General features: G+C 63.4%; 49 protein-coding genes (2 of these 49 only partly in view). 10 read left to right on the top strand and 39 right to left on the bottom strand.

Features of this window, described 5'->3' with window-relative positions; translation table 11 throughout:
• Positions 1 to 85: the 3' end of a flagellar hook-associated protein FlgK gene (gene flgK, locus BLS51_RS07850; RefSeq protein WP_090181883.1), read on the top strand. Its footprint begins 1871 nt before the window's first position; 85 of the gene's 1956 nt are visible here — the last part of the coding sequence; its start codon lies beyond the left edge, outside the window; the stop codon is at positions 83 to 85.
• 35 nt (positions 86 to 120) lie between these two features.
• A complete protein-coding gene (gene flgL / locus BLS51_RS07845) occupies positions 121 to 1383 on the top strand; it encodes a flagellar hook-associated protein FlgL (protein ID WP_090181886.1) in 1263 nt (420 codons plus the stop codon).
• 122 nt (positions 1384 to 1505) lie between these two features.
• On the opposite strand, the gene BLS51_RS07840 is transcribed toward flgL, so the two are convergent.
• The 14 genes from BLS51_RS07840 to fliF all read right to left on the bottom strand — a co-directional run bounded on the left by BLS51_RS07840 (position 1506) and on the right by fliF (position 23464).
• Complete coding sequence (locus tag BLS51_RS07840; RefSeq protein WP_229207513.1) at positions 1506 to 11480, bottom strand: iron-regulated protein frpC; 9975 nt, start codon at positions 11478 to 11480, stop codon at positions 1506 to 1508.
• Between the two features lie 74 nt (positions 11481 to 11554).
• Positions 11555 to 12406 (bottom strand): flagellar biosynthetic protein FliR, encoded by an 852-nt coding sequence (gene fliR / locus BLS51_RS07835; protein WP_090181889.1) that lies wholly within the window; start codon positions 12404 to 12406, stop codon positions 11555 to 11557.
• 101 nt (positions 12407 to 12507) lie between these two features.
• Positions 12508 to 12777 carry a flagellar biosynthesis protein FliQ gene (gene fliQ, locus BLS51_RS07830; RefSeq protein ID WP_090181891.1) on the bottom strand — a complete coding sequence of 90 codons (270 nt, stop codon included), beginning with the start codon at positions 12775 to 12777 and terminating at the stop codon, positions 12508 to 12510.
• Between the two features lie 9 nt (positions 12778 to 12786).
• The gene (gene fliP, locus BLS51_RS07825) at positions 12787 to 13557 is read right to left on the bottom strand and encodes a flagellar type III secretion system pore protein FliP (RefSeq protein WP_090181894.1); all 771 of its coding nucleotides are present in this window, start codon (positions 13555 to 13557) and stop codon (positions 12787 to 12789) included.
• Complete coding sequence (fliO, locus tag BLS51_RS07820; RefSeq protein WP_229207514.1) at positions 13547 to 14206, bottom strand: flagellar biosynthetic protein FliO; 660 nt, start codon at positions 14204 to 14206, stop codon at positions 13547 to 13549. Before fliO ends, fliP begins: the two co-directional genes overlap by 11 nt.
• A complete protein-coding gene (gene fliN, locus BLS51_RS07815; protein ID WP_090181896.1) occupies positions 14203 to 14640 on the bottom strand; it encodes a flagellar motor switch protein FliN in 438 nt (145 codons plus the stop codon). The genes fliO and fliN overlap by 4 nt, the downstream gene beginning before the upstream one ends.
• Positions 14641 to 14654: 14 nt before the next feature.
• Entirely contained in the window at positions 14655 to 15635 is a 981-nt protein-coding gene (gene fliM / locus BLS51_RS07810; RefSeq protein WP_090181898.1) for a flagellar motor switch protein FliM, read from the bottom strand.
• 19 nt (positions 15636 to 15654) lie between these two features.
• Positions 15655 to 16167, bottom strand: coding sequence for a flagellar basal body-associated protein FliL (fliL, locus tag BLS51_RS07805; RefSeq protein ID WP_090181901.1), 513 nt, complete (start codon positions 16165 to 16167; stop codon positions 15655 to 15657).
• Between the two features lie 201 nt (positions 16168 to 16368).
• Positions 16369 to 18030, bottom strand: a complete 1662-nt coding sequence (locus tag BLS51_RS07800; protein WP_229207515.1) for a flagellar hook-length control protein FliK — start codon at positions 18028 to 18030, stop codon at positions 16369 to 16371.
• Between the two features lie 29 nt (positions 18031 to 18059).
• Positions 18060 to 18500, bottom strand: a complete 441-nt coding sequence (fliJ, locus tag BLS51_RS07795; protein WP_090181903.1) for a flagellar export protein FliJ — start codon at positions 18498 to 18500, stop codon at positions 18060 to 18062.
• A gap of 34 nt (positions 18501 to 18534) precedes the next feature.
• On the bottom strand, positions 18535 to 19956 hold the full coding sequence (gene fliI, locus BLS51_RS07790) for a flagellar protein export ATPase FliI (protein ID WP_175472535.1): 1422 nt from the start codon (positions 19954 to 19956) through the stop codon (positions 18535 to 18537).
• A gap of 4 nt (positions 19957 to 19960) precedes the next feature.
• A complete protein-coding gene (locus BLS51_RS07785) occupies positions 19961 to 20728 on the bottom strand; it encodes a flagellar assembly protein FliH (protein ID WP_090181905.1) in 768 nt (255 codons plus the stop codon).
• Entirely contained in the window at positions 20728 to 21726 is a 999-nt protein-coding gene (gene fliG, locus BLS51_RS07780) for a flagellar motor switch protein FliG (protein WP_090181908.1), read from the bottom strand. The genes BLS51_RS07785 and fliG overlap by 1 nt, the downstream gene beginning before the upstream one ends.
• Complete coding sequence (gene fliF / locus BLS51_RS07775; RefSeq protein ID WP_090181910.1) at positions 21719 to 23464, bottom strand: flagellar basal-body MS-ring/collar protein FliF; 1746 nt, start codon at positions 23462 to 23464, stop codon at positions 21719 to 21721. Before fliF ends, fliG begins: the two co-directional genes overlap by 8 nt.
• A 184-nt stretch (positions 23465 to 23648) precedes the next feature.
• On the opposite strand from fliF, the gene fliE reads away from it, so the two are divergent.
• Positions 23649 to 23993 carry a flagellar hook-basal body complex protein FliE gene (fliE, locus tag BLS51_RS07770; protein WP_090181913.1) on the top strand — a complete coding sequence of 115 codons (345 nt, stop codon included), beginning with the start codon at positions 23649 to 23651 and terminating at the stop codon, positions 23991 to 23993.
• 26 nt (positions 23994 to 24019) lie between these two features.
• Here fliE and BLS51_RS07765 read toward each other — a convergent pair whose 3' ends face one another.
• From BLS51_RS07765 to BLS51_RS07710, 12 genes are all read right to left on the bottom strand, one after another.
• Positions 24020 to 24778, bottom strand: coding sequence for a flagellar brake protein (locus BLS51_RS07765; protein ID WP_090181916.1), 759 nt, complete (start codon positions 24776 to 24778; stop codon positions 24020 to 24022).
• Positions 24779 to 24793: 15 nt separating this feature from the next.
• Complete coding sequence (locus BLS51_RS07760; protein ID WP_090181919.1) at positions 24794 to 25126, bottom strand: EscU/YscU/HrcU family type III secretion system export apparatus switch protein; 333 nt, start codon at positions 25124 to 25126, stop codon at positions 24794 to 24796.
• On the bottom strand, positions 25123 to 26664 hold the full coding sequence (locus BLS51_RS07755) for a flagellar hook-length control protein FliK (RefSeq protein ID WP_229207516.1): 1542 nt from the start codon (positions 26662 to 26664) through the stop codon (positions 25123 to 25125). Before BLS51_RS07755 ends, BLS51_RS07760 begins: the two co-directional genes overlap by 4 nt.
• Before the next feature lie 14 nt (positions 26665 to 26678).
• A complete protein-coding gene (locus BLS51_RS07750) occupies positions 26679 to 27008 on the bottom strand; it encodes a flagellar protein FliT (protein WP_090181921.1) in 330 nt (109 codons plus the stop codon).
• 3 nt (positions 27009 to 27011) lie between these two features.
• Positions 27012 to 27446 (bottom strand): flagellar export chaperone FliS, encoded by a 435-nt coding sequence (fliS, locus tag BLS51_RS07745; protein WP_090181923.1) that lies wholly within the window; start codon positions 27444 to 27446, stop codon positions 27012 to 27014.
• 25 nt (positions 27447 to 27471) lie between these two features.
• On the bottom strand, positions 27472 to 30159 hold the full coding sequence (gene fliD, locus BLS51_RS07740; protein ID WP_090181925.1) for a flagellar filament capping protein FliD: 2688 nt from the start codon (positions 30157 to 30159) through the stop codon (positions 27472 to 27474).
• Between the two features lie 214 nt (positions 30160 to 30373).
• Positions 30374 to 30760 (bottom strand): flagellar protein FlaG, encoded by a 387-nt coding sequence (locus tag BLS51_RS07735; protein ID WP_090181927.1) that lies wholly within the window; start codon positions 30758 to 30760, stop codon positions 30374 to 30376.
• A gap of 98 nt (positions 30761 to 30858) precedes the next feature.
• Positions 30859 to 32472, bottom strand: coding sequence for a flagellin N-terminal helical domain-containing protein (locus BLS51_RS07730; protein WP_090181929.1), 1614 nt, complete (start codon positions 32470 to 32472; stop codon positions 30859 to 30861).
• A gap of 292 nt (positions 32473 to 32764) precedes the next feature.
• A complete protein-coding gene (locus BLS51_RS07725; protein WP_090181930.1) occupies positions 32765 to 34357 on the bottom strand; it encodes a GGDEF domain-containing protein in 1593 nt (530 codons plus the stop codon).
• Positions 34358 to 34523: 166 nt separating this feature from the next.
• A complete protein-coding gene (locus BLS51_RS07720; protein WP_090181932.1) occupies positions 34524 to 35171 on the bottom strand; it encodes a response regulator in 648 nt (215 codons plus the stop codon).
• Positions 35172 to 35217: 46 nt separating this feature from the next.
• The gene (locus BLS51_RS07715; RefSeq protein ID WP_090181934.1) at positions 35218 to 36396 is read right to left on the bottom strand and encodes a sensor histidine kinase; all 1179 of its coding nucleotides are present in this window, start codon (positions 36394 to 36396) and stop codon (positions 35218 to 35220) included.
• A 12-nt stretch (positions 36397 to 36408) separates the two neighbouring features.
• Positions 36409 to 36978 carry a hypothetical protein gene (locus BLS51_RS07710; protein WP_090181936.1) on the bottom strand — a complete coding sequence of 190 codons (570 nt, stop codon included), beginning with the start codon at positions 36976 to 36978 and terminating at the stop codon, positions 36409 to 36411.
• A 49-nt stretch (positions 36979 to 37027) separates the two neighbouring features.
• On the opposite strand from BLS51_RS07710, the gene greB reads away from it, so the two are divergent.
• The gene (gene greB, locus BLS51_RS07705; protein ID WP_090181938.1) at positions 37028 to 37594 is read left to right on the top strand and encodes a transcription elongation factor GreB; all 567 of its coding nucleotides are present in this window, start codon (positions 37028 to 37030) and stop codon (positions 37592 to 37594) included.
• Between the two features lie 155 nt (positions 37595 to 37749).
• On the opposite strand, the gene BLS51_RS07700 is transcribed toward greB, so the two are convergent.
• From BLS51_RS07700 to BLS51_RS07685, 4 genes are all read right to left on the bottom strand, one after another.
• Positions 37750 to 40080 carry a RelA/SpoT family protein gene (locus BLS51_RS07700; protein ID WP_090181939.1) on the bottom strand — a complete coding sequence of 777 codons (2331 nt, stop codon included), beginning with the start codon at positions 40078 to 40080 and terminating at the stop codon, positions 37750 to 37752.
• 82 nt (positions 40081 to 40162) lie between these two features.
• The gene (gene rpoZ, locus BLS51_RS07695; protein WP_056443456.1) at positions 40163 to 40366 is read right to left on the bottom strand and encodes a DNA-directed RNA polymerase subunit omega; all 204 of its coding nucleotides are present in this window, start codon (positions 40364 to 40366) and stop codon (positions 40163 to 40165) included.
• 26 nt (positions 40367 to 40392) lie between these two features.
• Complete coding sequence (gene gmk / locus BLS51_RS07690; RefSeq protein ID WP_090181941.1) at positions 40393 to 41031, bottom strand: guanylate kinase; 639 nt, start codon at positions 41029 to 41031, stop codon at positions 40393 to 40395.
• A gap of 85 nt (positions 41032 to 41116) precedes the next feature.
• On the bottom strand, positions 41117 to 41860 hold the full coding sequence (locus BLS51_RS07685; protein ID WP_090181943.1) for a DUF72 domain-containing protein: 744 nt from the start codon (positions 41858 to 41860) through the stop codon (positions 41117 to 41119).
• Positions 41861 to 41907: 47 nt separating this feature from the next.
• Between BLS51_RS07685 and BLS51_RS07680 the strand changes: the two genes are divergently transcribed.
• Positions 41908 to 42195 (top strand): putative quinol monooxygenase, encoded by a 288-nt coding sequence (locus BLS51_RS07680; protein ID WP_090181946.1) that lies wholly within the window; start codon positions 41908 to 41910, stop codon positions 42193 to 42195.
• On the opposite strand, the gene BLS51_RS07675 is transcribed toward BLS51_RS07680, so the two are convergent.
• The 4 genes from BLS51_RS07675 to BLS51_RS07660 form a co-directional block, all read right to left on the bottom strand.
• Positions 42190 to 42606, bottom strand: a complete 417-nt coding sequence (locus BLS51_RS07675) for a type II toxin-antitoxin system VapC family toxin (protein ID WP_090181949.1) — start codon at positions 42604 to 42606, stop codon at positions 42190 to 42192. The genes BLS51_RS07680 and BLS51_RS07675 overlap by 6 nt on opposite strands.
• Positions 42603 to 42860, bottom strand: a complete 258-nt coding sequence (locus tag BLS51_RS07670; RefSeq protein WP_090181952.1) for a type II toxin-antitoxin system Phd/YefM family antitoxin — start codon at positions 42858 to 42860, stop codon at positions 42603 to 42605. The genes BLS51_RS07675 and BLS51_RS07670 overlap by 4 nt, the downstream gene beginning before the upstream one ends.
• A 65-nt stretch (positions 42861 to 42925) precedes the next feature.
• Entirely contained in the window at positions 42926 to 43312 is a 387-nt protein-coding gene (locus BLS51_RS07665) for a nuclear transport factor 2 family protein (RefSeq protein WP_090181955.1), read from the bottom strand.
• A gap of 141 nt (positions 43313 to 43453) precedes the next feature.
• The gene (locus BLS51_RS07660; protein ID WP_090181958.1) at positions 43454 to 44344 is read right to left on the bottom strand and encodes a YicC/YloC family endoribonuclease; all 891 of its coding nucleotides are present in this window, start codon (positions 44342 to 44344) and stop codon (positions 43454 to 43456) included.
• 88 nt (positions 44345 to 44432) lie between these two features.
• On the opposite strand from BLS51_RS07660, the gene BLS51_RS07655 reads away from it, so the two are divergent.
• From BLS51_RS07655 to hemW, 5 genes are read left to right on the top strand one after another with little or no spacing between them, the layout of a single operon-like run.
• Positions 44433 to 45428: a serine/threonine protein kinase gene (locus tag BLS51_RS07655; protein WP_090181961.1), complete on the top strand. Its 996-nt coding sequence runs from the start codon at positions 44433 to 44435 to the stop codon at positions 45426 to 45428.
• Between the two features lie 19 nt (positions 45429 to 45447).
• Positions 45448 to 46389: a PP2C family protein-serine/threonine phosphatase gene (locus BLS51_RS07650; protein ID WP_090181964.1), complete on the top strand. Its 942-nt coding sequence runs from the start codon at positions 45448 to 45450 to the stop codon at positions 46387 to 46389.
• 8 nt (positions 46390 to 46397) lie between these two features.
• The gene (rph, locus tag BLS51_RS07645) at positions 46398 to 47132 is read left to right on the top strand and encodes a ribonuclease PH (protein ID WP_090181967.1); all 735 of its coding nucleotides are present in this window, start codon (positions 46398 to 46400) and stop codon (positions 47130 to 47132) included.
• Between the two features lie 8 nt (positions 47133 to 47140).
• A complete protein-coding gene (gene rdgB, locus BLS51_RS07640; protein WP_090181970.1) occupies positions 47141 to 47725 on the top strand; it encodes an RdgB/HAM1 family non-canonical purine NTP pyrophosphatase in 585 nt (194 codons plus the stop codon).
• Entirely contained in the window at positions 47722 to 48984 is a 1263-nt protein-coding gene (gene hemW, locus BLS51_RS07635) for a radical SAM family heme chaperone HemW (RefSeq protein WP_090181973.1), read from the top strand. The genes rdgB and hemW overlap by 4 nt, the downstream gene beginning before the upstream one ends.
• Here hemW and BLS51_RS07630 read toward each other — a convergent pair.
• From BLS51_RS07630 to BLS51_RS07610, 5 genes are all read right to left on the bottom strand, one after another.
• Complete coding sequence (locus BLS51_RS07630; RefSeq protein WP_090182243.1) at positions 48950 to 50593, bottom strand: methyl-accepting chemotaxis protein; 1644 nt, start codon at positions 50591 to 50593, stop codon at positions 48950 to 48952. The two genes, hemW and BLS51_RS07630, sit on opposite strands and share 35 nt — an antisense overlap.
• An 85-nt stretch (positions 50594 to 50678) precedes the next feature.
• Positions 50679 to 51752 carry a patatin-like phospholipase family protein gene (locus tag BLS51_RS07625; protein WP_090181977.1) on the bottom strand — a complete coding sequence of 358 codons (1074 nt, stop codon included), beginning with the start codon at positions 51750 to 51752 and terminating at the stop codon, positions 50679 to 50681.
• A gap of 99 nt (positions 51753 to 51851) precedes the next feature.
• The gene (locus tag BLS51_RS07620; RefSeq protein ID WP_090181979.1) at positions 51852 to 53381 is read right to left on the bottom strand and encodes an efflux transporter outer membrane subunit; all 1530 of its coding nucleotides are present in this window, start codon (positions 53379 to 53381) and stop codon (positions 51852 to 51854) included.
• Complete coding sequence (locus BLS51_RS07615) at positions 53365 to 56517, bottom strand: efflux RND transporter permease subunit (protein ID WP_090181981.1); 3153 nt, start codon at positions 56515 to 56517, stop codon at positions 53365 to 53367. Before BLS51_RS07615 ends, BLS51_RS07620 begins: the two co-directional genes overlap by 17 nt.
• A gap of 12 nt (positions 56518 to 56529) precedes the next feature.
• Positions 56530 to 57405, bottom strand: partial view of an efflux RND transporter periplasmic adaptor subunit gene (locus BLS51_RS07610; protein ID WP_090181983.1) — the 3' portion only. Its footprint extends 351 nt past the window's final position; 876 of the gene's 1227 nt are visible here — the last part of the coding sequence; its start codon lies off the right edge, out of view — the gene reads right to left on this strand; its stop codon occupies positions 56530 to 56532.

The following is a 57405-nucleotide window of genomic DNA, read 5'->3' as shown; positions in this document are numbered from 1 at the left end:
CTATCAGCAGGCCTACCAGGCCAGCGGCAAGGTGATGCAGGTGGCCAGCCAGCTGTTTGACACCTTGCTCAGCCTGGGCAACTAAGGCAACTAAGGCAACCAAAGGAAGAGGCTAGTACCATGATTATGCGCATCAGCACCAAAACGATATTCGACATCGGCTCGACGCAGATTACGTCGCTGTCGTCCTCGATGGCGCGCACGCAGCAGCAACTGTCGACCGGGCGCAAGAACCTGACGGCGGCCGACGACCCGATCGCCAGCGCGCGGGCGCTGGAAGTAACGCAGTCGCAATCGCTGAATACACAACTGGCCACCAACCGTTCCAACGCCAAGGCCTTGCTGACGGCGGAAACCACGGCGCTGGCCAGCACCACCTCCATTCTGCAGGACATCAAGGACCTGGCGGTGAAGGCTGGCAACGGCTCCTACACGCCGTCCGACCTGGCCTCGGTGGCGACCGAACTGGAAGCGCGGCTGGCCGATCTGCTGGGCGTGGCCAACACCAGTGATGGCGTTGGCGGCTATGTGTTCGCCGGCTACAAATCGACCACGCTGCCGTTCACCAAGACCGCCACTGGCGCTGACTATTCAGGCGACCAGGGCCAGCGTTCGCTGCAAGTGGGTTCGACCCGCAGCATTGCCATCACCGATTCCGGCACCTCGGTATTTGAAACCAATCCGACCGGCAACGGCAAGTTCGTCACCACGCCGGACGCCGGCAATTACGAGCGTGGCGGCACCGGCATCATCAGCGCCGGCTCGGTCAAGGATCCCACGCTGCTGACCGGCCACAAATACCAGATCAATTTTCAGGTGGTGCCGGAAACGCCGGGCGTGCCGAAGCAGACCACCTACACGATTACCGACATGACCACCGGCGACCTGGTGCCGCCAACGCCGATACCGGCCGAGCCGCAGCCCTACGTTAGCGGCCAGAACATCAGCTTTGACGGCGTGCAATTTGACGTCAAGGGCGACCCGGCCGATGGCGACAGCTTTGCGGTGGAGCCGTCGACCAAGCAATCGATCTTCACCACGGTACAGAGCTTCATCGACGCCTTGCGCTCGCCGGGCGATGGGCCGCCTGGCAACTCGCAGATCAACAATATGCTGAACCAGTTGCAGGTCAACATCGACAACGCCACCGACAATGTGCTGTCGGTGCAGGCGGCGGTCGGCTCGCGGCTGAAGGAGCTGGACTACCTGGACAGCTCCGGCGACGATCTGGGCCTGCAATACGCGACCACCTTGTCCAACCTGCAGGACCTGGATTACACGGCCGCGATCTCGCTGTTCACCCAGCAGCAGACCACGCTGACAGCGGCGCAGAAATCGTTCACCACGATGTCCGGCCTATCGCTGTTCAACTACATCAGCTAACTCCGCCTCCGCGCACAAAAAAGCCAGCTTGCAAGCTGGCTTTTTTTTATCCATCCGGGGTCAGTTCTGCCAAATGTACATGAGCTCGTGTACGTTTGGCAGAACTGACCCCCGGATGGGGGTTACTTGGCGGCGGCGAGGAGGCCTTGGCTGGCGCTGGTTTGCTTGCGCAGCCAGTCGTCGTGCTGGGCCGTCGCGGCGCCGCTGAGCGCGCTTGCGGCGTGGTATTGCTGCAGCTGCGCGGCCAGTGCGGCGACGTTGCCACCCAAGCTGCTTGTCGGCTTGCTGTTCAGCGTCAGCTGGCCGGCTGCGGTGCTGGTGCTGTCGGCTTGCTGGGCGTAGCTGCCGATCGCTGAACTGAGGGCGCTGGCGTCGCTGGCGCGGCCGGCCTGGAACCAGACGTCGGCCACCTGGTGCGTGCTGCCGTCGGTGCTGGTGTAGCTGGAACGCAGGCCAATCCAGTTGCCGTTGTCGAAGTCGTTCGAGGCTTGCGCCGGCACCGTCAGGCTGGCGATGTTCAACGAGGCCAGCGTCTTCAGTTCGTCGGCCTGGCTGATGCCGTCGGCGTTGGCGTCCACCCATACACGCAGGTCGCCGTACTGCGCGTCCTGGCTGTCGATGATGCCGTCATGGTTGGTGTCCAGCTCGCCCAGCGCGGCGAAGCCGTTGGCGCTCTTGCCGCCGGCGCCGCTGTTGGTCGAGGTGCCGAACAGCTCGCTGCCGTCGTTGATCTGGCCATCGCCGTTGCGATCCAGTGCCAGCAGGCCGTCGCCGGAACCGACCCAGCCGGTGTTGACCTTGCTGCCATTGGCGCGGATGTCGAAACGCACACCGGCGTTGATGCTTAGCGTACTGATGCCGTTGCCGTCCAGGTCGAGCACCAGCGGGCTGGCCGTCAGCGTGGCGATCTGGTCCGACGACAGTGCGGCTTTCTGCGGACTGGTCAGCAGGGTGGTCATCTGCGCCTGGTTGAGCGCGGCCAACTGGTCGGTCGACAGCGCTTTCAGCTGTGTCGCCACCATCGACTTCAGCTGGCCGGTAGTGAAGGTGGCCACCTGGTCGGCGCTGAGCAGGCCGATCAGCGGCGCTTTCAGCGCGATGATCTGCGTCGTCTTCAACGCGGCCAGGTCGGTGGCGTCCAGCGCCGCCACCTGGTCGGAATTCAGCGCGTTCAGCGCGGCGGTCGACAGCGACGCCATGTCGCGCGTGCTGAGCGTGTTGATCTGGCCGGTGGTCAGGCCCAGCGCCTGCGCCGACGTCAGCACGCCCAGCTGGCGCGTGCTCAGCGTATCGAACAGGTCGTCGCCAAGCGCGGCAATCTGTGCCGAGGTCAGCCCAGGTAGCTGCGCCGTGGTGAAACCGCTCAGCGTCGAGAAGCCGGAAATCTGGTCGGTGGTCAGGCCCTTGATCTGGGTCTGCGACAACGACGCCAGCGCACGGGTCGACAGCGCGTTCAACTGGTCGGCGGTCAGCGCGCCCAGTTGGGTGGATTTCAGCGCGGCGATCTGCGTGGTGGTGAGGCCTTTCACGGAAGTCAGGCTCAGCAGGGGAATCTGATCGGTGGTCAGGTAGGTCAGCTGCAGCCCGCTGATCTGGGCAGTGGTCAGGTTGCTCAGTTGGTCGGTTGACAGTGCTGCCACCTGCTTGGTGTTCAGTCCCGCCATCTGCGCCGATCGCAGCGACTGGAAACTGTCCTCGTCCAGTACACTCAGCTGATCGGTGGTCAGCGCGGCGACTTGCGCGGCGTTCAGCGTGCCCAGCGTGGACAGCGCATTCAGCTGGTCGGTGCCGAAGGCCTTGATGTCGTTGGCGGTCAGGCCCGGCAGTTGCGCCGATTTCAGGCCTGCCAGCTGTTCCAGCGTCAGCGAGGTGATTTGCAGCGTGTTCAGCGTGCCCAATTGGGCCGAGCTCAGCGCCTGCACGTCTTCCAGTTCCATGACGGTCACCTGGTCGCTGGTCAGGCCGGTGATCGAGGCCAGCGCCAGCGAACGCACTTGCGCGGTGGTCAGCGCCACCACTTGCTCGGTGCCGAGGTTCTGCACCTGCGACTTGGTCAGCGAGGCAATCTGGCGTGTCTGCAACGTGGCGATGTGGGCGGCGTCCAGCGATTGCAACTGGGTGCTGGTCAGCGAGCTGAATTGCAGCGTGGTCAGCGGATTCAGGGTGCTCAGACCGGCCAGCTGGTCGGTGCTCAGGGCCTTGATCTGCGCTGCGGTCATCGAGGCGATTTCCTGCGTGGTCAGCTGGCCCATCTGGTCTAGTGACAGCAACTGGATCTGCGCCGTGGTCAGCGCGGCAAACTGCTTGCTGCTCAGCGCTTTCAGGTCGTCCTCTTCCAGCGCGCCTAGCTGGTCGGCACTCAGCGTGCGGATGCCGTTGGTGCTCATGGCCTTCCATTGCTGCACACTCAACAACTGGATCTGGTGCGTGGTCAGCGAGGCGACCTGCTTGGTGGACAGCGCGGCAATTTGCACGGTAGTCAGCGCCGCTACCTGGGCGTCGTCCAGCAACTCGATGTTGCCGGTGGTCAGGCCAGGCAGTTGCTTGGTGGTTAGCCAGCCGAGCGGGAACAGCGCCAGTTGCGCCTGCGTCAGCGTGCTGACCTGAGCGGTCGTGAGGGCGCGTACCTGGGCCGAAGTCAGCCCTTGCAGTTGCTCGTCGGTGATGCTCAGCATGTCGGCCGTGCCCAGTGCGACGATTTGCGCGGTGCTCAGGCTGGCCATATCGGCTGCTTCGATGGCCTGGAACTGGGTCGGGTCCAGCGCGGCGATGGCCTTGGTGCTCAGCGCACGCAACTGGCCGCCGGTCATGGCGATGATCTGATCCGGCGTCAGTACATGGATCTGGTTAACCGTCAGGCCGGCCACGGCGCTGCTGCTCAGGAAACCAAACTGGTCGGTCGTCAGCCAGGTCAGCTGGTCGTTGGTCAGCGCGGCGATCTGCGCCGATTTCAGCGCGGCCAGGTCTTCGCCCTCGATGGCGGCGATCTGCTCCTGCAGCAGCGCCTGCAGCGCGCGGGTGTTCATGGCGATCAGGTCGGCGGTTTGCAGCGCGATGATCTGGTCCGACGTCAGCAGCGGCGTTTGCGTGTTGCTCAGCGCGGCGATCTGCCTGGTGTTGAGCGCGGCGATCTGTGCCTGCGACAGTTCAGGCAGCTGGGTGGCGCTCAGGGCGCGAATTTGCGCCGTGTTCAGCATGCCGATGTAGCTCAGCGCGTTCAACTGCTCGCCGGTCAGCGTCGGGATCTGCGAGGCTTTCAGGCCGGCCGTACCCTGGCTGCTGAGCGCGGCGATCTGGTCGCTGGTGATGGTGGCCAGTTGGGCGGCGCTGAGGGTGGCTACTTGCGCCGATTTCAGCGCGGCGAAGTCCTCGGCGTCGATGGCGCCAATATTGGCCGCGTCGAGGCCGGTGATGGCTTTGGTCGTCAGCGCGCCGAACTGTGCACCGCTTAGCGCGGTCAGCTGGTTAGGCAGCAACACCGATACTTGCAGCGAGGTCAGCGCGGCGATCTGCCTGGTGCTCAGCGAGGCGATGTCGTCGTCAGTCAGCGCCTGGATCTCGGTGGTCGACATCGTGGCGATCTGTGCCGTGGTGTAGTCCACCAGTTCGGGCAGGAAGGCTTTTTTCTGATCGTCGGTCATCGCCGCCAGTTGTGCTGGCGTGAACGCCGCCACCTGGGCGGTGGTCAGTGCGTGCAGCTGGTCGGTCAGCAGGAACGGCATCTGCGTCAGCGTCAGCGCGCGCAGCTGGGTGGTGCTCATGGCGGCAAAGTCTTCCACCTCGACGGCGTTCAGCTTGCCTTGGTCCAGCTGCGACAGGGCGGCGGTCGACAGCGCGCGGAATTGCGCGGTGTTGAGCGCGATCAGCTGGTCATTGGTCAGGCCGGCGGCCTGACTGCTGACCAGCGCCGCCAGCTGGCTGGTCTTGAAGCCGGCAAAGGTGCCGGTCGCCATATTGGTCAGCTGGGTGGGCGCGAGGGCGCGAATCTGGGCGGTGGTCAGCACCGCCAGGCTGCTCAGCGCGGCCAACTGGTTGTCCGCCAGGTAGGTGATCTGGCGCGTGGTCAGCGCGGCGATTTCCTGGGTGGTCAGCACGCCATATTTGAGCACGTCCAGCGCCGCCATCTGCACGCTGTTCAGTGCGCCGATCTGGGCGCTGGTAAAGGCGCGCAGGTCAACGTCTTCCAGTGCATTCAGCTGATCGCCCGACAATGCGCCGATCGCGCGCGTCGACAGCGAACGGATCTGCGCGGTGGACAGCGCCGGAATCTGATCCGTGGTCAGCCAGGTGATCTGCTGGCTGTTCAGCGCCGCCAGCTGGTTGGTCTTCAGCGCGGCGATCTGCGCCAGCGACAGTGCCTGAATCTGCGCCTGCGACATGCCGGCGATCTGCTTAGTGCCGAGATTGCCCAGCGAACCCAGTGCGGCAAACTGGTCGGTGTTCATCACACTCAGTTGTTTGGTGGTCAGCGCCGCCACTTCCTGCGCGGTGAAGGCCGACAACTGGTCGGTCGTCAGCACCTGGATCTGGTCGGTGCGCAGTGCCGCCACCTGTGCGGTGGACAGCGCGGCAATGTCGATCAGCTCGATGGCGGTGATTTGATCGAGGGTCAGCGTGGCCAGCGCCGCGCTGCCCAGGCCGCGAATCTGCGCGGTGCTTAGTGCCACCACCTGGTCGGTGGTCAGCGCCTGCGCCTGGGTGCTGGTGAACGCGGTCAGCTGGTTGGTTTTCAGTGTGGCGATCTGCGACAGCAGCAGGTTGCTGATCTGGTCGGAGTGGAGCGCCCTGATTTGCGCCGTGGTGAGCGGCGACAGCGAAGCCAGGCTGTCGATCTGGTCGGTGGACAAGGCTGCCACCTGGCGCGTGGTCAGCGCCGACAGGATCTTGGTGCTGATGGCGGCGAACTGCGTTGCGGTCAGTGCGCCCAGCTGGTTACTGGTCAGGGCAACGATCTGGTTGCTGGCCAGCGCGGCAATGTCGATCGCTTCGATGGCGGCCACCTGCTCGGTCGACAACGCGCCCAGCGTGGCCGAACTCAGGCTGCGCACCTGGGCGGTGGACAGCGCGATGATCTGATCGGTGGTGATGGCGCCGATCTGCACGCTGGTGAGACCGGCGATCTGGTTGGTCTTCAGCGTGGTGATGCTGGTCAGGCTGGCGATCTGCTCGGTGGTCAGGGCGCCGATCTGGCGGCTGGTCAGCGGCGCCAGCGTCGGCAGTGCTGCCATTTGCTCGGTAGTCAGCGCATGTACCTGTGCAGTGCTCAGGCTGCTGATGATTTGCGTGCTGAGGATGCCGATCTGGGTTTGCAGCAAATGACTGATCTGGTCGGTGGTGAGGGCGACGATCTGCTTGCTAGTCAACGTGCGCAGGTCGACATCTTCCATGTGGACCAGTTGATCGGTGGTCAGCGCCGCCAGTTGCCTGGTGCTCAAGGCGCGTACCTGGCCGGTGGTCAGTGCGACGATCTGGTCGGTGGTCAGCACCGAAGCCTGATCGGTGGTCATCGCGCCGATCTGCGCGGTGTTCAGGCTGGCCAGCGTGGCCAGCGACAGCGAGATGATCTGCTCGGTGGTCATCGCCGCAATGGCGGCGGTCGAGAAGCTGGCCAGCGACGGCAGCGCGGTGATCTGGTCGGTGGTCAGCGCGGCTTTCTGCCCCGGCGTCAGCGCCGCCACTTCGGCGGTGGTCATGGCGTTGATCTGGCGGGTGCTCAGCGACATCACCTGTTCGGTGGTCAGCGAGGCCACCTGGCGCGTGGTGAGGCTGGCGATTTCAGCCGGGCTGAGGCCGCTCAATTGTTCGGTGCTCAGCGCGCGCAGGGCCAGCGTGCTGAGCGCGCGCAACTGTTCGCTGGCCATGCTGAACAGCTGTTCGGTGGTCAGCGCCTGCGCCTGGTCGGTGCTCAGCGCAGCGATCTGGTTGGTCTTCAGCGAGCGCAGGTCGGCGGTGTTGAGGTGGGCCACCTGCTCGGTGTTGAGCGCCTGCAATTGGCGCGTGCTCAGCGCGGCCAGTGTCAGCAGCGCGTCCAGCTGGCTGTCGTTCAGCGTGCTCAGTTGCGACTGCGTCAGCGCGGCGATTTCCTGCGTGGTCAGCGCGCGCAGCTGTTCGGTGCGCAGCCCCAGCAGTTGCTCGCTGGTCAGCACGGCGATCTGGCGCGTGTTCAGCAAGGCCAGGTCGCTATTGCTCAACACATTGATGCGGTCGACGCCCAGCGCGGCGATCACGCTGGTGCTCAAGGCGCGCAGCTGGTGCGTGTCGAGCGCAATCATCTGGTCGCTGGTGATGGCGCCGGCCTGGGCCGAATTCAGCGCGCCGATCTGGGCGGTGGTCAGGTGGCCGAAGTCGTCGCTGCTCATCAGCGCGATCTGCTCGCTGGTCAAGGCGTTGATTTGTTTCGTGCCCAGCGGCGCCAGTTGCAGGGCCGCCAGCTGGTCGCTGGTCAGCACGGCGATCTGCGCAGAGGTCAGTGCGCGCACTTCAGCGGTGGTGAAGGCACCCATCTGGTCCGAGGTCATGAGTCTGATCTGGTCGGTGCTCAGGGCGGCGATCTGCGCGGTGCGCATGAAGCGGATGTCGCGCGTTTCGATGGCGGCGACCACGGTCGGGTCCAGCGAGGCGAGGGCGGCGGTGCTCAACGCGGCGATCTGGTCGCCGGTCAGGGCGACGGCCTGCTCGGTGTTCAGCAATTGCAGCTGATCGCTGGTGAAGGCGGCCACCTGGCGGGTGGTCAGCGTGATCAGGTCGGCCGAGGTGATGCCGCTGATCTGCTCCGACGACAGGGCGACGATCTGCTGCGTGGTCAGCACATTCAGGCTGCGCAGGGCATCGATCTGCTCGCTGCTCAGCACGGCGATCTGGGCCGAGCTCAGCGCCACGGTTTCCGCCGTGGTCAGCGCCCACATCTGGTCGGTCTTCAGTGCCACCACCTGGTCGGTGGTCAGGCGGCTGACCTGGGCGGTGTTGAGTGCGGCGATATCGCGCGTCTCGATCGCCTGCACCTGTTCGGTGCTCAGCGCGCTGATGCCGGCGGTGCCGAGTCCCTGGAACTGGCCGCCGCTGAGGGCGACGATCTGGTCGGTGGTCAGGGCCAGCAACTGGTCGCTGCCAAGGATGCCCAACTGGTTGCTGGCCAGCGTGCCCAGGTTGCGGGTCGACAGCGCGGACATCTGATCAGTGGTGAACGCAGCCAGCTGGCGGCTGCTCATGCCGGCCAGCGTGGCCATGGCGTTCAGCTGGTCGGAGGTCAGTACCTGGATCTGGTCGGTGCCCAGGGCACCGACTGCAGCGCTGGACAGCGCGGTGAACTGGTCGGTTTGCAGCGATACCAACTGATCGGTGGACAGGCGCGCCACCTGCGCGGTGCGCAGCGCGGCGATGTCGCGCGTTTCAATCAGGCGCAGCTGGTCGGTGGTCAGCGTGTTGAGCATGGTGGTGCTCATGTCCGCGTACTGGGCGGTGGTCAGCAGCACGATCTGGTCCGAGGTCAGCACCTGGATCTGGTCGCTGTTCAGCGCCGATAACTGGGCGCTGGTCAGGGCGATGACATCCTTGGTTTCGATCGCCACCAGCTGGCTGGTGGTCATCGCCTGGATTTGCGCGGTGGTCAGCGGCACCAGGGTTTTCAGCGCGATGATCTGGTCGGTGCCGAGGGCGGCAAACTGCTCGGGCGTCAGCGCGCGCTCGGCATCGGTGTTGAGTGCGCTGACCTGATCGGTGGTCAGCGCCACCAGCTGCTCGGTCGACAGCGCACGGACTTGTCCTGAGCTCAGCACGGCAACGTCGCGCGTTTCGAGCGCCTGCATCTGCAGCGTGGTCAGTTCGCTCAAAGTGGTGGTGTTCAGCGCCACCACCTGGGCGGTGCTCAGCGCCACCAGCTGGTCGCTGGTCAGCGCCTGCACCTGGTCCAGGTTCAGCGAGGCCAGTTGGCTGTTGCTCAGGGCAAGGATGGTGGCGGTGCTCAGCGCGGCGACCTGCGCGGTGGTCAGCGAGGAGATCTGGGTAGTGGTCAGTGGCAGCAGCGACTTGATCGCGACGATCTGGTCGGTGGTCAGCACCGCCAACTGGTCCGGGCGCAGCGCCTGGGCGTCGGCGGTGGTCAGCGAGTAGATCTGGTCGGTGGTCAGGGCGATCAGCTGGTCGCTGGTCAGCGCCTGCATCTGGGCGGTGGTCAGCGCGCGGATGTCGCGCGTTTCGATCGCCTGGATCTGTTCAGTGCTCAGCTGGGCGAACACGCTGGTGGTCAATGCGCCCACCTGGGCGGTGGTCAGCAGCGCCACCTGCTCGGTGGTCAGCGCCAGGATCTGCTCCGGCGTCAGCGACGCCAGCTGGTTGCTGGTCAGCGCCACCAGGTCCTTGGTTTCCAGCGAGACCACCTGGCCGGTGGTCAGCGCGGCAAACTGCGCGGTGGTCATCAGCAGCAGGTTTTTCAGTGCGGCGATCTGATCCGTGCCCAAGGCGCTGATCTGGTCGGCGCGCAGGTTGGGCAGCATATCGCTGGCCAGTGCCGCCATCTGGCTGGTGCTCAGGGCCACCAACTGGTCGCTGTTCAGCGTGCGCAGCTGGGCGCTGTTGAGGCCGATCAGGTCGCGCGTTTCGATCGCTTGTACCTGCTCGGTGCTCAACAGGCTCAACATGTTGGTGCTCAGGTTGGCCACCTGGGCGGTGGTCAGCAGCGCCACTTGTTCGGTGGTCAGCGCCAGGATCTGGTCCGGCGTCAGCGATGCCAGCTGGCTGCTGGTCAGCGCTACCAGGTCCTGGGTGTCCAGCGCCACCAGCTGTTCGGTGGTCAGGCCCTGGATTTGCAGCGTGGTCAGCGTCAGCAGCGATTTCAGCGCGGAGATCTGCTCGGTGCTCAGCACGGCCAACTGGTCCGGGCGCAGCGTGGGCAGCAGGGCGGTGCTCAACATGGCGACCTGGGCGGTGGTGAGCGCTTGCAACTGGTCGCTATTCAGCGTGCGCAGCTGGCTGCTGCCCAGCGCGGCGATGTCGCGCGTTTCGATCGCCTGCACCTGCAGCGCGGTGAGCTGGCTCAACATATTGGTGGTCAGCGCGGCGACCTGCTGCGTGGACAGGGCGACTACCTGGTCGGTGGTCAGTGCCAGCACCTGGTCGGGATTCAGCGCAGCCAGCTGGGCGCTGGTGAGGACGGCGACGGTTTGCGTGCGCAGCGCGCCGACCTGGTCGGTGGTCAGGGCATTCACCTGGGCCGAATTCAGCGTGGCCAGCGACGTCAGCGACACCAACTGGTCGGTGCTCAACACCGCCAGCTGGTCGGGCCGCAGCGCGGCGATTTCATTGCTGCGCAGCGCGTGCGTTTGCTCGGTGCTCAGGCCCGACAACTGTTCGCCGGTCAGCGCGCGGATTTGCTGGCTGGACAGCCAGATCAGGTCGCGCGTTTCGATGGCGGCGATCTGCTCGCTGGACAGCGCCTGCAACGAGGCGGTGGCCAGCAAGGCGATTTGCTGCGTGCTCAACCAGGCGATCTGGTCGGTGGTCATGACGTTCAGCTGGCCGGCTCTCAACGTGTTCAGCTGCTGGCTGCTCAACGCTTGCAGCGAGGTCGAGTTCAGCACCACCAGCTGGTCGGCGGTCAGCGCGGTGACCGCGCTGGTGCTGATGGCGTTGATCTGGGCGGTCGACAGCGCGACCACCTGGTCGCTGCTCAGGTTGCCGATCTGGTTGGAGCCGATGCCGGCGATCTGCTGCGTGCGCAGCGCGCGTACATCGTTGGTTTCCAGCGCAGCAAACTGTTGCGGCAGCAGGGCGTTCAGCTGGCGGCTGGACAGCGCGGTGATCTCGGCGGTGGTCAGCGCGACGATCTGGTCGGTATTGAAGGCGGGCAGCTGGGCGGTGCCGAGCGCCATGATCTGGTTGGTGGTGAGCGCCTGGATGCCGTCAGTGTTGAGGCCGCTCAGGCCGTCATTGGTCAGATAGGTGATACTGCGCGTGGTCAATGCGCGCACCTGGGCTGTACTGAACCAGCTGAGCTGGTCAGACGTCAGCACCTGCATGTCTTCGGTGGTCAGGCCGCCTATCTGCTGGGTGGTCAGGCTAGCGATCTGGTCCGAGTTGAAGCCAACTAAAATCGAAGTCATTGCAAAGTCTCCAGGAAGCTTCCCATGATACGCATCAAATTGCCACAAGGAAACCAAAATTCAAAAAGATGAGGCTATTGCGCCAAAGGTTGCAGCTCCGGTGGCCGAACCGGCATGCTTGCCGGTTTGCTTACTTCCGGTCGCTGCGACCAGGTGCGCGGCATCAGCCGTGCGCGTTCTATCCCATCCAGAAACAGGTTTTGTATCGGCATGCCGAGGTAGGGCAAAGTGACCGCCACCACCAGCAGACCGACACCCAGCGTGATCGGAAAGCCAATACCAAACAAATTCAACTGCGGTGCCGCGCGTGTCAGGATGCCGAGCGCCACGTTGGTAATCAATAAAGCTGCAACAATCGGCAACGACAGTTGAACGCCGACGCTGAACACAATGCCGCCCCAGTCGGCCATCTGTTTGAAGCCGCCGCTGTAGACCGGTATCGACGATACCGGCAGCGTGGTAAAACTCTCCACCAGCGCCGACAGCAACACCAGGTGGCCGTTGACCGCCAGGAAAGCCATGGTCGCCACCAGCGACAGAAACTGGCTGATGGCTGACGAACGGCCCTGGGTATTCGGATCGAAGAACGTTGCAAAGCCCAGGCCCATGGTCAAACTGGAAATCTCCCCCGCCATTTCCACCGCCGCGAAGATCACGCGGATGCTGAACCCCATGGCCAGCCCGATCAACATTTCCTGCATCACAATCAGCAAACCGGCATACGACATCGGGTCGACAGCTGGCCAGGCCGGCACCGCCGGCGCCACGATGACCGCGATCGCCACGCCCAGCGCCACCTTGATGCGCGCCGGCACCGCCTTGTTGCCCAGGATCGGGGCAGCGGTGATCAGCGCCAGGATGCGGGTCAGCGGCCACAACAGGCCAGCAATCCACATATTGATATCGGCGGACGACAGGGTAATCATGAGCTTTTAGCGGCCACTGTTACATTTCCGTGTGGCATCACTTTCAATATTCTAAGCGAACTAATTTGCAAAGCGGAAAATGTTACAAATTAATAAGAAGGCTAGCCGACCAGCAGCGGGATGCCGGTGAAAACCTCGCGCATGTAGTCGAGCATGATCGACAAGATCCACGGCCCGGCCACCACCAGCGCGACAAACACTCCGACCAGCTTGGGGATGAAGGACAGCGTCTGTTCGTTGATCTGGGTGGCGGCCTGGAAGATGCTGACCACCAGGCCGATCACCAGCGCCACCAGCAGCATCGGCGCGGCCACCATCAGGGTCACTTCCATGGCGTGCTTGCCCATGGTCATTACGGTTTCGGGCGTCATTGCGGCCTCCTAGTAGAAGCTCTGGGCCAGCGAGCCGAGCAATAGTTGCCAGCCATCCACCAGCACGAACAGCATCAGCTTGAACGGCAGTGAAATCACCGCCGGCGACATCATCATCATGCCCATCGACATCAGTACAGAGGCGACCACCATGTCGATAATCAGAAATGGAATGAAGATGGCAAAGCCGATCTGGAACGCGGTTTTCAGCTCGCTGGTGACGAAGGCCGGCACCAGGATGCGCAGCGGCACGTCTTCCGGCCCTTGCAGCGCCGGGCTGCGTGACAGCTTGACGAACAGTGCCAGGTCGGCCTCGCGGGTCTGCTTCAGCATGAAGGTTTTTAATGGTGCCGCGCCCTTGTCCAGCGCCTGGCTCATGTTGAGCTTGTTTTCCTGCAAGGGCAGGTAGGCTTCGTTATAGATCTTGTCGAAGGTCGGGCCCATGACAAACAGCGTCAGGAACAGTGCCAGGCCGATCATCACCTGGTTGGGCGGCGCCGATTGCGTGCCCAGCGCCTGCCGCAGCAGCGACAGCACGATGATGATGCGGGTGAAACAGGTCATCAGCAACAGCGCCGCCGGGATGAAGGTCAGCGCCGTCATCAGCAGCATGGTCTGGATCGGCAGCGTGTAGTTGGTGCCGCCGCCTGGCGCCGGGGTGGCGGTCAGGGCAGGGATGCCGATGCTGGATTGCGCGGCTGCCGCCAGTGGCAGCGCCAGCAGGGCCAGCGCCAGCAGCGGCGCTGCCTTGGAAACGCCTGCGGACAACTTATTTGCCATTGCGTTTGTCTATAGTTTGTTTGAACCATTCAGCGAAGTTGGCGGTCGGCAGGGTCGCCTGTTGCAACGGTTCGCTGCTTTCCTGGCGCGGCATGGTGGCCAGCGCGTTCATGCGGCCCGGCGAGGCGCCGACCACGATCCATTGCTCGCCGACTTCGACCACCAGGATGCGCTCGCGCGTACCGACGCTCAGCGTGCCGACCAGCTTGACGTTGCTGCCGGCGCCGCCGAGGCCGCGCGGGTTGATGCGCTTGGTCAACCAGGCCAGGCCCAGCATCAGGGCGATGACGAAGATCAGCGCCAGCGAGGTTTGCAACAGGCTGCCGCCGGCCGACGGTGTCGGCGCCGGCGTCGGGATGGTCATCGCCATCGCGCCCGGCTGCGCGGCTGGCGCCGGGGCGGGCGCTGGCGCGGCGGCTGCCGGCGCGGCTTCATCCGCTGCTGGTGTCGTGCCGGCTTCGCTGGCGGCAGGCGCTGTCGCTGGGGGCGTGGCGGGGGCAGGGGGCGAGGCCTGGGCTGGCGCGGCAGCGGCGGCCGGCGTGGCCGCGTGGGCGCCGCCGATGGTGCCGGACACCGTGCGTTGCGCCATCGCAGGCGCGGCGGCCAAGGCCGCCGCGATCAGAAGGGAAGAAATCAGTCCGTGCTTCATTTATTCAATTTTCGGATACGTTCGGAAGGCGTGATGATATCGGTCAGGCGGATACCAAACTTGTCGTTCACCACCACCACCTCGCCTTGGGCGATCAGGCAACCGTTGACCAGCACGTCCATTGGTTCACCAGCCAGGCCATCCAGTTCGACCACCGAACCCTGCGCAAGTTGCAGCAGGTTCTTGATGGCGATCTTGGTGCGCCCCAGTTCCACCGTCAGCTGGACCGGGATATCGAGGATGAAGTCGATATCGTTATGTGTTTCAGTCTTGCTGGGGGTGCTGGAAAAGTCCTTGAATACGGCAGCGCTGGCCGCTTGCGAGGTAGCCTGCTGCTTTTCCAGCGCGGCAGCTTCGGCCTGCGCCTGTTCGGCGATCGCCGCACCCCATGGATCGTCTTCGTCCAGCGCTTGATCGTCTTGGTTATCCGACATGTTTCTCTCCGGTTTTATTTAAGGTTATCGGCATTGGCCAGCAGTTTTTCGACCTTCAGCGCGTATTGTCCGTTCATCACGCCATAGGTGCAATCCATGACCGGCACACCGTCCACCGTGGCGGCGATGAATTCCGGGATTTGCAGCGGGATGATGTCACCGACGCGCATATTCAGGATCTCGTCGAAATTCACCTTGGCCGTGCCCAGCGAGGCCACCAGCTCGACTTCGGCGATCTGGATCTGCTGCGTCATCAGGCGTATCCAGCGCTTGTCGACTTCCAGCGCCTCGCCCTGCAGGCTGGAGGTCAGCGAGTCGCGGATCGGCTCGATCATCGAGTATGGCATGCAGAAGTGGATCTGGCCCGACACCGAGCCCAGCTCCACCGTGAAGGTCGACGCCACCACCACCTCGTTCGGCGTAGCGATGTTGGCGAACTGCGTATTCATTTCCGAGCGGATGTATTCGAACTCGACCGGATAAACCGGTTCCCACGACTTGGTGTAGGCCTCGAACACGATGTCCAGGATGCGCAGGATGATGCGCTGCTCGGTCTGGGTAAAGTCGCGGCCCTCGACGCGGGTGTGGAAGCGGCCGTCGCCGCCAAACAGATTGTCCACCAGCAGGAACACCAGGCCCGGATCGAACACCATCAGCGCCGTGCCGCGCAGCGGCTTCATGTGTACCAGGTTCAGATTGGTCGGCACCACCAGGTTGCGGATGAACTCGGAATACTTGGAGACCCGCACCGAGCCGACCGACACCTCGGCGCTGCGGCGCAGGAAGTTGAACAGGCCGACGCGCAGCAAACGGGCGAAGCGCTCGTTGATAATTTCCAGCGTCGGCATCCGGCCGCGGACGATACGTTCCTGGGTGGCCAGGTTATACGTTCGTACCCCGGCGACGTCTTCCTGCGCCGCGACGTCGTCCTGGTCGCCGTTGACGCCCTTCAGAAGGGCATCGACTTCTTCCTGGGAGAGAAAATTATCAGCCATGGCTTATCTGCTTCTGTGCTTACTGAATGATGAATGACGTGAACAGCACGTCCTCGATGTCCTGCTGCGAGCCACGGTCTTCGAATGGCTCGCGCAGCTGGGTGACGATGTCCTTGGCCAGCTGGATCTTGCCTTCCGGCGTATTGATCTCGGCCGCGCGCTTGCTCGACAGCAGCAACAGCATGCGGCTGCGCACCTTGGCCATATTGTCCTTGACGTTGGCCATTTCCTCGACGCCGCCGACTTGCAGCGTGAAGGCGATCTGCAGATATTGGTCGGCGCCGTCTTCGCCCGGCTGCAGGTTGACGGTGAACGGCTCGACCGGCACGTATTCCGGCTTGACTGCGGCTTTCTTGGCTTTCTTTTTCTTCGGCGAGTCGTCATGCTCTTCCGCATCAGCCTTGCCGTGCATCAGGAACCAGGCCGCACCGGCGCCACCGCCGCCCAGCAGCAGGACCAGTACCACGATGATGATGATCAGTTTTTTGCTGCCACCGCCTGCTGGCGCTTCAACTTTCTGATCGGCTTTCATTTTTGGATTCGCTTTCAAAATAGCCCTTCATGCTGCGGAATGGATTACGCCGTCATTATGTCATTATCGGTTGTGCCAGGGCAGACGGAAGCGCCGAAAAGAGGGCGGTTCCCGGTGCTGCTTGACATTTCCCTAGTGTAACAGACAACAAAACCGGGAGGGCAGGGGCGCCGATCCCGGTTTTCGGTGCACTGACGCGTATCAGGCGAAGGTGTCGACCGCGCCGGCCGGCAGGCGACGCTGTGGCGGCGCGCTGCGCGCCGCTTCGGCTTCGTTGCCGCCGCTGTCACGGCCATAGCTGCCGCCCGAGCGTCCGCCATTGCCGCTATGGGCGGCGCCGGCCTGCTGGCTGAAGCCGCTGTTGCCCTGGTCCGACATGCCGGCCGAGACGGTGGCGCTGCCCAGCTGGATGCCGGCGTCGCTCATCATTTCCTTCAGTTTCGGCAAGGCGTTTTCCAGCGCCTGGCGCACTTCCGGCGCGGCCGAGCTGAAGGCGGCGGTGGCCTGGTCCTTGTTAATGCTGAGCACCACTTGCAGCGGGCCCAGGTCCGGCGGGTTCAGTTCCATGGTGGCGCTTTGCTCGCCGCCAGCCGCCATGAAGATGATTTTCTGGCCCAGTTGCTGGTCCCAGGCTTGCGTGCCGACGCGGCTGCTGAGCTTGTCGGTCGGCACCGCAGTGGCGGCCTTGGCGATTTCCTGCGCCGCGTGGCTGGCAGTCGGGGCGATGGTGATGCTGGCCTGTTCCTTCAGCGTCGCCGCAGCTTCGGCGTTCAGCGTGGTGGCCTTGGGCGCGGCGGCCAGTTGGGCCGGGTCGGCGTCAGCCTGCTGTTGTTGCTGGGTCGACGAGACCTGCGGCTGCGTGTCGCTGGCTGGCGCGGCCTTGACTTCGATGTGGCTGAGGGCATCGGCGCCGCGCTTCCCGGTCGCATCGGTGGCGCTGGCGGTGCTATCGCTGGCCTGGCTGCCGGCCGCTTGCGCCAGCGCGGCATCGGTGCTGGCGGTCGCGGTCGCCGGTTTGAATTCGGTGGCGCCGTCGGCCTTGCCGGCGGTGGTTTTGGCTGCGGCAGCAGCGGCTGCCAATGCTGCGGCATCGGCGGCGGTTTGCGTGGTGGTGCCGGCCTTGGCCAGCGCATCCTTGAAATCGGTGGCGCCGGCGGCCTGGTCTTGCGCTGCTTTCAGTGCGGCAGCGTCGGCATCGGCGGTTTCGCTGCTGGCGGCAGCGGCCAGCGCGGCAGCGGTAGCATCCGGATCGGCGGCGGCCGCGTCGTTTGCGGCGGCGCCGGCTGCTGCCGCAGCAGTTGCGGCTGCGGTGGCGGCGGCCAGGGCGGCGTCATCGGCGCTCAGTGCGTCGGCGCCAGCGGCGGCCACGCCGACGGCGGTGCTGCTGGCATCGGTGCTGGCGGTGGCGGCCGGCGCGGCTGGTGCCACCGGCTGGTTGAAGGCGGCGACCAGGGCCAGCATGTCGGCCATCGGATCAGCGCTTTGCGCGGTCTGGGTTTCGCTGGTTTCGTTGTCCTGGCTGCTTTCGCTGTCGGTGGATGCGCTCTTGGCCGGCGCGGGCGCGGGCGCCTGGGCTGCAGCGGCGTTGCCATTGGCGCTGACCGGCTTGGCGTCGTCGTTCTGCGCCTGCTTTGCGGGCGCGGCCTGCTGCTGCTTCGGCGCGGACGCGCGCGATGCGTTCGGACGCTCGGCAGCCTTGGCCGGCTGGTTGGCGCTGCTGGCGTTGCCGGACTGGCGCTGATCCATTTCGCGTGACAGCGCCTGCTTGAAAGCATTGTTGTCGCCGCCGGCGCTCAGGTTCAGGTTGACTTTGGGCGCTGCCACTGCATTGGCATTAAGGTTAGGAATTTGAATGTTTTGCATGGTTGGCGCCGTATGGTATGGTTAATGCGTCATCGTTTGTAGAACGCCCCGCGTGCCGCGTGTTCGTCCATTGCTTTCTGGTCACGCTTGTTCTCCAGCTTGAGCGCCGCCGCGTCAGCGCGGTCGTTCAGCGTGGAGTAGGACATGCGCTTGCGCTCGCTGGCCTGCCAGGCGGCCTTTTCCTGCTCGCTGCGGTATTCGGCGTGCTTGATCATGTCCAGCTGGCCCTTGACCGCAGTGTCCAGCTTTTCAATGAAAGCCACGAAATTGCGGTATGCCATCGGCGTAATCCCGGCCGCCTGCGCCGCTTCGAACTTCTTGATGTATTCCTCTTGGAAACCCACCAGCATCTGGTGCTTCTGCTTTGCCTCGTCAACCTGCTTGAGGGACGCGCCCAGCCGCTTGGCAGCGTCGTCTGTTTCACGCTGCGCCAGGTCCATCAGGGTTTCTAATTGCGCTTTGGAAGCCATGGTGACAATTATAAGTAGCGTGCTGCCAGGTCAATCAGTCGAATAGAGAGGTCAATTGCCCTAAACTCTCGCCCATGGTGACGCGTTCCGTGATTTGTTGCTGCAAGAAATTTTCTATCTGATCATGCAATTGGATAGCCTGGTCGAGTACCGGGTCGGTGCCAGCGGCGTAGGCGCCCACACTGATCAGGTCGCGGCTGCGCTCGAAGCGTGAGAACAGCTGCTTCAGCTGGCGCGCCTTGGTCTGGTGCTCGTGCGAGGTGATCGAGTGCATTGCCCGGCTGATCGATTGCTCGATGTCAATGGCCGGGTAGTGGCCGGCTTCGGCCAGGCGGCGATTCAGCACGATGTGGCCGTCCAGGATCGCCCGCGCCGAGTCGGCGATCGGGTCTTGCTGGTCGTCGCCCTCGGTCAGCACGGTGTAGAAGGCGGTGATCGAGCCACCGCCCAGCTCGCCATTGCCGGCGCGCTCGACCAGCACCGGCAGCTTGGCGAACACCGATGGCGGATAGCCCTTGGTGGCTGGCGGTTCGCCGATCGCCAGCGCGATCTCGCGCTGTGCCATCGCGTAGCGGGTCAGCGAATCCATGATCAGCAGCACGTTCTGGCCCTTGTCGCGGAAGTGCTCGGCAATCGCGGTGGAATACGCGGCGCCCTGCAGGCGCATCAGCGGCGGCGTGTCGGCCGGCGCCGCCACCACCACCGAACGCGCCAGGCCCTCGTCGCCGAGGATCTGCTCGATGAATTCTTTGACCTCGCGGCCACGTTCGCCGATCAGGCCGACGATGATGATGTCGGCCTCCGTGTAACGCGCCATCATGCCCAGCAGCACGGATTTGCCGACGCCCGAGCCGGCGAACAGGCCCATGCGCTGGCCACGGCCGACGGTCAGCATGGCATTGATGCAGCGCACGCCGACATCCAGCGTCTCGACGATGGGCGCGCGGCCCAGCGGATTGGCCGGGCGGGTGTTGATTGGCGCGCTGTCGATGGCGTTGATCGGGCCTTTGCCATCCAGCGGGCGGCCGGCGGCGTCCACCACGCGGCCCAGCAGTTCGGGACCGACCGGCAGGTGGCGCGCGCGGTCGCTGGGGCGGCGGCGCGGGTGGGCCACGCTGCCCGGCTTCGGTATGGCCGGCTCGACCGGGAAGACGCGCGTGCCGGGCACCACGCCTTCGACGTCCGACTGCGGCATCAGGAACAGCTTGTCGCCCTCGAAACCAACCACTTCGGCCTCGATCTTGCCGCCGTTGGGCAGCGGCACGGTACAGGCGGCGCCCACTGCCAGGCGCAGCCCGACCGCCTCCATCACCAGGCCGGCGACGCGCGTGACGCGGCCCGACACCTGCATCGGCTCGACCATGGCGGTCAGCGCGGCGCAATCGCTCAGATAGGATTTCCAGCGTCCGGCATGCGGGTTGGCCGGGGTGATAGGGCTGTGTTCGACGGTATCCATGGCGTCAGTCCAGCCAGTCGACTTCCTTGCCGAGCGCATGGCTCAGGCGCTGCCAGCGGGCGGCGGCGGTGGCATCGATGGTGTTGCTGGCGGTGTCGACCTTGCAGCCGCCACGGCCGACCGACGGGTCTTCAACCACGCGCCAGCCGCCCTTGTTCAGTTCTTCGCCGATGCCGCCACGCACGGTGGGGGCGTCGTCCGGATGCAATACCAGCAGCGCCGGCTGTTGCAGCACCGGCAGGTATTCGATGGCGTCGCGGACGATCGGCAGTATCAGTTCCGGCTTGACCTGCAAGGCGTTTTTCAACATGCCCTTGGCCAGTTGCAGCGCCAGTTCCAGCACTTCATTGGCGATCAGCTGGTCGGCATCGTGCAACGCATTGCTGAAGTTGTCGGCCAGCAGGCGGACTTGCTGCAACTCCTGTTGCAGCGCCTCGTCGGCGATCTTGCGCACTTCTTCGCTGGCGTCGGCATGGCCGGCCGCATGGCCCTCGTCATAGCCGTCCTTGCGCGCTTCCTCGCGGATCTGCTCCAGCTCCTCGACGGTCGGGTAGACGATGGGCGGCGGCAACGGCGGCCCCATGTCGAGTTGTTCTTGCTGCGCTTCCAGCTCTGTCTGCAAGCGTTGCTCGGCTTCGATGCGGGCGTTGTCGGCGTCGATCTCGCGCTGTTCGGCTTCGCGCAGCGCTACCGTGCTGGGACGCTCGTCGCCAAACGAGGTCATTTCCCAGCGCTTGAATGCCGGCTGCGCGTCTTTCGAATGAATAACCATTAAACGAAGGAATCCTCACCTTTGCCACCAAGCACGATCTGGCCTTCGTCGGACAGGCGGCGCACGATTTGCAGAATTTGCTTTTGCTGGGTTTCCACTTCCGACAGGCGGACCGGGCCTTTCGACTCCAGGTCTTCGCGCATCATTTCCGATGCACGTGCCGACATATTCTTGAAGATCTTGTCGCGCAGTTCCTGCGACGCGCCTTTCAGCGCGATGATCAGCATTTCCGACTGCACTTCGCGCAGCAGCAGCTGGATGCCGCGGTCGTCGATATCGATCAGGTTGTCGAACACGAACATCTCGTCCATGATCTTCTGCGCCATGTCGTTGTCGTAGTTCTTGATATTGTCCATGACCGAGCTTTCCTGCTCGCCGGACATGAAGTTGAGGATCTCGGCGGCCGCACGGACGCCGCCCAGCGTCGATTTCTTGATGTTCTCGTTACCCGACAGCAGCTTGGTCAGCACGTCGTTCAGCTCGCGCAGCGCGGCCGGCTGCACGCCGTCCAGCGTGGCGATCCGCAGCACCACGTCGTTGCGCAGCCGGTCGGTGAAGTTGCCGAGGATTTCGCAAGCCTGATCGCGCTCCAGGTGGACCAGGATGGTGGCGATGATCTGCGGGTGTTCGTTGCGGATCAGCTCGGCCACGGATTGCGAATCCATCCATTTCAGCGACTCGATGCCGGACGCATCCTTGCCGCCCAGAATCCGTGACAGCAGCACCGAGGCCTTGTCGTCGCCCAGCGCCTTGGTCAGCACCTGGCGGATGTATTCGTCGGAGTCGAGGCCGACGGTGGAGGCGGCTGCCACCATGTCGCGGAAATTGTCCAGCGTGCCGACCACTTCCTCGTGCGGCACGTTCTTCATGGTCGCCATGGCCGCGCCCAGCTTCAGCACCTCGCGCGGGCCGAGGAATTTCATCACCTCGGCGGCCTCGGTTTCGCCCATCGCCAGCATCAGGATGGCGGCTTTCTGCAGTCCGGTATTCTCAGTCATTTGCGCCTATCCATTCCTTGATCACGTTGGCCACAATGCGTGGGTCTTCGACCGCCAGTTTCTTGGCCATGGCCAGGTTTTCGCGGTAGCCGCGCGCGGTGTTTTCTTCCATTTTGCGCAGTTCTTCTTCGGCGATGAGCGCTTCGTCCGGACCTTCTTCGATCTCTTCTTCCGGTACTTCCGGTTCCTGCTCCGGCGCGTTGATCTCGTCGATTTTCTTGAAGACCGGGCGCATCATCGGACGCACGATGCGCATCACAATATACAGCAGGATCAGGGCGGTGATCAGGAACTTGGCCAGATCCTTGGCCATCGGCAAGTTTGCCGGATCGCGCCACCAGTCCGGCGGTGGTTCGAATGGCTTGTCGACGCCGTCGAATGGCGAGTTGGCCACGCTGACAGCGTCGCCACGGTCCTGGTTGTAGCCCATGGCCTGCTTGACCAGATCATTGATCTTGGCCATTTCTTCAGGAGTATAGGCTTTTACCGTAACTTTGCCGTCCTTGTCGACCAGGCGCTTGTAATTGATCACCACCGCCACCGTCATGCGGCGCAGGCCGCCCATGCCGCGTTGCTCATAACGGACAGTCTTGTCGACTTCGTAATTGGTGGTCGATTCCTTGTGGCTTTGGCCGGCGCCTGCGCCGGTGGCCGGCAGCGCGCCCGGCGGCGTGCCTGGGGCAGGGGCGTTGGGGCCGTTTTCGGCAGCGGTCTGGTTCAGCGGCGCGGTGGCGGTACCCGGCGGCTGGTTGGACAATGCGCCCGGAATGCCGCCTGGATTGTTGTTATTGCCATTGCCGTTGGTTTCGCTGGTCTGCTGGCTGCGGATCGCCGAGGCGGCCGGCGGCGAGTTCGGCTTGTAGTTTTCCGACGCCTGCTCGATCTGCGCGAAATCGACATCGGCCACCGCCTCGGCGCGCACATTGCCTTCGCCGACGATAGGGATGATGATCGATTCAACCTGCTTGATCACCTGCGTCTGCATATTCTTGACATACTTCAGCTGCTGCTCGTCCAGCTTGGCGTTGTTGGCTCCGGCCTTTTCCTGGTCGGAAATCAGGTTGCCGGCCTGGTCGACCACGGTGACGTTGGATGGCAACAGTTCCGGCACGCTGGAGGCCACCAGGTGGACGATGGCACCGGTTTGCGCGCGGTCCAGCATGCGGTTCGGGTGCAGCGTGACAATCACCGAGGCGGTTGGTTTCTGCTGGTCGCGCACGAATACCGACGGTTTTGGCAGCGCCAGGTGGACGCGGGCGTTCTCGACCGGCGCCAGCGACATCACCGAGCGTGCCAGTTCGCCTTCCAGCGCGCGCTGGTAGTTGACCTGTTCGAGGAACTGGGACACGCCCAGCTTCTGGTTTTCCATCAGTTCGAAGCCGACATTGCCGCCTTTCGGCAAGCCCTGCGCCGCCAGTTTCAGACGAATGTCGTGCACCTGCTCGGCTGGCACCAGGATGGCAGTGCCGTTGTCGGCGAACTTGTGCTTGACCTGCAGCTTGTCCAGCTCGGCCGTGATGGCGCCGCCGTCGCGGTCGGTGTAATTGGAGAACAGCACCGCATATTCAGGCGGCTTGTTCCACAGCCACAGGCCGATCAGGATGGCGACAACCGCTGCGGCGCCGGCGGCGCGCAGGAAGTTGCGGCCCATCGGCGTCTGGATGAAGGGCAGTTTCTCGGCGCCGTCTTCGGCTGCCTCGGCTGCTGTGGCGTTATTGATTTCTTCCGCTACGGCCATGATGGTGTGGTCCCGAATACGAGGGTTCTTGAAGGAATACGGCCATTATTACTTGTAATGAGGAAATTCAATAGCCCGAACAGCGCGCCCTTTACGGCTTTGCTCGGGGCAGGAGGCTGGACTTTCCCTTGGTATTCTGTCAGCACTGATAAAGCCTTGCCGTATTGTAACAAGAGGAGTAGCAATGAGAACAGGTGGAATAGACAGCAGCCAGATCCAGTCGATGATCGCGCAGCTGAAGGCCCACGCCACGCGGCCCAGCCTGACGCCGCCGGTCATCCAGACCGAGGCGCCGGCCCAGCCCAAGGCGGAATTTACCGACGCCCTGAAGACGGCGCTGGATTCGGTCAATGCCAGCCAGCGCACGGCGGAGGGCATGAGCAAGCAGTTTGCGTCGGGGGATGACTCGGTCAGCCTGTCGGACGTCATGATTGCGCAGCAAAAAGCCAGCATCAACTTCCAGGCCACCATCCAGGTGCGCAACAAGCTGGTGTCGGCCTACCACGACATCATGAATATGCAGGTATAAAAAAAAGGAGCCCGGCTCCTTTTTGTTTAGCTGAGGCCGGCGATGCGGGCGTTGCGTTCGCGCTCCAGTTTGGTGATGAAGCGTTGCACCGATGCCAGGTTGCCGCGCGAGATGTCGACAAACTCGCAGCCCAGGCGGCGGTTGGTCTTGTTGTTCAGCAGCGTCAGGTCCAGCGAGTTGCGGACCTGTAGCGTGGTGCTTACCTGGCCGATTTCCGGCAGGTCGATGCGGCAGTCCGGGTACTCCTTGCCGATTGCGTTCCCCAGGATCATTTTGTTATCGAGGATGGCAATGCCGCCGCAGCTGATGTCGGCCAGCGGGAAGGTGGTCGGGCCGCCCAGCTCGGCCGGCAACGGGATCTGCACCCGCACCGGGTTGGTCACCGGCGTCGCGATGCGGTAGAACTCGCGCCGCTGCAAGCGCACCAGCGTCGCTGGCATGGCGATCTTGAAGGCCGGATTGCCTTCAAACGTGGCGGCCTCGACCTGCTCGGCGGCAAACAGGATGCGCACCTTGTCCAGCGTGGTTTCAAACGACAGCCGGCGCGACGCCAGTATGCGCTTGTTTTGCTCGGGATCGATGGAACAGTCGAGGTAGACGGCGTTGGCGGTTTCGTCAACGTCCAGGATGGAGGTCACGCAGACATCGGCCTCGCCGGTGATCAACATGCGGATCAGCTGGTTTTTTTCGCCGATGCCGCGCAGCAGGGCATAAATCTCCCGTCGCGACTCAACTTCAAAATCATGCCAGTTTTCCAAGTCCGCATCCTGAAAGTGTGAAAACATCTAGTGCCAGTCGAGTCAAATTTCGGTAAGTGGGATGCTGGTATCCGGTGCCGGAGGCAGGGGCAGGCCAGACTTTTGCGCTGCTTCAATATGATATAGCCAGGCCAATAGTTCCGCAATCGTCCGGTACAACATCGGGGGAATCTGTTGATCTAAGTCAACATCCATGAGCAGCGAGACAAGCTCCTTGGACTCGTGGATGGCAACGCCGGCCTCCTGCGCCACGTGGATGATCTGCTCGGCGATCAGGCCGCGGCCCTTGGCCACCACCTTGGGCGCCGGCTGGCCGTTGTCGTAGGCCAGCGCCACCGCCTGCTGCAGCGGCTTGCGCGGGGCGTCGTCGCTCATGGCTGGGCCTCGTCGTCCTGGCTGATGGTTAGCGACGACAGCTGGGCGCCGGCCGCTTCCATCGCGCTTTCCAGCTGGCCGGCCCAGGCGCGCAGCGTGACGGCGCTGTTTTCGCTGTCGGTCTGTACCTGGATGTGGACCTGGTCGCCGATCAGCGTCACCGCTGCCGACACCGCGCCCAGCAGCGGCAGGCGGAAGCGCACGCCGCTGCGCCACATCGGTTCGGCGCCGGCTTCGGCGTCGCCGCCGCCCTTGCTGCCTTCGCGTTCGTCGCGCCGCACTTCCCATTGCATCTGCTGGCCGGGCCAGGCCTGGCCGTTCCACAGGACGCGGTTCTGCTCCTGCGTGTGCAGCTGCTGGTTGATCATCTGCGCGGCGCTCAGGTCGGGACCGCTGGCGGCGGCGCGGGCAGCGCTTTCCTGGCCTTGCTGCAACAGGCGCTGCATCTGCGGCTCGCGCATCAGCTCGGCCAGCGGGCGCTCGCCCTTGACCCATTCTGCCACGTGGGATTCGTAGAACAGGCCGCTCTTGGAGATGGTGTCCTGCAGCTTTTGCGCCAGGTCGGCGGTGTCCGGCGCGGCGTTGCCAAACAGCGCAGTCTTGCCGATCAGCGCCAGTTGCGCCGCCTGGCCGGCCTGGCCGGCCATGGCCGTGCTGAGCACATTGGTCAGCACGCGGGCGGCGCTGCTCAGCGTCGGCTGCGGTGTGTTGGCGCCCAGTTCCGGCAACTCGTGCGCCGGCGTCAGCGGCGCCTTGCCGAGCAGCGTGGCAGCCAGGGTTTGCGGCTTGACGCCATCGGCCGGGGCCGGATTGCCAGCGGCCAGCGCTGCTGCCGCCGACTGAGCCTGGCCGGCGGGCGTGGCCAGCGCAGCGGCGGGATTCGGCGTGGCGGCCGCAGCGCCAGCAAGCGCCGGCCGGGCCGCTGCTGCGCCAGGCGCGTCCGGCAGTTCGGCCGCCGCGCCAGCTGGCAAGCCGGGACGACCGGCGGCTGCTGTGTTGGCAGGCGTGCTGGCAGGCTGGCTGGTGGCACCGGGCCGGGTTTGGCCGGGCACGGCGTCGCCGTCGGCGGCTGCTTCAGCGCCATCGGCTGGTGCGCCCGGCAATGCCGGATTGCCCGGCGTGGCGCCGCTGGCCGGCTTGCCGCTGCCTGGCACATACACCGCCGCGCCTTGCGACGGCAGGGTAGTGGCGGGTTCGCCTTCGGTAGCGCCACCCTCGGTGTACAGCACGGTGGGAGCGCTGCCCGGTGGCGCATTGCCCAACTGAAAAGTCGGGCGCGGCTGGGCGCTGAGCACGGTCAGCGGCACATTGCTGCCGACTTGCGTGTCGCCCGGCAGCATCATGCGCACGGAATTCTCGGCCACCTTGACCAGGTAGCTGCCATCCTTCAGCTTGGACAGCACTTCGGCGCTGACGGTCTGGCCGACCAGGCTCTGCAAGGTACGCTGGAAGGCGGCCTGGCGGCCGTCGCCGATGGCAACGCCAACGCCGTCAGCCGGCTTGACCGGCGTGAGTCCAGCGTCCAGGCGCGGCAACATGGCGCGCCCCTGCTTTAGACGCTACCGTAGGCGTTGACGACGCGCCGTTCAGTGCCGGTGGAGTTGATCAGTTTGGACAGCTGCGCCATCCATGGCATGGTCAGGTCGCGGATCTGGCGGTCGGCGTTCAGCATCTGGCGGATCAGTTCAATCTTGCGTTCGCGCTCGGCGCCGCTCATCGGCTGCTGCGCTTCCTGCTCGCGCAGCGCCTGCACGTGGGCGGCGCAGCGCTGCTCCAGCAAGGCCAGGGTATCCCAGTCGCTGCGCGTGGCGGCTTGCACCATCTGCTCGGTGAGGTCGGCCATGGCGGCGTACACGGATAAAACGTCTTGAATCGTCATCATAAATCAGGCGCTCGCGAGGTTGGGTTGGGGAATGCCGCCAGCGGCGGGGGTGTCGGCGATGGCGTTCCAGGCGTCGCGCAATTCGGTCAGCAAGCGCTGGACTTCCTCGATGATGCCGGGATCGTTGTTGATATTCGCCGTCAGCAGACGGCTGCTCATATACTCGTACAGCGCGTCCAGTCCTTCGGCGATCTCGCCGCCGGCCTTCTTGTCGAGCGCGGCGCGCAGGCCGCTGTCGATGATCATGATGGCCTTGGAGATCGATTTGCCTTTCTCGCCGATATTGCCACTGCGCATGCCGCTTAATGCGGTGCTCAGCGCGACCAGCGCGCCGTCGAACAGCATCACGATCAGCTTGTGGGGGCTGGCTGCCACGACACCGGTTTCCATGCCTACCTTGGCATAGGCGTTAGCGCCAGTTTGTCGAGATCCGAACATACTTTCTCTCCTGTTATGCGTTCCGTCAGGTGTTGGCCGACAAGGCGGCCAACTGCTGCGTCAGGAACTGCTGAGTGGTGGTCATGCTGGCGATCGCCGTATCGAGCGCCGTGTATTGTTTGCGGTAGCGTGCTTCGATGTCGACCAGGCGCAGGCTGAAGGCGTCGCGCTGTTTGGTGATGTCTTTCACGGTGTTATTCAGGCCGGTTGTGCGGCTGGCAATCGCACCGCTGGAGCCCAGATAACCTGCTGCCAGCGTATTGAGCTGGTAAGCGTAGCCCTGCGAGAAGCCGAAGCTGCCGCGCGAGCCTATCTCATCGCCGGTAATGGACAGCTTAAGCCCTTCGACCGGCGCCCCTGGCGCACCGGTCAGCGTTTGGCCATCGCCAGTCGCGGTATAGCCGCCGATGGTGCCTGCCACGTCTTTGCCATCGACCGAGGCACCGCCGCCAAACACGGTGGAGACCGCCGTGCCGTTGGCGCTGCTGACGTGAATATTCGATTTGGAGCCGTAGCGGGTCGACGTCAGCGATAATTTGCCATCTTCGCCGACCGTGGCGCTGACGGTGGCGCCAGCGGTGGAAAACGCGCTGACGCCATTGATGGCTGACTGCAACATGGTGGCCAGCTGGCTGGGATTGTACGTACCTGCCGGCAACGAAATGGTGGCCGTATTGGCCAGCGTGGCGGGCTTGGTGTCGTTCAGCGTGACGGTCCACTTGGTATCGCTGTCGATCGTGGTTTCCGTCGGCAGCACCAGATCACCTGCCAGCGTGCCCTTGGTGGCCAGTTGAGTGATATTGATATTGTAGTCGCCAGCCTGGGTCTTGCTGGTCGAGCTGACGAATTTGATGTCGGGATCGGTGCCACGGCCGACCGCCGCAAACAGGCCGGGAATGTCGTTGATGTTGTTGTTGACCGCGTTCTGGAACTTGGTGGTATCCAATGCCAGCGTGCCATCCTTCTGGAAGGAAATGCCGATCTGCGACAGATTGGTCAGCGAGGTGCCTTGCAGGCCGGCGATGGAGCTGGATAACTGCCGCCGCAGCGATGATTGCAGGTTGCGCAGGGTCGAGTCGCCTAACAGCGGCCCACCGCTCTTGGTTTCCGCGTCATAACCACCCAGGCTGTTAATCTGGGTGCTCAGGTCGTTATACGCCTTGATGAAGCTGTTGACCGAGCCGGTAAGTCCCGAGGTGTCGGAGGCCACGCTGATCGTGCTGCTGCCGGTCTTGATGGCGGTGATGGACACGCCAGGAACGGCGCCGGTAATACTGGTGCCAGCGCTGGTGACGGCAATGCCGTTGACGGTCGCCTTGGTATCGCTGGCCGCTGCGGTTTGCGATAAATTCTGTGTGCCGGCCGGATCGTAGGACAGCAACTTCACCAGATCCGCATCCGGCGGATTGCCGCCGGAGCCGGACAGCGTGATTTTCATGGTGGAGGTGGCACCGGTCGAGGTCGACGTCAGAATCAGGTGATTCGGCGTTGCGCCAGTGCCGGTGCTGCCGTCCGAGACGATGCTGGCGGTGACGCCAAAGCCCCCTTTGTTGATGGCGGCAACAATGCCTTGCAAGGTATTGTTGGAACTGTCGATGACAATGTTGCCGCTGGTGCGGGTGGCGTCGGCGGCAAAGCCAGCGTCAAGATACGCCCCGCCGGTGCCTGCTGTTAAACCGGCCCCGGCCGGATTGGTGCCGGCCACGGTGATCGGGCTGCCGTCAGCGGAAATCAGCGAAATCGAGCCGATCGCCGTGGTGGTGGAGCCGATGTTGGCAGTACCGCTGTTGCCGATGCCGCCCGTCACGTCGCCGGTAACGCCTTCGGCGATGGCGATGTTATTGCCGTCCGCATTCTTGAACTGCAGATCGCCGCCGGCCGCTGTGCCGGTGACCGTGATGTTGGCATCCGCCAGCGCCCGGCTGACGGCGGTGTCGCCGCTCAGCGCCGCGTCCAGTGCAGCGGCGGTCACGCCATCGCCGCCAGCCACGCCGGCCTGCTGGACGGCGATTTCCACGCCGCCCACCGACAATGTGTAGCTGCCGCCGCCGCTGGTGTCGACATTGCCGAAGCTGGAGGTGCCGCCGCTACCGAACAGCGTGGCGCTGGTGACGGTGGTGCTTGCCTTGGCCGATACACCAGTGGTGGTGCTCTTGGCGTTGATGGCGTCCGCCAGCAGGCGAGCACTGCGGGTGCTGCCATCGGTGGCGATTGCGGTGCCGTTAATGGAGAGCGATCCCGGCGTCAGGCCGCTGGTATTCAGGCTGGCGCCCAGCTGGGTGCCGGTGACGCCGAACATGCCGCCGCTGACGGTACCGAGGGAAAAACTGACCGTGGTTTTGCTGCCAAGGCCGATCGCCGCCGTGGTGCTCTTGTAGCCACCGGAGGCCAGCGTCTGGGCTTGCGCCACCTGCGAGATGTTCACCCGGTAGCTGCCGGGCAGCGCCTCGCCGCTGGCGGTAGCGGTCAGCACCGAGGTATCGCTGGGCGTTGCGGTGCGGGTCTGGAAGCTCCCCAGCGAAGTCAGGCTGGACAAGGAAGACTGAAATGAGCCCAGCGCGCTCGACAAGTTGCCAAACGCGGACACCTGGCCCAGATAACTGGCCGACTTCTTGTCGAAGTTCGTCAGTGGCTGCGACTCGACCGCCATCAGCTTGCTGACGATGTCGTTGACGTTCAGGCCTGAACCGATGCCGGGAGTTGAGATGCCCACTTTGTGCTCCTGTGTAAAACAATAATATAAGTCAATATCGGCAAAATCAAACCGGACTTGAGAGGGGAGATTACCAGCCAGTTCGCACTAAGCTGAAAAACAGGCAGTTGTTGACAGGCTGATACTGCGCTGTGATTCGCAGCAATGAGGGGAGGGCTCCTGAAGTCAGGATGCCACAGATGGGAGAAAAGCGGCGCGCGGGGCGCGCACCGCTTCAGGCGGTCTGCTGGATCAGCAGGCCGGTGCTGCTGGACTTGGATTCCAGCGCCTTGGCGATTTCCAGGGCTTCCGGGGTCGGAATCTGGCGCAAGACTTCCTTGGTGCTTTGATCGATCACTTTGACCACGGTGCGCTTGGTATCGCTGTCGACCGAAAATTCCAAACCTTGCGACTTGGCCTGGGCCGATTTGTTAAGTTGCGATACGGCTTCGTTGACCTGGTCCAGCGACGGTACCGCAGCGTTGCCCTTGACGGCGTTAGCGGTGTCGACCGCGGTGGCTGGCGCACGCGCCACACCCGCTGCCACGCTGGCATCGCCGCTGACCGGGGCCCGGTCAGCGGTGCGGCTGGTGGTGGCAGTGCCTATGCTATCGATAGTCATGATGCTTCCTTTACGAAAAATCCCCGGCTGAATAAATCAGCCGGGGAACCTGGTCAGAGCGCTAGGTTGTTCCTAAATTAGCTCATTCCGGGGCTTGCTTAGCCACGCAGCAGCGACAGCACGCCGTTCGGCAGCGAGTTGGCTTGCGCCAGCATCGCGGTACCAGCTTGTTGCAGGATCTGGCCGCGGGTCAGGCTTGCGGTCTCTGCAGCGAAGTCGGTATCCTGGATACGGCTACGCGAGGCAGACAAGTTCTCGGTAGCGGTGTTCAGGTTCGAAATGGTCGAGGCGAAACGGTTCTGGATCGCACCCAGCGAAGCGCGGTTGCTGTTGATCTGGTTCAGCGCCGCATCGATGGTTTTCAGTGCTGCGTTCGAACCGTCGACGGTGCTGACGTCCAGTTTGGCGACCGATTGCAGCGAGCTTGCCTGGGTGGCAGTGACGATCGTCGCGGAGGTGCTGCTGACCGAGAAACCGCTGTCTGCCGAGAAGTCCAGGTGGCCGCCCACACTGATCGACGAACCGGCACCCGCATTGACTACCGGGGTAGTGCCGCTGTTGTCAACGGTGTCTGCAGCACCGCCGGCGCCGAAGGTTTGACCAGTGGCGATGGTGGCTGCCGTGGTGCCCGACGCAGGCTTGTCGGCGCCGCGCATGAAAGCAGTAGCCAGACCATCATCCGTTGCCGTGTTGGTGTTCTGGATCTGGATGTCGTCGCCAGTGCCGTTGGTCAGAACGATTTCCTTGGCGGTACCCGCCGAGTTCATCTTGACCGACGCGCTGACACCAGTGGTGCCGCTCTGGGCATTGATGGCCTGGGCCAGCGACGACACGTCGCCGCCTTTGACCTGAGCCGAGATCGTCACTGCCGCCGACTCGCTGTCGTTGGCTACCGAATTGCTGCCGCGCAGGGTGAACTGGTAGGAACCGTCCTTCATCGCGGTGGCGGTTGCGCCGGCCGTTGGATCGCTGCCCGACAGGGTAGCGGTGGTGGTCGCAGAGGCTTTGACGCCGCTGGAACCGCTTTGGCCGTTGACTGCTGCAGCGATTGCCTTGGCGCTGTCGTTGGCCTTGACCGCGACATTGGTGGTGACGCCCGAGCCGGAATTCAGCGTCAGGGTTTGCGCGTCAACATTGTTTTTATTGCCTGCGATGGATTCCGAAATTGCCGTGCCGCCGTAAGCCGAGGTCGCGGTGTTGTTACCCAGATCAGTTGCCTTGGCCGAGCCGACGCCGATGTTGATGGTCTGGCCGGAGTTGGCGCCTACCTGGAACTGGGCCGAGGTCAGCGAGCCGTCGAGTACGTTCTGGCCGTTGAACTGGGTGGTGTTGGCAACGCGGTCCAGCTCTTGCGACAGGGCGGAAACCTCGTTCTGGATCGATTTGCGGTCGGAATCCGAGTTGGTGCCGTTGGCCGATTGCACGGCCAGTTCGCGGATACGCTGCAGCAGGTCGCCGGCGGTGCTCAAGCCACCCTCGGCCGTTTGAGCCAGCGAAATACCGTCGTTGGCGTTACGAGCAGCGGTCGTGTTACCGCGGATTTGCGACGTGAAACGCTCGGAAATAGCCAGACCAGCAGCATCGTCTTTTGCGCTGTTGATACGCAGGCCGGACGACAGACGTTGCAGCGAGGTCGACAAGTTGGCTTGCGACGAGGTCAGATTACGTTGCGAATTCAGCGATGCTACGTTGGTGTTGATGACTTGTGCCATGATGTTTCTCCAAACTGGTACTACTTCATTGTGGGCCAGGTGCCTCAGTTAGCCTTGGTCTGCCGCTCTGTTACGCGACAATCAAACCGCAGTTATTACCGGTAACGGGTTCCCATGTGGAAAGTTTAGAGCTGGAAATGCGGTAAATTTTTGATTTTAGGCCTAAAGTTCGCTATGGATGAGCGTCTAAACGACGCCTGAAAACGAAACTTTAGGGCGAAAAATAATTTATTTTGGGCGTAAAAAAGCCCGGCGCAGGGCCGGGCTCGGGGCGGCAGCGGAGAAATCTGGCTTAATCAGCCACGACTACCCGGTTCTTGCCGGTCTGTTTGGCGGTGTACATGGCCTTGTCGGCCCGTTTGACCAGCTCGGTCTGCTCTTCGTTCGGGCGGCGCAGCGCCACGCCGGCCGAGAAGGTGATCAGCACTTTCTCATTATCGTGCAGGAAGAAGTGCTTGGTCAGCTCGCGCTGCAAACGGGTCATCGTCGATGCTGCTGCTTCGACCGTGGTTTCCGGCATCAGAATCAGGAATTCCTCGCCGCCGAAGCGGGCGATCACGTCCATCGAGCGCAGCGTGTCCTTGACGATCTTGACCAGGTGCTTGAGCGCGGCGTCGCCGGCGATGTGGCCGTAGGTGTCGTTGAGCTTCTTGAAATCGTCCAGGTCCAGCACGGCGATGCACAGCGGCGTGCCGCGGCGGTCGGAGCGCGCGGTTTCGCGCTCGAACACATCGTCCAGGCCGCGACGGTTGAGGCTGCCGGTCAGCTGGTCTTCGCGCACCAGCTCGCTCAGGTGCTGCAATTTGGCTTCCAGCGTGTGGATGCGCGCCTCGGCGTCCTGCACTTCCTGCTTGGCCAGCATCATCTTGTCGCGCGCCTTCAGCGCTTCGCTCTGCACCAGCCGGGTTTCCTTCAGCACCTCGTCGAGGATGCTGTTGAGTTCGGAGATATTGTCGGCCTTGCTGATCTTGTCCGAATAGCCGCCGATCTTCTCGTGGAAGTCGCCGGTCGACGCGGCCACCTGGCTGAGGCGGTCGATAAAGGTCATCATCATGTTCTTGACGGTGAGCTTGACGTCCGCCAGGCTGTGCTTCAGCTGGCCTTGCTTGTAGATGACTTCCTTCAGGCTGCGCGTGGCTTCTTCCAGCGCGCGCACGTCCAGCGGGCCGGCGATCAGGTTCTGCACCGCCTCGATCTGGCCGCGCAGCCAGCTGTCGTCGTCCAGCAGCTCGCTGACGTTTTCCAGCAGCAGCTTGAACAGGCGCAGCAGCAGTTCCTGCTGCTCGCCGCTGTCGCCGCCGCGCACTTCGATCTGGTAGCACAGCTGTTTCAGCCGCGCGGCGATCTCGGCCAGCGCTTCCTCGCTGTGCGCCAGCTTGGTGGCGGCGCCCAGCGATTCAGCCTCGGCCGCCAGCACCGGCGCGCCGGCCAGCAGCGAGGCCACCGCGAAGGTCAGCGTGCGCGACAGCAGATCGCGCAGGCTGCGCGCCTGTTCGCTTTCCTCGCCCGGCATGCCGGCGACCTCGATGCCTTTTTTCGGCGCCACCATATGCTTTTCCACCAGCTGCGACAAGTTGCGCGCATAGGCTTCCCAATCGCGCGACTTGACTGCGCGGTTGAAGCGGCGGCCGAATTCGCCCAGCTCGCCGCTGCTTTCGGTCATGCGCGTGGCGAACTGGCTCAGCACCGATTCCGGTCCCGGGTCGTTGCTGCCCAGCGGTGCGGCGGCGGGCGCCACCGGCTCGGGCGCGATGCCGGCAATCTCGTTATAGATCTCGCGATAGGCTTCTGGCGTCGGCGCAATGCGGCGCACCGCCAGGCGACGGAACGCCTCGCGCGCGATATCGGCCGGGTTTTGCTCGGGCGTGGTGGGTTTGCTGGACATGATGACGCGCGTACCTCTTAATGGATTACCAATTACGGCAATGATAAGCGCGCCGCCCGGATGGCATTGCCTGAATAAGGAGGGGGAAGGTGGCTTTCATCAAGGCATTAACTATTTTTCTTTGGGCAACTATGAATACATGAATGTATTGCTATATTACCCGCGCTTATTCAATGAGTTGATTTTTTATTGCGTAATGCGTCAGTTCGGCGCTGTTTTTCAGCTTCATCTTGACCAGCAGGCGGGCGCGGTACTCGCTGACCGTCTTCACCGACAGCGACAATTCCTTGGCGATGGTGCCGACCGTCTTGCCGGAGGCGATCATGGTCAGCGTCTGGTATTCGCGGTCGGACAGGGTTTCGTGCAGGGGCGCCTCGTGGTCGTCGCCGACGTGGTTGGCCAGTTCCTGCGCCAGCGCCGGGCTGATGTACTTGAGGCCGCCGCCTACCTGGCGGATCGCCGTCACCAGTTCCTTCGGGGCGCTCTGCTTGGTCAGGTAGCCGGCCGCACCGGCCTTCAGCGCGCGGATCGCGTACTGGTCCTCGCGGTGCATCGACAGCATCAGCACCGACAGTTCCGGCTTTTCCTTCTTCAGCTGCTTGAGCACCTCGATGCCGTTGCGGTCCGGCAGCGATATGTCGAGCAGCATCACCTGGCAATCGGACTTGCGGAACAGCTTGATGGCGTCCAAGCCGTTCTCGGCCTCGCCGGCGACCACGATGTCGCGGGTTTCGGCGAGGATTTGCTTCAAGCCTTCGCGCACAATGGCGTGGTCGTCGGCGATGAAGACCTTGATGATGGCTTTTTCTGTCATGAATCTGTTTACCCTGTTGTGTCCTGCTAGTGTGCTCTCAGACACATTATTTCGCAGCAGAAATGTTTTCTTCCGCTATTGTAGCGCCAGCCGATGGCGCCATGACGCTGTCCTGAACAGTATCTCGCTTAATTTTGATGGAAACCACGGTACCGCCGCCGCTGGCGTGGCTCAAGCTCAACGTGCCACCCAGCGCGCGCGCGCGTTCGGCCATGCCGCGCAGGCCGAACGAGGCTGGTTTGCTGCGGTCGGCCTGCGCGATGCCGTCGCCGTTGTCGCTGATTTTCAGGCTGACGTGGTAGCGCAGCCGCGCCAGCTTGACGCTCACCTTGCTGGCGTTGGCGTGCTTGGCGATATTGGTCAGCGCTTCCTGGGCGATGCGGAACAGCGCGGTGGCGTGGTCGGTGTCGAGGCCGATATCGCGCTGGTTGGCGCTGAAGCTGGCGTCGATGCCGGTCTGCTTGGCGAATTCCTTGACCTGCCATTCCAGCGCCGCCACCAGGCCCAGGTCTAGCAGCGCCGGCCGCAGGTCCAGCGAAATGCGGTGAATGGCGTCGATGGTGCGGTCGACCAGCGCGTCGACGTAATCGGTTTTCTCGCGCAGTGCCGGCTCGGCGCCGTCCAGGCGCGCGGCCAGCATCGCCACCGCCATCTTGATCGCGGTCAGGTTGCCGCCCAGCTCATCATGGATTTCGCGGGCGATGCGGGTGCGCTCCTGTTCCTTGACGCGGTCGGTGTGCGCGCTCAGCTCGGCCAGGCGGGCGCGCGAGTGGCGCACTTCCAGCTGCTCCAGCTTGCTGTCGGTGATATTCGTCATGATGCCGTCCCAGCGGATGGACCCGTCTGCCAGCGTGTGCGGCGTGCTGCGCAAGTTGATCCACTTGACGTCCTTCCACGCCTCGACCCAGATGCGGCCCTCCCAGTTCCAGCTCCACAGCGCCTTGGCCGAGGCCTGCATGGCGTCCAGATAGGACTGGCGGTCGACTTCCAGGATCAGCGCCAGGAAGCGCTGCGGTTCGGCGTGCAGCTCGGTGGCGGGCAGGCCCAGCAGCGCCAGGCAGCCGTCGCTCAGGTAAGGAAAGCTGACCTGGCCGTCCGGGTGCAGCACGAACTGGTACACCAGGCCGGGCGTATTGGAAACAATGGCGGCAAAACGTGCGCGCACCTGTTCCAGTTCGGCGATCAAATCCTGGCTATCGTGATGGGAGTGGTGAAGGGCGCTCATGGGCTTGCCATTCTATCGTGTGTGCCAGCGGCTGCGGAAGCGCTTTAGCAGGCGGCGGAAGCGCGCCACCCAGCTGCGCGGCTGCGGCACGGCGTGCTGGCGCCAGTGGTGCAAGGCGCTGCGCAGTGCCGCCACCTTTTGCCAGGCGCGGGTGGCGCGCAGTTTCTCGATCCAGCGCTCCTTCAGCGCCAGGAACCAGGCCAGCAGCGCGGCGAACCAGACGATGGTCATCAGTACCGGCCGCGTCAGCAAATACAGCCGCGCCACCGCCGCCGCGCCGCCCAGCTTGGCCAGCACGATGACGGCCACGCCGGTCAGCGGATAGCCATGCGCCATCGCCCACAGTGCCAGCAGCTTGACCGGAAACAGCAGCGTGGCCGGCGCCACGAACAGCACCAGCGCCGCCTTCGGGCCAAGGCGGCAGATCCAGTCCTCCAGCCGGTGCAGCGGCGGCCATTGCGCCAGCCGGTTCATCAGCCGCGAGCCGATATTCCACAACCAGTCTTCCAGCAAAAGCAGCAGCGCAGCCAGATAGACCAGCGGCGCGAGCAGCCAGCGTTGAAAGCGATTCAGTAGTCTCATGGGCGTTCCCTTGCCAGCATGATACGTGAAAGCCGTTACAATAGGCCGCATGAATAAAGCATTTGTCAAAGAGAGCGACCAGGACGGTGACGACGAAGCCGCAGCGCTGGCGTTGGCGATTCCGGCTGGCTCGAAGAACTACATTCGTCCCGAAGGCTATCAGCGCATCAAGGATGAATTGCTGCAACTGATCGATGTCGACCGGCCGGAAGTGGTGAGAATTGTCCATTGGGCCGCATCCAACGGCGACCGTTCGGAAAACGGCGACTACATCTACGGCAAGCGTCGGCTGCGCGAGATCGACCGCCGCATCCGTTTCCTCACCAAGCGCCTGGATTCAGCCGCGATTGTCGACCCGAGCGCGCACTACGGCAGCGACCAGGTGTTTTTTGGCGCCACCGTCACCTATAGCAACCAGAATGGCGAAGAGCGCACCATCACCATCGTCGGCATTGACGAGCTGGACCCGCTGAACGGCAAGATCAGCTGGGTGGCGCCGGTGGCGCGCGCGCTGACCAAGGCGCGCGAGGGCGACACCATCACCTTCCAGGCGCCGCACGGCGTCGAAGAGCTGGACATCCTGGAGGTGCGCTATCCCGCGCCGGCCGCTGATTGACAAAACCGGCCTGCTCAAGCGCCGCAGACCTCGCTCGCCAACAAAGCCTGTTGGTACGAGCCACGATAAATCCGGGGTCAGTTCTGCCAAACGTACACGGGCTCAACTGCTACGCAGTTGAGCCCGTGTACGTTTGGCAGAACTGACCCCGGATGTTAGCTGCGCTCGCGCAGGATGCGGTTGACGCCGGACACGCGGCGTACATTGCGCAGCAAGCCCGCCAGGTGCACACGGTCCTTGACCTGCACCGTGAAGCGCAGCTGGTGCAGCACATTGTCCTTGTCTTCGTCCATGCCGACATAGGTGATGTTGGCGTCCGATTCGCCGATCTCGGCCGCCACCCGCGCCAGGATGCCTTTTTCATTGTTGATCAGCAGCTTGATGCGGCTATCAAAGCGGCGGTTCAACTCCGCCCCCCACTTGACCGCGATCCAGCGATCCGGCTCCTTGGCCTTCTGGCGCTTGGCCTGCGTGCAGTCCGACGTATGTACCAGCAGGCCCTGGTCGCGGCGCAACTGGCCGATGATGGCGTCGCCGGGAATCGGCAGGCAGCACGGCGCCAGCTGCACCGACACGCCTTCGCTGCCGCAGATGGTGACCGGGTCCAGCTCCGCCGAACTATTGTGGTCCACCGGCGCGCTGACCGATTCGCCGCCGCGCAGGCCGAAGATATGCCGCGCCACCAGCGCCGCCATGCGCTTGCCGACGCCGATGTCGGCATACAGCTCGTCCAGCGACTTGGCGCTGGATTCCTTCAGCAGCCGTTCGACCAGATGTTCTTCCAGCTCGGGACTGATGCCCAGCGACGACAGCGCCTGCGACAGCAATTGCTCGCCCAGCGCGATCGATTCCGGCAGGTTGATGGTGCGCAGGTGATGGCGGATCGCCGAACGCGCCTTGCCGGTGCGGACGAACGACAGCCAGCTCGGACTAGGCCGCGAGGCGGAATCCGTGACAATCTCGACGATGTCGCCATTGCGCAATTCGGTCCGCAGCGACGCCGGCTCGTTGTTGATGGTGACCGATACCGTGTGATCGCCAATGCCGGTGTGGATCGCATAGGCGAAGTCGATCGGCGTGGCGCCGCGCGGCAGCGCGATGATCTTCGATTTCGGCGTGAACACGTACACCGAATCCGGGAACAGGTCGACCTTGACGTGTTCCAGGAATTCAGCCGAGTCGCCAGTCTGCTGCTGGATATCCAGCAGCGATTGCAGCCAGGCGTGGGTGCGCTGCTGCAGGTCCGACATATTGGCGTCGCCATTCTTGTACAGCCAGTGCGCCGCCACGCCCGATTCGGCGGTGCGGTGCATTTCCTGCGTGCGGATCTGGAATTCGACCGGCGTGCCGTAAGGACCAATCAGCGTGGTGTGCAGCGACTGGTAGCCATTCAGCTTGCGGATGGCGATGTAGTCCTTGAACTTGCCCGGCATCGGCTTGTACAGCGAGTGCAACGTGCCCAGCGCCACATAGCAATTCGGGAAGCTGTCGACCACCACGCGGAAGCCGTACACGTCCAGCACCTGCGAGAACGACAGGTGCTTGCTGCGCATCTTCTTGTAGATGCCGTACAGCGTCTTCTCGCGGCCGTAGACTTCCGCCTCGATATTCGCCATGCCCAGCGTGTTCTTCACCGACTCAAGGATCTTGGTGACCACTTCGCGGCGGTTGCCGCGCGCCGCCTTGACCGCCTTGGCCAGCGTGCGGTAGCGCAGCGGGAACAGGTGGGCAAACGACAGGTCCTGCAGCTCGCGGTAGATGTTGTTCAGGCCGAGGCGATGCGCGATCGGCACGTACACTTCCATGGTCTCCTTGGAGATGCGGGCCTTGGCGGCCGGCTTCATCACTTCCATGGTGCGCATATTGTGCAGGCGGTCGGCCAGCTTGATCAGGATCACCCGCACGTCCGAGGCCATGGCCAGCAGCATCTTGCGGAAGTTTTCCGCCTGCGCTTCGATCTGGCTCTGGAACTCGATTTTTTCCAGCTTCGACAAGCCGTCCACCAGGTTGGCCACCGGCGCGCCGAAGCGTTCGATCAGTTCGTCCTTCTTGACGTCCTGGTCTTCCATCACATCGTGCAGCAGCGCCGCCATGATGGCTTGCGCGTCCAGCTTCCAGTCGGCGCAGATTTCCGCCACCGCGATCGGATGCGAGATGTAAGGCTCGCCGGATTTGCGCAACTGACCGAGATGCATCTCGTCCGAGAAACGATAGGCTTCCTTGACCTTTTTCAGGTCGGCGGCCGTCATGTATTCGGCCAGTTTTTCGGTCAGATGGGATACCGACGCAACACCTGCGGTCAGGGCAGGGGGCGTGGCCAGGGGCGACGAGGAAATCACGGGAGGTACGGGGGGCGAGGCGGGTGGAACGCGGGTGGTGGCATCCCCTGCGTTGGACTCAGACGTGGCTTTGGCCGGCGCTTTGGCCGGCCGTTTCGCCCGGGCGGGCTTGCCACTCAGTGTCGGATCGGCAGGGATCAGATTCATACGTGTGCGTTCCGTCGTTGTGAGAATGTCTGGCTACTGCTAAAACATACCACATTCACATGCTTCGGGAACGCAGCCCAACTTACATTGGGACTTTCTTCAACATTTCCAGACCGACTTTGCCGGCTGCGATTTCACGCAGGGCGACCACGGTAGGCTTGTCCTTGGCTTCCACCTTAGGGGTGTGGCCTTGCAGCAGTTGGCGCGCGCGGTAGGTGGCGGCCAGGGTCAGCTGGAAACGGTTCGGTATATTTTTCAGACAATCTTCAATCGTAATGCGGGCCATCTAAAACTCCTAAAAATCTTGTGTATTTATTCAGCGTGGATGCCCAGTTGGGCAAAGAGCGAGGCGTTGCGTGCCGCTTGTTGCGCAAACCGGCAACGGGCCGCTTGGACTATCGCGGTCAATTCCGACAGCGCGACGTCGAATTCTTCGTTGATAATAGCATACTCGAACTCGGGAGCGTGGGCGATTTCGCCACCTGCGGCAAGCAGGCGTTTGGTGATCACATGCGGCTCGTCCGTCGCACGTTTGTTCAGGCGTTCTTCCAGCGCGGCGATCGACGGCGGCAGGATGAAAATGCCGGCTGCCTGCGGGAATAATTTCTTCACCTGGCGGGCGCCTTGCCAGTCGATTTCCAGCAACACGTCGGTGCCGGATGTCATCTGCTCTTCGACCATCAGGCGCGAGGTGCCGTAGTAGTTGCCGTGCACTTCGGCCCATTCCAGGAACTCGCCATCCTTGGCGCGCGCGACGAAATCTTCAGCACTGGTGAAGTAGTATTGCTGGCCGTGGGTTTCGCCCGGACGCGGCGCGCGGGTGGTGGTGGAAATCGACAGCTTGATGGTCGGTTCCTTGGCCAGCAGCGCGTTGACCAGCGTGGACTTGCCGGCGCCGGACGGCGCGGCGACGACGAACAGGCTGCCCGAAAATGCCTTGGTTGAGCTCATGGGGGTTCTTTCAAAAACGTCAGCGGGCGGCGTTTTGTCGTCGCCCAAAGATGTATTTTACCAAGAGCAACGATGGGAGTTCAATTTACAGCAGCGACAGCAAGTGTTGTGCCGCCGCCGGCGCCCGTTCCTTGGCGCCGTTGATGAAGTAGACGTAGACCTGGCCGGACTTTGCTTCGGCCTGCCAGTCCCTGGCCTGCCTGGCCCACTTCTTCAATGCCGGCTTGCTGTAGCCGGTGTCGATGTCGCTGTGCGCGTCCATCAGGCGGGCGTAGACGAACTCGCCGGTGATGTCGGTAAAGTTCGGGAACTTGGGGGCATCGGTGATGACGGTGGCGACCTTGTGCTTGCGCGCCAGCGCCAGATATTCATCGCACAGAAAACTGTCATGGCGGGCGTCCAGTACGTGTTGCAGCTTGCGCTTGCCCAGCTTGGTTGGCAGCAGCTTGAAGAAGGCGGCGATGTCGTCGGCATCGAACTTTTTGGTGGCGGCCAGCTGCCACAGGATGGGGCCGAGCTTGTCGCCCAGTTCGGTGAGGCCGCTGTTGATGAAACGTTCAATGGATTCGCCGGCTTCGGCCAGCACCTTGCGGTTGGTGGCGTAGCGGGAGGCCTTCACGGAGAAGACGAAATCGTCCGGCGTCTTCTCGGCCCAGCTGGCGAAATGTTCAGGCTTGGCGGTGCGGTAGAAGGTGCCGTTGATTTCGATGCTGGTCACTTGCGTGCTGGCGTATTCCAGCTGCTTTTTGATCGGCACGTCGGCGGGATAGAAGGTTTCGCGCCATGGCGCATAGTCCCAGCCGCCGATTCCCGCCCTGATCTGCGCCATTGTGCGTCTCCTGATAGTATCGAGTTTTAGTCTATACGGGATATACCATGAAAGAGCTGATCGTCGTCGCCACCATCACCGCCAAAGAGGGCAATGAAGTGCTGGTGCGCGAGGCGCTGGAAAAGATCGTGCCGCCAAGCCGCGCCGAAGCCGGCTGCATCCGCTACGACCTGCACATCGACCTGGGCAACCACGCCAGCTTCGTCATGCTTGAAGCCTGGCGCGACGAAGCCGTCCTGGCCGCCCACGAAGCCACGCCGCACTTCCAGCAATTAGTCAGCAGCATCGCCGGCAAGGCCGACGTGCAGATCATCAAGCTGAACCAGGTGCTATAAGCACGGATTCAGAATTTTCACGCCTGTCGCGTGAAAATCACTGACATTCCGGGTAACGACCGTCAGTCCATGCACCAGCGCGGTAGCGGCGATCAAGGCGTCGGCCCACGGACGGCTATGTGAAGCATGCAGGGCAGCACTTTGTTGGGCAACGATCGAGTCTACTGGAATGATTCTGCCAGCATATGCGATAAGTATCTGATTTTGTAGCCAATTGCGTAAGGAATCGCCGCCGCTCCTATCTCGCCGCGCCAGCAGCAGTATTCCAAGCTCCAGTTCGTGAATGGTGATTGCCGATAGATACAACATGCGTGCGTCTACGCTTAGTTTCCAGCGGACGACATTGCGGTGTGCCTTGCTCGGCGCTTTCCGCAGTTCTGAGATGACGTTGGTATCGAGAAGAAATTTCATGAGAAATCTGCTGCTCTGGCCGTTTCTTGCGAGCGAGGTGGATCGAATTCGATGCTGGCGGCGATATCGGGTACTGACAATAGCTCCGCCATGTTCCTGTGTTCTCGAATAAGACGCTGGTAGTCCGCGAAATTCAGCAGAACGAAGGCTGTTTTTCCTTGCTCGGTAACGAACACAGGTCCCTTGTTGGCGGCCTGCGCTGCTTCTTGGAATATCTGGTCGAATTCCTTGGTGGATATGGTCTTGCTGTTCATGGCGATACCTCGCTTGGCTGTGGTCTCAAGCTACTACAGTCAAGCAAGTGCCGCAAGCAAGCTGGTCAGTCTGGGGTGAAGGCGTTGGAGGCGGCGAGGGTGTCGAGGGCTTCGCGCAGCAGCGTGATTTTTCCGTCTTTAGCCACCAGCCGGCCAGCGTAGGTTTGTTTGTACAGCTTGCCGGTGGAGAGGACGTTGGCTTCGACGCTGTATTCGCCGAAAGCCTGGTCGGCGGTCTCGATGAACAGCTGCACGTTGTGGAAGCGGAAATCCGGCACATTCTTCAGCAGGCCGCCGATAAAGGCTTCGATGGCGACCGGGCCGACCGCGCGCACGTTCGGGCCGAGCGATGGCAGTTCAAGCACGCCGTCTTCGGCAAACAAGGCCGCCGCAGCGGCTGGGTTCTGAATGTTGTCGAGGTAGGCGTTGAGCAGTTGGGCTGGGGTTTTCATGATGTTTCGCTTTCAGTAGCAGTTGGAATGGCTCTACTTTAGCGTCACATTATTACCAGATAAATCCGGTAAAAACGAATACTTTATGCATGTGGGTGGATAATCGGGAGATAAAAAAAGGAGCCGAAGCTCCCTTTCTGATTACTCCAGGTTCTGCACCTGTTCGCGCATCTGCTCGATCAGCAGCTTCAGCTCCATCGACGCATCGGCCAGTTCCTTGACCGACGCCTTGGCGCCCAGCGTATTCGCTTCGCGATTCAGCTCCTGCATCATGAAGTCCAGGCGCTTGCCGACCTGGCCGCCTTTTTTCAGAATATGACGGGTCTCGGTCAGGTGCGCCGACAGCCGGCCCAGTTCCTCGGCCACGTCGATACGGATGCCGTACAGGATCACCTCCTGGCGGATGCGCTCCAGCGCATCCTGGCGCGACAGCGCCGAATTCGAACCCTGGCAGGCCAGCCCCAGCGCATCCTGCATGCGCTCGATTGCTTTCTGCTGGAACGCCGCCACCACTTGCGGAATCAGCGGCGTGATGCGCTTGACGATGCCTTCCATCGCCTCGATCCGCGAGATCAGCATCGCTTCCAGCGCCGCGCCTTCGCGCTGGCGGCTGGTCACAAACGCCTCGATGGTGCGGGCGGCGAGGGTGGCCACGTCGGCTTGTAGCGACTCCTGGCCGATCTGCGCTTCCTCGATGACGCCAGGCCAACGCAGTAGTTCAGCGACTGACATCGTTTGCACGCCAGGGAACAAGCCGCCGACTTCAGCTTGCAGGCGTTGCAATTCAGTTAATAAAGGCAGGTTCAGCGCCTGCGTGCCGGTGGTTGCCGCCTTGCGGCCGAAGCTAAGCCTTAACTCCACCTTGCCGCGTGTGATGGCGCCCATGATCGCTGAGCGTAAATCGGGTTCAAGTGCACGCAAATCGTCGTTTATTCGGAACTGTAAGTCCAAAAAACGCGAATTCACACTCTTGATTTCAATAGTCAGTGTTCCCGCCGCACTCTCACTTGTGGCGACAGCGTAGCCCGTCATGCTGGAAATGCTCAATGGATATCCCCGATTTAATCTTTACAAAACAGTGATTTATCAACACAATCAGGTTGTCGAGGCGAGGAACCTTATGGCTGCACAGAACAACGCCCCCTTACCAGATGGTCTGGAAATTGCTGGATATCGCATTGTAAAGAAAATTGCGTCCGGTGGGTTCAGTATTGTTTACCTTGCATACGATAGTGAAGGTGTCGCGGTCGCCATCAAGGAGTATTTGCCCAGTTCCCTGGCGCTGCGCCAGCCTGGCGAACTGGTGCCGGTGGTCGCCAAGGCCCATCTTCCCGTGTTCCGCATCGGCCTCAAGTGCTTTTTCGAGGAGGGCCGGGCGCTGGCCCGCATCTCCCATCCGAATGTTGTAAGCGTGCTCAATTTCTTCCGCGCACACGAAACGGTGTATATGGTGATGGCCTACGAGTCCGGCCACTCGCTGCAGGAGCATATCCAGCGGCAGCGCGCCAAGGGCGTTAAGGTAGGTGAACTTTTTATCCGCACCATCTTTACCCAGGTGGTCAGGGGACTGCGCGAAGTCCACGCCAACCAGCTGCTGCACCTGGACCTGAAGCCGGCGAATATCTACCTGCGTACCGATGGCACGCCGATGCTGCTGGACTTCGGCGCCGCGCGCCAGACCGTCAACACCGACATGCCGACGCTGACGCCGATGTACACGCCCGGCTTCGCTCCGCCTGAACTGTACGCCAAGACCGGCCTGGGGCCGTGGACCGATATCTACAGCATCGGCGCCGCGATGTTTGCCTGCATGGTCGGCTCGCCGCCACAGCCGGCCGACCAGCGCAAGGCCGAGGACAAGATGGCCGGCCATTTCGACAAGCTGCAAGGCCAGTACTCGCCCGAACTGCTGCAACTGGTGCGCTGGTGCCTTCAGGTGGAGCCGCTGGAGCGGCCGCAAAGCCTGTTCGCGGTGCAGAAGATGCTGCAATCGGCGGCAACGTCGGCCGTACCGGCAGCGCCGGAGCTGGGCCTGATGGACAAGCTGCGCGGCCTGGTGGGCCGCTTCGGCGGTGGCGCCGCGCGCGCCAAGGCAGGACCGGAAACGCTCGTTTGACACTCGTGAGGGCATCGCCATGCAATTCTCCGTGTATCAGGAAAGCCATATCGGCGGCCGCAAGGTCAACCAGGACCGCATGGGCTACAGCTTCACGCGCGACGCGCTGCTGCTGGTGCTGGCCGACGGCATGGGCGGCCATCTGCGTGGTGAAGCAGCGGCCACGGTGGCGCTGCAAACCATCGCCACGCTGTTCCAGCAGCAGGCCGCGCCCTACGTGAAAAAGCCGCAGCGCTTCCTGGAAGAGGCGCTGCACGCCGCCCACCGCGACATCCATCTTTACCGCGCCGAGCAGCAGATGCCGGAAACGCCGCGCACGACTATCGTCGCCTGCCTGATCCAGCACAATACCGCCACCTGGGCGCATTGCGGCGACTCGCGCCTGTACTGGATGCGCGACGGCCAGATCCTCTCCCGCACGCGCGACCATTCGCACGTCGAGAGCCTGATCGCCAAGGGCATGGCGCTGCCGTCCGAGCGCGCCACCCACCCGGACCGCAACAAGCTGTATAACTGCCTCGGCGCCGACACGCCGCCACGGGTGGAGATCGCCGGCGGCGCCGGCATGCTGCCCGGCGATGTGGTGCTGTTGTGTTCCGACGGCTTGTGGTCTATGCTGCCGGACGATGAACTGGCGCAGCGGCTGCACGCGCAGACCGTGGTGCGCGCCGTACCGGATATACTGCAGGCCGCGCTGAAGGCGGCGGGCGACATGAGCGACAATGTCACCGCGCTGGCCATCATGTGGCAGGGCAGTTCGGTGGTGGACAGCATGGCCCCGGACACGGCGACCGTGATCTCGACCGAAGCGCTGCCCGAGGGCCTGCACAGCACCACCATCCGCGACACGCCGCCACCGGCGCCACCGGACAACATCGATGCCTTCGATGACGACGAAATAGAAAAAGCCATCGCGGAGATCCGCGGGGCGATAGAGAAATCCTCGCACATCCTCAAATAAGGAACTGTATGACTTTTGTATCCCGTCCAAGCGGCCGCCCGGTCGACGCGCTGCGCACGCTGCGCCTGACCCGCGACTACACCAAGCACGCCGAAGGTTCGGTGCTGATCGAATGCGGCGACACCAAGGTCATCTGCACCGCCAGCATCGAAGAAAAAGTGCCGGGCTTCCTGAAGGGCAAAGGCCAGGGCTGGCTGACCGCCGAATACGGCATGCTGCCGCGCTCCACCCACAGCCGCATGGACCGCGAAGCGGCCAAGGGCAAGCAGTCCGGCCGCACGCAGGAAATCCAGCGCCTGATCGGCCGCTCGCTGCGCGCCGCGTTCGACCTGGAAGCCTTCGGCGAGCGCACGCTGCACCTGGACTGCGACGTGATCCAGGCCGACGGCGGCACCCGTACCGCATCGATCACCGGCGCCATGGTGGCGGCATATGATGCCTTCTCCAAGCTGGCGGCGCGCGGCGCGATTCCGGCGATCCCGCTGAAGCATTTCGTGGCAGCGATCTCGGTGGGCGTCTACCAGGGCATGCCGGTGCTGGACCTGGACTACATCGAAGACTCGGGCTGCGACACCGACATGAACGTGGTGATGACCGACGCCGGCCACTTCATCGAAGTGCAGGGCACCGCTGAAGGCGCCGCCTTCGACCGCACCGGCATGAACCGCCTGCTCGACCTGGCGCAAGCCGGCATCGCCGACCTGGTGAAGCTGCAAAAACAGGCGCTGGGCATCGCAGGGTAAAATACGCCATGACTCAACGACTGATACTGGCCTCTAACAACAAGGGCAAACTGAAGGAGTTCAACGAACTCCTGTCCACCGTCGGCTTCTCGGTGCACGCGCAGGGCGAATACGATGTGCCTGAAGCGGATGAACCTTTTCACACGTTTGTCGAAAATGCACTGCAAAAGGCGCGGCACGCGTCGCGCATCACCGGCTTGCCGGCGCTGGCCGACGATTCCGGCGTCTGCGTCAATGCACTGGGCGGTGCGCCCGGCGTGTACTCGGCGCGCTTTGCCGGCGAACCGAAATCGGACACCCGCAACAACGAGAAGATGATCGCCGAACTGGCCAAGCATGAAGACAAGTCCGCGTACTACTACTGCGTGCTGGTGTTCGTGCGCCATGCCGACGATCCGCAGCCAATCATCGCCGATGGCCGCTGGAACGGCGTCATGGTCGATACGCCGCGCGGCGACGGCGGCTTTGGCTACGATCCGTACTTCTTCATTCCCTCGCTCGGCAAGTGCGCCGCCGAGCTGGCGCCGGAAGAGAAAAACGCCTTGTCGCATCGCGGCCAGGCATTGCGCGCATTGGTAGAGAAACTGAAATGATCCCGATTAAAATCGTCGGCGCCAGCACGCAGGGTAAAACCAAGCCAGCGGCCGACATCAGCGAAGCCGCCGGCGTCGCTGCGAAGTACCTGCAAGGCGGTGCGCTGAATCTGACGGCGCTGCCGCCGCTGTCGCTGTACATCCACTTCCCTTGGTGCGTGCGCAAATGCCCTTACTGCGACTTCAATTCGCACGAAGCGAAAGAGGGCGGCGCCTTTCCCGAACAGGAATACCTGGATGCGGTGCGCGCCGACCTGGAACAGGCTTTGCCGCTGATCTGGGGCCGCAAGATCTACACCATCTTTATCGGCGGCGGCACGCCAAGCCTGATGTCGGCGGCGGGGCTGGACCGCCTGCTGTCGGACGTGCGTACCTTGCTGCCGCTGGACAGCGACTGCGAGATCACGATGGAAGCCAATCCCGGCACCTTCGAGGCGGAGAAGTTCAAGTCCTACCGCGCCAGTGGCGTCAATCGCCTGTCGATCGGCATCCAGAGTTTCAATGCGCGCCACCTGAGGGCGCTTGGCCGCATTCATGACGATAACGAGGCAAAGCGCGCGGTGGACATCGCCGTCGCCAACTTCGACAACTTCAACCTGGACCTGATGTACGCGCTGCCGTCGCAGACGCTGGAAGAGGCGCGCCAGGATGTGGAAACGGCGATGTCGTTCAAGCCGCCGCACCTGTCGCTGTATCACCTGACGATGGAGCCGAACACGCTGTTCGCCAAATATCCGCCAACGCTGCCGGACGACGACGCCAGCGCCGACATGCAGGACATGATTGCCGAACTGACTGCCGCCAACGGCTACAGCCAGTACGAGATTTCGGCCTACGCGAAAGAAGGCAAGCGCGCGCGCCACAACCTGAATTACTGGGAATTCGGCGACTACCTCGGCATTGGCGCCGGCGCGCATTCCAAGCTGTCCTTCCCGCACCGCATTCTGCGCCAGGCGCGCTACAAGCAGCCGAAAGCCTATATGGAACAGGTGAGGCTGGGCGCACCGGTCCAGGAAGAATACGAGATCCAGCGTGAAGACATGGGCTTCGAGTTCATGCTTAACACGCTGCGCCTGCACGGTGGCTTCGATCCCAACCTGTTCAGCGAGCGTACCGGCTTGAGTATCAACGCCATCGACAAGCAGCTCAACGCGGCCGAGGCCAAGGGACTGCTGTATCGCGACTACAAGATCATCAAGCCGACCGAATTAGGCCAGCGCTTCCTCAACGACCTGCAAGAGATGTTCTTGAAAGCTTAGTCCCCAGCCGTGGCGTGGCGCGCTTTGCTGCTGGTGGCAGCGCGCCATGCAGGCCATCGTGTCCCAGCTTGAAAGACGAGGCCACATCGGCCAGGCGTGCTGCCTGTTCCTGCATGCTGGCCGCTGCTGCGGCGGCTTGCTCCACCAGCGCGGCGTTCTGCTGCGTCACGCTATCCATCTGACCGATGGCGGTGTTGACCTGATCGATGCCGATACTCTGCTCGCTGCTGGCCGAGGTGATTTCGCCCATGATGTCGGTCACGCGGCGCACGCTGTTCACCACGTCGTCCATAGTGCTGCCGGCCTGCTGCACCAGCTTCGAGCCGATGTCCACCTGTTCGACCGAATTGCCGATCAACTCCTTGATCTCCTTGGCGGCGCCGGCCGAGCGCTGCGCCAGATTGCGCACTTCCGATGCTACCACCGCAAAGCCGCGCCCCTGTTCGCCGGCGCGGGCTGCTTCCACGGCGGCGTTCAACGCCAGGATATTGGTCTGAAACGCAATGCTGTCGATGACGCTGATGATGTCGAAAATCTTGCGCGAGGAATCGTTGATCGAGCCCATGGTGTTGACCACCTGGCCGACAATGGCGCCGCCTTTTTCCGCCACCTCCGACGCCGCCTGCGCCAGCTGGTTCGCCTGGCGCGCATTCTCGGCGTTTTGCCGCACGGTGGAAGTCAGTTCCTCCATTGACGAAGCGGTTTCCTCCAGCGAGCTGGCCTGCTCCTCGGTGCGCTGCGACAGGTCCATATTCCCGGAGGCGATTTCGTTGGAGGCGGTGGCAATTGTGCTGGTGCCAAGCTGCACCTGGCTGACCACGGTGCGCAGCGCATCGTTCATGCCGCGCAGCGCCGTCATCAGATCGCCGATTTCATCCTTGTTGTGCTGCGCGCTGAACTGCGTGGTCAGGTCGCCGTGGGCGACGGTGGCGGCGATGTCCACGGCGGACTTCAGCGGCACGGTAATCGAACGCGAAATAATCCAGGCGGCCACCGAGCCGATGCCGACCATCAGCACCGCCAGCAACATCAGCAGCGTGTTGGCGCGGTTGTTGGCGGCGTCGATGGCGTGCGCGGTGTCGTCAATCGCCTTGCGCTGATGCGCCAGCAGTTCGCTGACCTTGCCTTGGTAGGCTTTGGCGGCCGGCACGAAAGTACCCTTGAACAGCGCATCGACAGCAGCGTCGTCACCGGTCTTGCGGATGTTGCCGACGTCGGTTTTCGCCTTCTGATAGACATTACGCAATGTGGTCACATCGCTAAATAGCGCGCGTTCCTCGTCGCTGGTGGTCAGTTCCTTCACTTGCGCCATCAACTCGGCGCCACGCTTGCTGCTGGCGGCGATGACGTCGGCGAATATAGTGGGCAGCGTCTCGTCCTTGCTGCGCGCGATCAGCTCCGTGCGGGCGACAGCAGAATACAGCAGCACGTACCAGTCGGAGACCAGGCGCTCCTTGGCCAGCGGCTTCTCCATCATGTCGCGCGTGGCCTGCGCGGTGGCGCGGGCGTTGACCAGTGCGACCGAGGTGGCCAATATCGCCAGCAGCAGCACCACGGCGAAGCCGATGGCAAGACGCGTACCGATGCGCATCTGAGACAGCACGTTCATGATGATCACTCCCAACAAGAAAGCGGGAGTCAAGTATGCGCCTGTCCGGCGGTGCTGTGTGTGGTCTGTTGCTGTTTGGGAACAGCTAAAAATTGGCAGCCTGTTTCAGGTCCGGCTTCTCGCACCAGCGGGCGAAGGCTTCGGCCAGGCGCTCGCTCTCGCCGATGGCTTTCAGCCAGTCGCGGTTGCGGCGATCATGATCCTGGCCGTAGACGTGGAAGTCCTTGCGGTCCGGCAGTTTGGCGTTGGGCAGCGTGCGGACGAAATCGGCCGAGGGCGAGACCAGGATCATATTGTCGAGCGCCTGGTCGCGCGCGCGGCGCCACGGCATCGACTTGTCCAGCCAGCCGGGCACGATGTAGTCGCTGAAGTGCGGGTAGAGCACCAGGCCGGGATCGCGCTGGTAGGGCAGGTGCAGGTGGTAGTCGATCAAGCCGCCGTCCCAGTAGGCGCCATCCGGTGCGCCGGCGATGCCCGTCACCGCTTCCAGCACCAGCGGAATCGAGCCGGAAGCCAGTAGTGCGTCGCGCAGGTTTTCTTGCGACAGGTTGACGAAGTGATTGGCGAAGGCATCGAAGCCTTCGCGCAGCCATTGCGCATCGTCGTGCTGCTGGTGGAAGATCACACGTTCCATCGATGCTGCCAGGCGCTTGCGCGACAGCGCGTTGCCGGCGGCGGCCAGCAGGAAGCCGGTCATTTCGCGCCAGCGCGCGCCGTTGGTGCTGCGCAGCGCGCCGATGCCGCGCACGGTGATGATCGATACCTGGTGCTGCGGATGGTTGAGCGGCTCAACGCCACGGCCATCGATCAGCTCATCGAGCAGCGTGCGGCAGGTTTGCGACACGTAGGCTGGCGTCACCTTGTCCGGATAGCGCTGACCGGCGTACAGGCGCGCCAGCCGTTTGTGCGCCGCGACCGGATCGTCGAACGCCGAAGCGGCCATGCGCCAGGCGCCGATCGATGCGCCGATCAGCTTGCGCTGGCGCGGCGCATGGCGAAAGAAATCGCCGAACATCCAGCAATCCAGGCCATTCAGAATGAGTCCCTTGGGCCCGCCGGCGGCGGCAGGAACGATAGCAATATCGGCGGCCTGCATGCCCTCGGCGGCAATCCGCTGCCTGGCCCGCTGGCCAAGATGAATAGTAATCGGAGAAGTCATATAGTATCCATAAATCCGGGGTCAGTTCTGCCAAACGTACACGAGCTCAACCGCAATGCGGTTGAGCTCGTGTACGTTTGGCAGAACTGACCCCGGATTTTACTGCACGCCGCCGCCGAGGGTGCGGTAGAGGTCGATGGCGGTGGTGGTGCGCAGCAGGCGTGCTTGCACCAGCGATTGCTGGGCGCTGAATAGTTCGCGCTGCGCGTCCAGCACGTCCAGCGAGCTGGCGACGCCGTTGTCGAAGCGCAGTTGCAGCAGCCGCAGACGGTCGGCTTGCGCTTCCTGCACGGCGCGCTGGGCGTTCACTTGCTCACCCAGGTAGTCGCGCGCGGCCAGTGCGTCGGCAACTTCGCGGAACGCGGTTTGAATGGTTTTTTCGTAGTCGGCTACTGCGATGTTCTTGCGGACTTCGGCCAGCGTCAGGTTGGCGCTATTGCGGCCTGCATCGAAGATCGGCAGCGTCAGTTGCGGCGAGAACGACCAGTTGCCGGAGCCGCTGTCGAACAGGCCATGCAATGCCGGACTGCTACTGCCCACTGCCGCCGTCAGGCTGATGCGGGGGAAGAAGGCGGCGCGTGCGGCGCCGATGTTGGCGTTGGCGGCTTTCAGGCGCTGCTCGGCGGCGCGGATGTCGGGACGGCGCGCCAGCAGGTCGGACGGCAGCCCGGTGGGCAGGGCGCTGAGCGTGTCGAGCTGCTGGTCGCTCGGCACGCCACCCGCAGTGACGCTTGGCTCTGTCGCCGCAGCCGCGCTGTTGCCGCCGGACGTGCTACCGGGCGCCGGTGCCGCAGTCCGTCCACCTGCGTTGGCTGCGCCGTCTGGCGCTTGGCCGACCAGGAGTGTCAGCGCGTTCTCGGCTTGTGCGCGCTGGCGGGCCAGCGTCAGTGCAGAGGCGCGGGCGGTTTCCATCAGCGTTTCGTTGGAACGCAGGTCCAGCCGCGACGAGGCGCCGGCTTCGGCACGCTGCTGCGTCAGGTTGTAGGTGCGCGCGCGCGCTTCATAGGTTTGCTGTGCCAGCGCGTACTGCTCGGCATAGGCGCGTTCGGTGTAGTAGGCCTGCGCGACTTGCGCGACCAGTGCGATCTGTGCCGCCAGCCGCGCTTCTTCGCTGGCGAGGTAGCTGGCCAGCGCCGCCTCGTTCAGGCTTTTGACGCGGCCGAAGAAGTCCAGTTCGAACGAGGAAACCGATACGCCAACATCATAGCGCTTGCCGATCGTGCTATCGCCGCTGGATGACAGGAAGGCCGGCGTCTTGGCGCGCGTGAGGCCGGCGCTGGCGCTCAGGTTGGGCAGGCGGTCGGCGGACTGGATGTTGTATTGCGCCCGTGCTTCCTCGATGCGCAGCACGGCGGTGCGCAGGTCGCGATTGTTTTCCAGCGCCGCGCCGATCAGCTGCCGCAGGCGCGCGTCGGGGAAGTAGTCGCGCCAGCCGGTGTCCACCGCGCTGCGCGCATCCGCCGCCAGCGGCAAGGCTACGCTGGTGCGCGACGCGGCGCCGGCGCCGGCGCTGTCGGAAGGGAAGGCTGCGGCGACCGGTGCCGCCGGACGCTCATAGGTCGGCGCCATCGAGCAGGCGGAGAGCAGGGCGCTGAGCAGCGCGATGGCTGGCTTAGTCGAAGGTTTCATGTTTTTTGTCGTTCAGTTCATGTGCGGCCAGCTTGCGTTGACGTTCGCTGCCCTTGAAGATGCGGCGCACCACCACGAAGAATACCGGCACCAGGAAGACCGCCAGCACGGTCGCGGTAATCATCCCGCCCATCACGCCGGTGCCGATGGCGCGCTGGCTGGCCGAGCCGGCGCCGGTGGCAATCACCAGCGGCAGCACGCCAAGGATGAAGGCCAGCGAGGTCATGATGATGGGACGGAAGCGCAGGTGGACCGCTTCCAGCGTCGCTTCTATCAGCCCTTTGCCTTGTGCCTGCAAGTCCTTGGCGAATTCGATGATCAGGATGGCGTTCTTGGCCGACAGGCCGATGATGGCGATCAGGCCAACCTTGAAGTAGACGTCGTTCGGCAAGTCGCGCAGGTGCGCACCGAGCAGCGCGCCAAGCACGCCAAGCGGCACCACCAGCAGCACGGCCACCGGAATCGATTCGCTTTCATACAACGCTGCCAGCACCAGGAAGGCCGCCAGCAGCGATAGCGCAAACAGCATCGGCGCTTGCGAGCCGGAGGTCTTTTCTTCCAGCGACTGGCCCGTCCACTCGATGCCGAAGCCCGGTGGCAGCTGCGCGGCCAGGCGTTCCAGCTCCGCCATCGCTTCGCCGGTGGAGCGCCCTGGCGCCGCATCGCCGGTCAGCTTGATGGCGGGATAGCCGTTGTAGCGCACCAGCTGCACCGGCCCTTGTATCCAGCGCGAGGTGGCGAACGAGGAGAAGGGGACCATCGTGCCGCTGGCGCTGCGCACATTGAGTTGCAGGATGTCTTGCGGTTGCAGCCGGCGTGGCGCATCCGCCTGCACGATGACGCGCTGCTGCCGCCCGCTGCTGGTGAAGTCGTTCACGTAGGAGGAACCCAGCGCGGTCGACATCATCGCGTTGATGTCGGCAAAGGCGACGCCAAGCGCATTGGCTTTTTCGCGATCAATCTCCACGCGCAGCTGCGGCGCGTCTTCCAGGCCTTCCGGCCGCACGCCTTTCAGCACGGCGCTTTTGCCGGCCAGTTCCAGCAGCTGGTTGCGCGCGGCGACCAGTGCATCGTGGCCTTGCGCGCTGCGGTCTTGCAGGCGCGCAGTGATGCCTGTGGCGTTGCCGAGTTCGCGGATCGGCGGAGGGCTGAGCGGGAAGATGATGGCGTCCGGGATGCCGGACAATGCGCCGAGCGCCCGCTGCGCGATGGCCTGCGCCGAATCCCCGGACGAGCGCTCCTTCCAGTCTTTCAGCGGCACGAACACCAGGCCGGCGTTTTGCGCATTGCCGGAGAACGAGAAGCCGGCCACGGCGATGGTGCGCGCCACAGCGTCTTGCTTGCGGTAGTACTGGTCGATCTGCGACAGCACCGCCTGCGTGCGCGACAGCGATGCGCCCGGCGGCAGCTGCACATTGGTGACCAGATAGCCCTGATCCTCGTTCGGCAGGAAGGATGACGGCAGCTTCACATACAGCCAGCCGACCACGCCGCACAGCAGCGCGAAGATAATCAGGTAGCGGCCGGTGCGCTTGAGCATCTTGGCGATGATGCCCTGGTAGCCGGTGGCGGTGACCGCGAACTTGCGGTTGAACCAGCCGAAGAAGCCTTTCTTCTCATGATGGTGGCCTGCTTCCACCGGCTTGAGCATGGTCGCGCATAGCGCCGGCGTCAGCGTCAACGCCATCAGCGCGGAGAACAGCATGGCCGATACCATCGCCAGCGAGAACTGGCGGTAGATGGCGCCGACCGCGCCGCCGAAGAAAGCCATCGGGATGAACACCGCCACCAGCACCAGTGTGATGCCGATGATGGCGCCGGTGATCTGGTCCATGGCCTTGCGCGTTGCGTCGCGCGGTGACAGGCCTTCCTCGCTCATGATGCGTTCGACGTTTTCCACCACCACGATGGCGTCGTCGACCAGGATGCCGATCGCCAGCACCATGCCGAACATGGTCAGCACGTTGATGGAGAAGCCGAACAGCTGCATGGCGGCGAAAGTGCCCATCAGCGCGACCGGCACCACGATGGTGGGGATCAGCGTGTAGCGGATGTTTTGCAGGAACAGGTACATCACCAGGAATACCAGCAGCACCGCTTCCAGCAGCGTTTTCACCACTTCTTCAATCGAGATCTTGACGAAGGTGGAGGTGTCGTAGGGGACGGTGTATTTGACGCCGGGCGGGAAGTACTTCGACAGTTCTTCCATCTTGGCCTTGACGGCGGTGGCGGTTTGCAGCGCGTTGCCGGTCAACGAAAGCTGTACCGCCAGCGCGGAGAAGGGCTGGCCGTTCAGCCGCGCGTTGGTGTTGAAGCTGGCGCCGCCCATCTCGACACGGGCGACATCCTTCAGGCGCACCAGCGAGCCGTTGGGATTGGCGCGCAGGACGATGTTGGCGAATTCGGTGGTCGAGGATAGCTGGCCCGTCACCACGATTGGCGCGGCGTAGCTTTGGCTGGTGGGGCTGGGCAGGTCGCCCAGCGTGCCGGGTGTGACCTGTGCGTTCTGTGCGCGAATGGCGGCGGTGACGTCGGCCATATTGAGTTTGAGGCCGGTCAGCTTTTGCGGATCGACCCAGATGCGCATGGCGCGCTCGGTGCCGAACAACTGCGCCTGGCCGACGCCGGGAATGCGCTTGATTTCATTGACCACGTTGCGCGCCATGTAGTCACCCAGGCCGGTCGGGTCGAGGCGGCCGTCGGTGGAGGTCAGGCCGACGAACATCAGGATGTTGGAGCGGGCCTTGTTGACTTGCACGCCTTGCTGTGTGACGGCGGCTGGCAGGCGCGATTCCACGCGCTTGATGCGGTTCTGCACGTCGACTGCCGCCAGGTCTGGATTGGTGCCGGGAACGAAGGTGACGGTGATGTTGACCGAGCCATTCGCTTCGCTTTGCGCTTCGACGTATTGCAGGCCGTCGGCGCCGTTCATTTCCTGTTCGATGACGCTGGTGACGGCGTCGTCGAGGATTTGCGCGGTGGCGCCGGGATAGGTGGCGGTGACGACGATCGACGGCGGGGCGATGGTCGGGTATTGCGACACCGGCAGCACGGTGATCGCCAGCGCGCCGCCAAGCAGGATGAAGAGGGCGATCACCCAGGCGAACACCGGGCGGTCAATAAAGAATTTGGCCATGTGCGCTCCCGCTTATTTGCCGGCAGCCGAGGCGGCGGTCGCTGCACCGGCGGCGGGCTGACCGCCAGCTGGAGCGGCAGCGGCACCGGGCTGCGCGGCGGGCGCGCCTTTCCACGGCTGCGGATTGACCGTGACGCCGGGCTTGGCCTTCTGGAAGCCTTCAACGACGATGCGCTCGCCGCCTTTGAGGCCGGCGCTGACTACCCAGTTGTTGCCGTCATTGGCGTTGGCGGTCACCGGCTGCGAAAGCACCTTGTTGTCGGCGCCGACCACCAGCACGGTCGCGCCTTCGTTGCTGCGCACGATGGCCTGCTGCGGCACGCTGATGGCGGCGTCGCTGACGCCTTGCTCCAGCCGCGCACGCACATACATCCCCGGCAGCAGCACACGCTGCGGATTCGGGAACTCGGCCCGCATCGCCACCGAGCCGGTGCTTTCATCCACCGACACATCCGAGAACAGCAGCTTGCCCGCATGCGGATAGGTCTGCCCATCCTCGGTCACCAGCGTCACGCGCGCCTGGTCTTTGCCGGCGCTTTTCAACCGGCCCTCGGCCAGCGCCCGTTGCAGCTTCAGCACCTCGGTCGACGACTGCGTGATCGTCACATAGATCGGGTCCAGCTGCTGCACGGTGGCCATCGGCGTTGCCTCGCCCTGGCCGACCAGCGCGCCCTCGGTCACCAGCGCGCGGCTGACGTGGCCCGAGATCGGCGCTGTCACCGTCGCATAGCCCAGCGTCAGGCCGGCATTGGTGCGCGCCGCCTTTGATGTCGCCAGATCGGCTGCCGCCTGCTTCTGCGCTGTGACCGCATCATCGTATTCCTGCTGGCTGACCGCCTGCGCCGCCAGCAGCGGCTTGTAGCGCTTCTCTTTCAGATTGGCCTGCGC

The sequence above is a fragment of the Duganella sp. OV510 genome (assembly GCF_900100205.1).
In the GTDB taxonomy this organism is placed as follows: Bacteria; Pseudomonadota; Gammaproteobacteria; order Burkholderiales; family Burkholderiaceae_D; genus Rugamonas.
This window is presented reverse-complemented; position numbering and strand designations above follow the sequence as displayed.

Coding starts and splice junctions, on each gene's coding strand:
- flgL (WP_090181886.1), top strand. CDS start 121: ATGATTATGCGCATCAGCACCAAAACGATATTCGACATCGGCTCGACG.
- BLS51_RS07840 (WP_229207513.1), bottom strand. CDS start 11,480: ATGACTTCGATTTTAGTTGGCTTCAACTCGGACCAGATCGCTAGCCTG.
- fliR (WP_090181889.1), bottom strand. CDS start 12,406: ATGATTACCCTGTCGTCCGCCGATATCAATATGTGGATTGCTGGCCTG.
- fliQ (WP_090181891.1), bottom strand. CDS start 12,777: ATGACGCCCGAAACCGTAATGACCATGGGCAAGCACGCCATGGAAGTG.
- fliP (WP_090181894.1), bottom strand. CDS start 13,557: ATGGCAAATAAGTTGTCCGCAGGCGTTTCCAAGGCAGCGCCGCTGCTG.
- fliO (WP_229207514.1), bottom strand. CDS start 14,206: ATGAAGCACGGACTGATTTCTTCCCTTCTGATCGCGGCGGCCTTGGCC.
- fliN (WP_090181896.1), bottom strand. CDS start 14,640: ATGTCGGATAACCAAGACGATCAAGCGCTGGACGAAGACGATCCATGG.
- fliM (WP_090181898.1), bottom strand. CDS start 15,635: ATGGCTGATAATTTTCTCTCCCAGGAAGAAGTCGATGCCCTTCTGAAG.
- fliL (WP_090181901.1), bottom strand. CDS start 16,167: ATGAAAGCCGATCAGAAAGTTGAAGCGCCAGCAGGCGGTGGCAGCAAA.
- BLS51_RS07800 (WP_229207515.1), bottom strand. CDS start 18,030: ATGCAAAACATTCAAATTCCTAACCTTAATGCCAATGCAGTGGCAGCG.
- fliJ (WP_090181903.1), bottom strand. CDS start 18,500: ATGGCTTCCAAAGCGCAATTAGAAACCCTGATGGACCTGGCGCAGCGT.
- fliI (WP_175472535.1), bottom strand. CDS start 19,956: ATGGATACCGTCGAACACAGCCCTATCACCCCGGCCAACCCGCATGCC.
- BLS51_RS07785 (WP_090181905.1), bottom strand. CDS start 20,728: ATGGTTATTCATTCGAAAGACGCGCAGCCGGCATTCAAGCGCTGGGAA.
- fliG (WP_090181908.1), bottom strand. CDS start 21,726: ATGACTGAGAATACCGGACTGCAGAAAGCCGCCATCCTGATGCTGGCG.
- fliF (WP_090181910.1), bottom strand. CDS start 23,464: ATGGCCGTAGCGGAAGAAATCAATAACGCCACAGCAGCCGAGGCAGCC.
- fliE (WP_090181913.1), top strand. CDS start 23,649: ATGAGAACAGGTGGAATAGACAGCAGCCAGATCCAGTCGATGATCGCG.
- BLS51_RS07765 (WP_090181916.1), bottom strand. CDS start 24,778: ATGTTTTCACACTTTCAGGATGCGGACTTGGAAAACTGGCATGATTTT.
- BLS51_RS07760 (WP_090181919.1), bottom strand. CDS start 25,126: ATGAGCGACGACGCCCCGCGCAAGCCGCTGCAGCAGGCGGTGGCGCTG.
- BLS51_RS07755 (WP_229207516.1), bottom strand. CDS start 26,664: ATGTTGCCGCGCCTGGACGCTGGACTCACGCCGGTCAAGCCGGCTGAC.
- BLS51_RS07750 (WP_090181921.1), bottom strand. CDS start 27,008: ATGATGACGATTCAAGACGTTTTATCCGTGTACGCCGCCATGGCCGAC.
- fliS (WP_090181923.1), bottom strand. CDS start 27,446: ATGTTCGGATCTCGACAAACTGGCGCTAACGCCTATGCCAAGGTAGGC.
- BLS51_RS07735 (WP_090181927.1), bottom strand. CDS start 30,760: ATGACTATCGATAGCATAGGCACTGCCACCACCAGCCGCACCGCTGAC.
- BLS51_RS07730 (WP_090181929.1), bottom strand. CDS start 32,472: ATGGCACAAGTCATCAACACCAACGTAGCATCGCTGAATTCGCAACGT.
- BLS51_RS07725 (WP_090181930.1), bottom strand. CDS start 34,357: ATGTCCAGCAAACCCACCACGCCCGAGCAAAACCCGGCCGATATCGCG.
- BLS51_RS07720 (WP_090181932.1), bottom strand. CDS start 35,171: ATGACAGAAAAAGCCATCATCAAGGTCTTCATCGCCGACGACCACGCC.
- BLS51_RS07715 (WP_090181934.1), bottom strand. CDS start 36,396: ATGAGCGCCCTTCACCACTCCCATCACGATAGCCAGGATTTGATCGCC.
- BLS51_RS07710 (WP_090181936.1), bottom strand. CDS start 36,978: ATGAGACTACTGAATCGCTTTCAACGCTGGCTGCTCGCGCCGCTGGTC.
- greB (WP_090181938.1), top strand. CDS start 37,028: ATGAATAAAGCATTTGTCAAAGAGAGCGACCAGGACGGTGACGACGAA.
- BLS51_RS07700 (WP_090181939.1), bottom strand. CDS start 40,080: ATGAATCTGATCCCTGCCGATCCGACACTGAGTGGCAAGCCCGCCCGG.
- rpoZ (WP_056443456.1), bottom strand. CDS start 40,366: ATGGCCCGCATTACGATTGAAGATTGTCTGAAAAATATACCGAACCGT.
- gmk (WP_090181941.1), bottom strand. CDS start 41,031: ATGAGCTCAACCAAGGCATTTTCGGGCAGCCTGTTCGTCGTCGCCGCG.
- BLS51_RS07685 (WP_090181943.1), bottom strand. CDS start 41,860: ATGGCGCAGATCAGGGCGGGAATCGGCGGCTGGGACTATGCGCCATGG.
- BLS51_RS07680 (WP_090181946.1), top strand. CDS start 41,908: ATGAAAGAGCTGATCGTCGTCGCCACCATCACCGCCAAAGAGGGCAAT.
- BLS51_RS07675 (WP_090181949.1), bottom strand. CDS start 42,606: ATGAAATTTCTTCTCGATACCAACGTCATCTCAGAACTGCGGAAAGCG.
- BLS51_RS07670 (WP_090181952.1), bottom strand. CDS start 42,860: ATGAACAGCAAGACCATATCCACCAAGGAATTCGACCAGATATTCCAA.
- BLS51_RS07665 (WP_090181955.1), bottom strand. CDS start 43,312: ATGAAAACCCCAGCCCAACTGCTCAACGCCTACCTCGACAACATTCAG.
- BLS51_RS07660 (WP_090181958.1), bottom strand. CDS start 44,344: ATGACGGGCTACGCTGTCGCCACAAGTGAGAGTGCGGCGGGAACACTG.
- BLS51_RS07655 (WP_090181961.1), top strand. CDS start 44,433: ATGGCTGCACAGAACAACGCCCCCTTACCAGATGGTCTGGAAATTGCT.
- BLS51_RS07650 (WP_090181964.1), top strand. CDS start 45,448: ATGCAATTCTCCGTGTATCAGGAAAGCCATATCGGCGGCCGCAAGGTC.
- rph (WP_090181967.1), top strand. CDS start 46,398: ATGACTTTTGTATCCCGTCCAAGCGGCCGCCCGGTCGACGCGCTGCGC.
- rdgB (WP_090181970.1), top strand. CDS start 47,141: ATGACTCAACGACTGATACTGGCCTCTAACAACAAGGGCAAACTGAAG.
- hemW (WP_090181973.1), top strand. CDS start 47,722: ATGATCCCGATTAAAATCGTCGGCGCCAGCACGCAGGGTAAAACCAAG.
- BLS51_RS07630 (WP_090182243.1), bottom strand. CDS start 50,593: ATGAACGTGCTGTCTCAGATGCGCATCGGTACGCGTCTTGCCATCGGC.
- BLS51_RS07625 (WP_090181977.1), bottom strand. CDS start 51,752: ATGACTTCTCCGATTACTATTCATCTTGGCCAGCGGGCCAGGCAGCGG.
- BLS51_RS07620 (WP_090181979.1), bottom strand. CDS start 53,381: ATGAAACCTTCGACTAAGCCAGCCATCGCGCTGCTCAGCGCCCTGCTC.
- BLS51_RS07615 (WP_090181981.1), bottom strand. CDS start 56,517: ATGGCCAAATTCTTTATTGACCGCCCGGTGTTCGCCTGGGTGATCGCC.